This is a genomic window from Zestosphaera sp. (assembly GCA_038843015.1).
GTDB lineage: Archaea > Thermoproteota > Thermoprotei_A > Sulfolobales > NBVN01 > Zestomicrobium.
This window is the reverse complement of sequence record JAWBSH010000005.1, coordinates 1-57671: the sequence shown is the minus strand read 5'-3', so window position 1 is coordinate 57671 and position 57671 is coordinate 1. Positions and strand designations below refer to the sequence as shown.

At 44.1% G+C, this 57671-nt stretch carries 62 protein-coding genes and 1 other RNA gene (1 of these 63 running past the window's edge); 30 read left to right on the top strand and 33 right to left on the bottom strand.

What is annotated here, in order from left to right; translation table 11 throughout:
* Together QXL29_04905 and QXL29_04900 are read right to left on the bottom strand one after the other, a co-directional pair.
* Positions 1 to 338 carry the start of a branched-chain amino acid ABC transporter permease gene (locus QXL29_04905; protein MEM2283933.1) on the bottom strand. The gene continues 535 nt to the left of window position 1, outside the view, so 338 of the gene's 873 nt are visible here — the first part of the coding sequence; the start codon lies at positions 336 to 338; its stop codon lies off the left edge, out of view.
* A gap of 54 nt (positions 339 to 392) precedes the next feature.
* The gene (locus QXL29_04900; GenBank protein MEM2283932.1) at positions 393 to 1724 is read right to left on the bottom strand and encodes an ABC transporter substrate-binding protein; all 1332 of its coding nucleotides are present in this window, start codon (positions 1722 to 1724) and stop codon (positions 393 to 395) included.
* A gap of 234 nt (positions 1725 to 1958) precedes the next feature.
* On the opposite strand from QXL29_04900, the gene proC reads away from it, so the two are divergent.
* Entirely contained in the window at positions 1959 to 2774 is an 816-nt protein-coding gene (gene proC, locus QXL29_04895) for a pyrroline-5-carboxylate reductase (GenBank protein ID MEM2283931.1), read from the top strand.
* Positions 2775 to 2801: 27 nt separating this feature from the next.
* Here the strand turns inward: proC and QXL29_04890 are convergent, their stop codons facing one another.
* From QXL29_04890 to QXL29_04880, 3 genes are read right to left on the bottom strand one after another with little or no spacing between them, the layout of a single operon-like run.
* Entirely contained in the window at positions 2802 to 3464 is a 663-nt protein-coding gene (locus QXL29_04890; GenBank protein ID MEM2283930.1) for a hypothetical protein, read from the bottom strand.
* 2 nt (positions 3465 to 3466) lie between these two features.
* Positions 3467 to 4426, bottom strand: a complete 960-nt coding sequence (locus tag QXL29_04885) for an ArsA family ATPase (GenBank protein ID MEM2283929.1) — start codon at positions 4424 to 4426, stop codon at positions 3467 to 3469.
* Positions 4423 to 4716: a hypothetical protein gene (locus QXL29_04880; GenBank protein ID MEM2283928.1), complete on the bottom strand. Its 294-nt coding sequence runs from the start codon at positions 4714 to 4716 to the stop codon at positions 4423 to 4425. The genes QXL29_04885 and QXL29_04880 overlap by 4 nt, the downstream gene beginning before the upstream one ends.
* A 112-nt stretch (positions 4717 to 4828) precedes the next feature.
* Between QXL29_04880 and QXL29_04875 the strand changes: the two genes are divergently transcribed.
* From QXL29_04875 to QXL29_04865, 3 genes are all read left to right on the top strand, one after another.
* Complete coding sequence (locus tag QXL29_04875) at positions 4829 to 5527, top strand: hypothetical protein (GenBank protein MEM2283927.1); 699 nt, start codon at positions 4829 to 4831, stop codon at positions 5525 to 5527.
* A gap of 416 nt (positions 5528 to 5943) precedes the next feature.
* Positions 5944 to 6453 (top strand): hypothetical protein, encoded by a 510-nt coding sequence (locus QXL29_04870; GenBank protein ID MEM2283926.1) that lies wholly within the window; start codon positions 5944 to 5946, stop codon positions 6451 to 6453.
* Entirely contained in the window at positions 6443 to 6769 is a 327-nt protein-coding gene (locus QXL29_04865) for a hypothetical protein (protein MEM2283925.1), read from the top strand. Before QXL29_04870 ends, QXL29_04865 begins: the two co-directional genes overlap by 11 nt.
* Positions 6770 to 6778: 9 nt before the next feature.
* On the opposite strand, the gene QXL29_04860 is transcribed toward QXL29_04865, so the two are convergent.
* From QXL29_04860 to QXL29_04825, 8 genes are all read right to left on the bottom strand, one after another.
* Positions 6779 to 8116, bottom strand: a complete 1338-nt coding sequence (locus QXL29_04860; protein MEM2283924.1) for a DUF58 domain-containing protein — start codon at positions 8114 to 8116, stop codon at positions 6779 to 6781.
* 10 nt (positions 8117 to 8126) lie between these two features.
* Positions 8127 to 9653: a hypothetical protein gene (locus tag QXL29_04855; GenBank protein MEM2283923.1), complete on the bottom strand. Its 1527-nt coding sequence runs from the start codon at positions 9651 to 9653 to the stop codon at positions 8127 to 8129.
* Positions 9634 to 9882 (bottom strand): hypothetical protein, encoded by a 249-nt coding sequence (locus QXL29_04850; protein ID MEM2283922.1) that lies wholly within the window; start codon positions 9880 to 9882, stop codon positions 9634 to 9636. Before QXL29_04850 ends, QXL29_04855 begins: the two co-directional genes overlap by 20 nt.
* A gap of 4 nt (positions 9883 to 9886) precedes the next feature.
* Complete coding sequence (locus QXL29_04845) at positions 9887 to 10987, bottom strand: hypothetical protein (GenBank protein MEM2283921.1); 1101 nt, start codon at positions 10985 to 10987, stop codon at positions 9887 to 9889.
* Positions 10988 to 10990: 3 nt separating this feature from the next.
* Positions 10991 to 12220 carry a DUF4129 domain-containing protein gene (locus tag QXL29_04840; GenBank protein ID MEM2283920.1) on the bottom strand — a complete coding sequence of 410 codons (1230 nt, stop codon included), beginning with the start codon at positions 12218 to 12220 and terminating at the stop codon, positions 10991 to 10993.
* Positions 12217 to 13137: a MoxR family ATPase gene (locus QXL29_04835; protein ID MEM2283919.1), complete on the bottom strand. Its 921-nt coding sequence runs from the start codon at positions 13135 to 13137 to the stop codon at positions 12217 to 12219. Before QXL29_04835 ends, QXL29_04840 begins: the two co-directional genes overlap by 4 nt.
* Positions 13138 to 13560: 423 nt before the next feature.
* The gene (locus QXL29_04830; protein MEM2283918.1) at positions 13561 to 13914 is read right to left on the bottom strand and encodes a hypothetical protein; all 354 of its coding nucleotides are present in this window, start codon (positions 13912 to 13914) and stop codon (positions 13561 to 13563) included.
* A 63-nt stretch (positions 13915 to 13977) separates the two neighbouring features.
* A complete protein-coding gene (locus QXL29_04825; GenBank protein MEM2283917.1) occupies positions 13978 to 15162 on the bottom strand; it encodes a dicarboxylate/amino acid:cation symporter in 1185 nt (394 codons plus the stop codon).
* A 197-nt stretch (positions 15163 to 15359) separates the two neighbouring features.
* Here QXL29_04825 and QXL29_04820 point away from each other — a divergent pair, with 197 nt between their 5' ends.
* On the top strand, positions 15360 to 16082 hold the full coding sequence (locus tag QXL29_04820; protein ID MEM2283916.1) for a hypothetical protein: 723 nt from the start codon (positions 15360 to 15362) through the stop codon (positions 16080 to 16082).
* On the opposite strand, the gene speD is transcribed toward QXL29_04820, so the two are convergent.
* The 4 genes from speD to QXL29_04800 form a co-directional block, all read right to left on the bottom strand.
* Positions 16062 to 16454: an adenosylmethionine decarboxylase gene (speD, locus tag QXL29_04815; protein MEM2283915.1), complete on the bottom strand. Its 393-nt coding sequence runs from the start codon at positions 16452 to 16454 to the stop codon at positions 16062 to 16064. The two genes, QXL29_04820 and speD, sit on opposite strands and share 21 nt — an antisense overlap.
* An 11-nt stretch (positions 16455 to 16465) precedes the next feature.
* Positions 16466 to 17500: a deoxyhypusine synthase gene (locus tag QXL29_04810; GenBank protein MEM2283914.1), complete on the bottom strand. Its 1035-nt coding sequence runs from the start codon at positions 17498 to 17500 to the stop codon at positions 16466 to 16468.
* A gap of 225 nt (positions 17501 to 17725) precedes the next feature.
* Positions 17726 to 19045 (bottom strand): aspartate aminotransferase family protein, encoded by a 1320-nt coding sequence (locus tag QXL29_04805; protein MEM2283913.1) that lies wholly within the window; start codon positions 19043 to 19045, stop codon positions 17726 to 17728.
* Entirely contained in the window at positions 19024 to 20061 is a 1038-nt protein-coding gene (locus tag QXL29_04800) for a dihydrodipicolinate reductase (GenBank protein ID MEM2283912.1), read from the bottom strand. Before QXL29_04800 ends, QXL29_04805 begins: the two co-directional genes overlap by 22 nt.
* A 117-nt stretch (positions 20062 to 20178) precedes the next feature.
* Here QXL29_04800 and QXL29_04795 point away from each other — a divergent pair, with 117 nt between their 5' ends.
* The 3 genes from QXL29_04795 to QXL29_04785 all read left to right on the top strand — a co-directional run bounded on the left by QXL29_04795 (position 20179) and on the right by QXL29_04785 (position 21925).
* Complete coding sequence (locus QXL29_04795; GenBank protein MEM2283911.1) at positions 20179 to 20685, top strand: hypothetical protein; 507 nt, start codon at positions 20179 to 20181, stop codon at positions 20683 to 20685.
* Between the two features lie 124 nt (positions 20686 to 20809).
* Positions 20810 to 21115: signal recognition particle sRNA (ffs, locus tag QXL29_04790), an RNA gene on the top strand.
* A 69-nt stretch (positions 21116 to 21184) separates the two neighbouring features.
* Positions 21185 to 21925, top strand: a complete 741-nt coding sequence (locus tag QXL29_04785) for a protein kinase (GenBank protein MEM2283910.1) — start codon at positions 21185 to 21187, stop codon at positions 21923 to 21925.
* Here the strand turns inward: QXL29_04785 and QXL29_04780 are convergent.
* The 3 genes from QXL29_04780 to hxlB are packed head-to-tail and all read right to left on the bottom strand — an operon-like array spanning position 21879 to position 23614.
* A complete protein-coding gene (locus QXL29_04780) occupies positions 21879 to 22703 on the bottom strand; it encodes a hypothetical protein (protein ID MEM2283909.1) in 825 nt (274 codons plus the stop codon). The genes QXL29_04785 and QXL29_04780 overlap by 47 nt on opposite strands.
* Complete coding sequence (locus tag QXL29_04775) at positions 22642 to 23022, bottom strand: hypothetical protein (GenBank protein MEM2283908.1); 381 nt, start codon at positions 23020 to 23022, stop codon at positions 22642 to 22644. The genes QXL29_04780 and QXL29_04775 overlap by 62 nt, the downstream gene beginning before the upstream one ends.
* Positions 23015 to 23614: a 6-phospho-3-hexuloisomerase gene (gene hxlB / locus QXL29_04770; GenBank protein MEM2283907.1), complete on the bottom strand. Its 600-nt coding sequence runs from the start codon at positions 23612 to 23614 to the stop codon at positions 23015 to 23017. Before hxlB ends, QXL29_04775 begins: the two co-directional genes overlap by 8 nt.
* Positions 23615 to 23835: 221 nt before the next feature.
* Between hxlB and QXL29_04765 the strand changes: the two genes are divergently transcribed.
* Positions 23836 to 24531 carry a restriction endonuclease gene (locus tag QXL29_04765; GenBank protein MEM2283906.1) on the top strand — a complete coding sequence of 232 codons (696 nt, stop codon included), beginning with the start codon at positions 23836 to 23838 and terminating at the stop codon, positions 24529 to 24531.
* An 11-nt stretch (positions 24532 to 24542) separates the two neighbouring features.
* On the opposite strand, the gene QXL29_04760 is transcribed toward QXL29_04765, so the two are convergent.
* Positions 24543 to 24821 (bottom strand): hypothetical protein, encoded by a 279-nt coding sequence (locus QXL29_04760; GenBank protein MEM2283905.1) that lies wholly within the window; start codon positions 24819 to 24821, stop codon positions 24543 to 24545.
* 70 nt (positions 24822 to 24891) lie between these two features.
* Here QXL29_04760 and QXL29_04755 point away from each other — a divergent pair, with 70 nt between their 5' ends.
* The 5 genes from QXL29_04755 (at position 24892) to QXL29_04735 (ending at position 30698) form a co-directional block, all read left to right on the top strand.
* Entirely contained in the window at positions 24892 to 26055 is a 1164-nt protein-coding gene (locus QXL29_04755) for a M50 family metallopeptidase (GenBank protein MEM2283904.1), read from the top strand.
* A 252-nt stretch (positions 26056 to 26307) separates the two neighbouring features.
* Positions 26308 to 27573, top strand: coding sequence for a Glu/Leu/Phe/Val dehydrogenase (locus QXL29_04750; protein MEM2283903.1), 1266 nt, complete (start codon positions 26308 to 26310; stop codon positions 27571 to 27573).
* A 106-nt stretch (positions 27574 to 27679) separates the two neighbouring features.
* Positions 27680 to 28780, top strand: coding sequence for an aminopeptidase (locus QXL29_04745; GenBank protein MEM2283902.1), 1101 nt, complete (start codon positions 27680 to 27682; stop codon positions 28778 to 28780).
* Complete coding sequence (gene ribC / locus QXL29_04740) at positions 28777 to 29247, top strand: riboflavin synthase (protein MEM2283901.1); 471 nt, start codon at positions 28777 to 28779, stop codon at positions 29245 to 29247. Before QXL29_04745 ends, ribC begins: the two co-directional genes overlap by 4 nt.
* 470 nt (positions 29248 to 29717) lie before the next feature.
* A complete protein-coding gene (locus tag QXL29_04735; protein ID MEM2283900.1) occupies positions 29718 to 30698 on the top strand; it encodes a methionine synthase in 981 nt (326 codons plus the stop codon).
* Here the strand turns inward: QXL29_04735 and QXL29_04730 are convergent.
* Positions 30695 to 32128, bottom strand: a complete 1434-nt coding sequence (locus QXL29_04730; GenBank protein MEM2283899.1) for a trimethylamine methyltransferase family protein — start codon at positions 32126 to 32128, stop codon at positions 30695 to 30697. The two genes, QXL29_04735 and QXL29_04730, sit on opposite strands and share 4 nt — an antisense overlap.
* A complete protein-coding gene (locus QXL29_04725; protein ID MEM2283898.1) occupies positions 32128 to 32778 on the bottom strand; it encodes a corrinoid protein in 651 nt (216 codons plus the stop codon). Before QXL29_04725 ends, QXL29_04730 begins: the two co-directional genes overlap by 1 nt.
* 88 nt (positions 32779 to 32866) lie before the next feature.
* Between QXL29_04725 and QXL29_04720 the strand changes: the two genes are divergently transcribed.
* On the top strand, positions 32867 to 34663 hold the full coding sequence (locus tag QXL29_04720; protein ID MEM2283897.1) for an ASKHA domain-containing protein: 1797 nt from the start codon (positions 32867 to 32869) through the stop codon (positions 34661 to 34663).
* A 39-nt stretch (positions 34664 to 34702) separates the two neighbouring features.
* Here QXL29_04720 and QXL29_04715 read toward each other — a convergent pair whose 3' ends face one another.
* The 4 genes from QXL29_04715 to QXL29_04700 are packed head-to-tail and all read right to left on the bottom strand — an operon-like array spanning position 34703 to position 38215.
* Positions 34703 to 35392: an aspartate/glutamate racemase family protein gene (locus tag QXL29_04715; protein MEM2283896.1), complete on the bottom strand. Its 690-nt coding sequence runs from the start codon at positions 35390 to 35392 to the stop codon at positions 34703 to 34705.
* A gap of 14 nt (positions 35393 to 35406) precedes the next feature.
* Positions 35407 to 36450, bottom strand: coding sequence for a hypothetical protein (locus tag QXL29_04710; protein ID MEM2283895.1), 1044 nt, complete (start codon positions 36448 to 36450; stop codon positions 35407 to 35409).
* A complete protein-coding gene (locus tag QXL29_04705; protein ID MEM2283894.1) occupies positions 36450 to 37112 on the bottom strand; it encodes an aspartate/glutamate racemase family protein in 663 nt (220 codons plus the stop codon). The genes QXL29_04710 and QXL29_04705 overlap by 1 nt, the downstream gene beginning before the upstream one ends.
* Complete coding sequence (locus QXL29_04700) at positions 37109 to 38215, bottom strand: DUF917 domain-containing protein (GenBank protein ID MEM2283893.1); 1107 nt, start codon at positions 38213 to 38215, stop codon at positions 37109 to 37111. The genes QXL29_04705 and QXL29_04700 overlap by 4 nt, the downstream gene beginning before the upstream one ends.
* Positions 38216 to 38297: 82 nt before the next feature.
* Here QXL29_04700 and QXL29_04695 point away from each other — a divergent pair, with 82 nt between their 5' ends.
* From QXL29_04695 to QXL29_04675, 5 genes are all read left to right on the top strand, one after another.
* A complete protein-coding gene (locus tag QXL29_04695) occupies positions 38298 to 39977 on the top strand; it encodes an ABC transporter substrate-binding protein (protein MEM2283892.1) in 1680 nt (559 codons plus the stop codon).
* 61 nt (positions 39978 to 40038) lie between these two features.
* Positions 40039 to 41055 carry an ABC transporter permease gene (locus tag QXL29_04690; protein ID MEM2283891.1) on the top strand — a complete coding sequence of 339 codons (1017 nt, stop codon included), beginning with the start codon at positions 40039 to 40041 and terminating at the stop codon, positions 41053 to 41055.
* Entirely contained in the window at positions 41055 to 41927 is an 873-nt protein-coding gene (locus tag QXL29_04685) for an ABC transporter permease (protein MEM2283890.1), read from the top strand. Before QXL29_04690 ends, QXL29_04685 begins: the two co-directional genes overlap by 1 nt.
* Positions 41928 to 41930: 3 nt before the next feature.
* The gene (locus QXL29_04680) at positions 41931 to 42911 is read left to right on the top strand and encodes an ABC transporter ATP-binding protein (protein ID MEM2283889.1); all 981 of its coding nucleotides are present in this window, start codon (positions 41931 to 41933) and stop codon (positions 42909 to 42911) included.
* On the top strand, positions 42908 to 43900 hold the full coding sequence (locus tag QXL29_04675; protein ID MEM2283888.1) for an ABC transporter ATP-binding protein: 993 nt from the start codon (positions 42908 to 42910) through the stop codon (positions 43898 to 43900). Before QXL29_04680 ends, QXL29_04675 begins: the two co-directional genes overlap by 4 nt.
* Positions 43901 to 44044: 144 nt before the next feature.
* Here QXL29_04675 and QXL29_04670 read toward each other — a convergent pair whose 3' ends face one another.
* Positions 44045 to 44905 (bottom strand): hypothetical protein, encoded by an 861-nt coding sequence (locus QXL29_04670; protein ID MEM2283887.1) that lies wholly within the window; start codon positions 44903 to 44905, stop codon positions 44045 to 44047.
* Positions 44906 to 45080: 175 nt separating this feature from the next.
* On the opposite strand from QXL29_04670, the gene QXL29_04665 reads away from it, so the two are divergent.
* A complete protein-coding gene (locus tag QXL29_04665; GenBank protein ID MEM2283886.1) occupies positions 45081 to 45503 on the top strand; it encodes a hypothetical protein in 423 nt (140 codons plus the stop codon).
* Positions 45504 to 45517: 14 nt separating this feature from the next.
* On the opposite strand, the gene QXL29_04660 is transcribed toward QXL29_04665, so the two are convergent.
* A complete protein-coding gene (locus QXL29_04660) occupies positions 45518 to 46666 on the bottom strand; it encodes a hypothetical protein (protein ID MEM2283885.1) in 1149 nt (382 codons plus the stop codon).
* 258 nt (positions 46667 to 46924) lie between these two features.
* On the bottom strand, positions 46925 to 47689 hold the full coding sequence (locus QXL29_04655) for a molybdopterin-guanine dinucleotide biosynthesis protein MobB (protein MEM2283884.1): 765 nt from the start codon (positions 47687 to 47689) through the stop codon (positions 46925 to 46927).
* Positions 47690 to 47809: 120 nt separating this feature from the next.
* Between QXL29_04655 and QXL29_04650 the strand changes: the two genes are divergently transcribed.
* Positions 47810 to 48010 carry a hypothetical protein gene (locus QXL29_04650; protein ID MEM2283883.1) on the top strand — a complete coding sequence of 67 codons (201 nt, stop codon included), beginning with the start codon at positions 47810 to 47812 and terminating at the stop codon, positions 48008 to 48010.
* 31 nt (positions 48011 to 48041) lie between these two features.
* On the opposite strand, the gene QXL29_04645 is transcribed toward QXL29_04650, so the two are convergent.
* Complete coding sequence (locus tag QXL29_04645; protein MEM2283882.1) at positions 48042 to 48980, bottom strand: acetamidase/formamidase family protein; 939 nt, start codon at positions 48978 to 48980, stop codon at positions 48042 to 48044.
* A 187-nt stretch (positions 48981 to 49167) separates the two neighbouring features.
* Between QXL29_04645 and QXL29_04640 the strand changes: the two genes are divergently transcribed.
* Positions 49168 to 49344 (top strand): hypothetical protein, encoded by a 177-nt coding sequence (locus QXL29_04640; GenBank protein MEM2283881.1) that lies wholly within the window; start codon positions 49168 to 49170, stop codon positions 49342 to 49344.
* Here the strand turns inward: QXL29_04640 and QXL29_04635 are convergent.
* On the bottom strand, positions 49341 to 49577 hold the full coding sequence (locus QXL29_04635) for a hypothetical protein (protein ID MEM2283880.1): 237 nt from the start codon (positions 49575 to 49577) through the stop codon (positions 49341 to 49343). The two genes, QXL29_04640 and QXL29_04635, sit on opposite strands and share 4 nt — an antisense overlap.
* Before the next feature lie 278 nt (positions 49578 to 49855).
* On the opposite strand from QXL29_04635, the gene QXL29_04630 reads away from it, so the two are divergent.
* On the top strand, positions 49856 to 50176 hold the full coding sequence (locus QXL29_04630) for a BlaI/MecI/CopY family transcriptional regulator (protein ID MEM2283879.1): 321 nt from the start codon (positions 49856 to 49858) through the stop codon (positions 50174 to 50176).
* Here the strand turns inward: QXL29_04630 and QXL29_04625 are convergent.
* A complete protein-coding gene (locus QXL29_04625) occupies positions 50160 to 51956 on the bottom strand; it encodes a DUF87 domain-containing protein (protein MEM2283878.1) in 1797 nt (598 codons plus the stop codon). The genes QXL29_04630 and QXL29_04625 overlap by 17 nt on opposite strands.
* 63 nt (positions 51957 to 52019) lie before the next feature.
* Here QXL29_04625 and QXL29_04620 point away from each other — a divergent pair, with 63 nt between their 5' ends.
* The 6 genes from QXL29_04620 to QXL29_04595 all read left to right on the top strand — a co-directional run.
* Positions 52020 to 52382 carry a hypothetical protein gene (locus QXL29_04620; protein ID MEM2283877.1) on the top strand — a complete coding sequence of 121 codons (363 nt, stop codon included), beginning with the start codon at positions 52020 to 52022 and terminating at the stop codon, positions 52380 to 52382.
* Positions 52383 to 52422: 40 nt separating this feature from the next.
* Positions 52423 to 53436: a hypothetical protein gene (locus QXL29_04615; protein MEM2283876.1), complete on the top strand. Its 1014-nt coding sequence runs from the start codon at positions 52423 to 52425 to the stop codon at positions 53434 to 53436.
* A gap of 45 nt (positions 53437 to 53481) precedes the next feature.
* Positions 53482 to 53742, top strand: a complete 261-nt coding sequence (locus tag QXL29_04610) for a hypothetical protein (protein MEM2283875.1) — start codon at positions 53482 to 53484, stop codon at positions 53740 to 53742.
* Entirely contained in the window at positions 53739 to 54911 is a 1173-nt protein-coding gene (locus QXL29_04605) for a hypothetical protein (protein MEM2283874.1), read from the top strand. Before QXL29_04610 ends, QXL29_04605 begins: the two co-directional genes overlap by 4 nt.
* Before the next feature lie 270 nt (positions 54912 to 55181).
* On the top strand, positions 55182 to 57221 hold the full coding sequence (locus QXL29_04600; GenBank protein ID MEM2283873.1) for a thermonuclease family protein: 2040 nt from the start codon (positions 55182 to 55184) through the stop codon (positions 57219 to 57221).
* Positions 57222 to 57280: 59 nt separating this feature from the next.
* A partial coding sequence (locus QXL29_04595) for an archaellin/type IV pilin N-terminal domain-containing protein (GenBank protein ID MEM2283872.1) occupies positions 57281 to 57671 on the top strand: 391 nt, incomplete at its 3' end.

The window sequence follows — 57671 nt, the reverse complement described above, 5'->3', positions numbered from 1 at the left end:
AGGTTCTGCAGGACGTAGCCTACCCCTACAGTCACTGCTATCTGTATTAATGGCTCTTTACCTAAGACAGGCCTTATAATTGCTGTATAGATAGCTGCGCCCATCACGAAAAATAGTGGGACCGTAGCTATAGACATTAGTGAGGGGTCTGACCTCAAGCTGTTAGCTAGTATCCACACTAGGTAGGAACCTAACATGATGAAGTCTCCATGAGCAAAATTTATTATTCCCATGACCCCGAAAACTAGAGAAAGTCCTAAAGCTATGAGAGAGTATAGAAATCCTAAGAAAATACCGTCTAAAACACTCTGAAATAGTAAACCAGGACTAGGTAGCATCTGACTTCCCCCGACTTACATGAAAAAATCTATCAAGGTTATAAAAACCTTGTTTTAAGGTCTTGGGAAGATCGGGGTTACGCCTTCCTCAGCCTCAGGCCATATGACTCTAGGTTGACCCCCAATGACTTGCAGGATTGCCGTACCACCGTAGAGATTCTCACCATTAGCTGCTAACTTTACTCTGCCAGTTGGGTAAAGTTGGGCAGCTATGCTGTTAGAGTCGTCTAGATCCATCGATAAGAAAACAGCTCTTAAGTTATCTGGGTTTAACGGGTCGTCAGGGAACATCTGACCTGCTTTCTCAAGACCTTCATAAACAAACATCAAGGAATAGAATATTATGCCGGCAGCCTCAGTAGGTAACTTACCGTATTTCTGCTGGAATGCCTGGACAATACGCTTGTTCCATTGAGTCTGACGAGCCGGGTTGTAGCTGTACGTGTTTGTGAAGTACTCTACTGCTTCGCCAGCCTCTCTTATAGAGTCTGGGTCCGTATAACCGCACCCGCCAGCACCAGCTATAAACTTTACTTTAATACCTGAGGCCTGCAAAGCTTTAGCAAATAGTATTCCGTCGCTGAAGTAAGGTACGCTAAATATAACGTCCGGGTTTAATTCTCTAATTCTGGAGATTATGGGTCCGAAGTCGGTTATCGTGTATGCGTAAGTTATAGTCTCATTAGGTATTACTCCCTTAGCTATCAGTTGCGACCTAACGCCGTTAGCCACTGTGGTCCCGAATATGGAGTCTTCATGAAGTACTACCACAGTACGTATCGTAGTGTTGGTTTTCTTTGCCATTTCTAAGACGAAATCTACAGCTGCTTTGCCGTGAGTACTAGCTCTAGGAGCTAGTCTAAAGACGTAATTCCATCCCCTCTCAGTCAACCAATCAACTAAAGCGTCCATCACTAAAGGTATTTTTTCTCTCTCAGTTACTTCAGCTACCGCAGCTGTAAGCCTACTTATGTAAGCACCTAATATTACGTGAGGCCTGTAGTTAGAGATAAGTCTCTCAGCAGCTAAGGCGGCTGTGTCAGGACTGGTGCCGGCGTCCTCAACATATAATTCGAGCTTAGCACCTCCTAAAGAACTAACACCTCCTAACTCGTTATTTATAATATCAACTAAGAGTCTGGCAGCATCAACAGCTTCTTGACCAAAGACAGCGTAACGCCCTGTTAAGGGCTCTATAATACCTATTTTAACCTTCTCTATCTTAGGCTTAGTAGTCGTTGGCGTCGTTGTTGGTGGTACTTGTGTAGTCATGTAAATTAGAACTCCGGCTACGACAGCTATCACTATCACGAGACCTATTATAATTCCCATAGTTTTAGAAATAGCTCTTTTTAGAGATTTTCTAACATACATAGAGTACACCACACTAACTAATTTTACTTAAGAGTTTTTAAGTTTTATGACATTCTGAAGCAACTTATTATGCTTCTTTATCGTATTGTTATATTCTAACAACTCGAATCTTACACTATAATGATATCTTGGTTCTCGTCTTTTTGTCTCTTGCTACCTACGTTTCTGTTATTATGTCTATAAAGAGTTATAAGCAGGTAATTTACGAGTTCTTAATAGTGGTGGAGGAGTACGAGTAAGTGTAGTGTGGGTGTCTTAGGCGCTGGTAGGATAGGTTCAGCGATGATTAGAGCTCTCAAGTCTTGCAGGTCTGACTTAGAAGTTTACGCGAGTGGTAGGAGTGAAGAGACTTTAGCGAAAGCTTTAAGGCTTGGTGCTGAGGTGAGTAGAGATAATGCTTACGTAGTGCGTAAATCTGACTTAGTTATAGTGAGTGTTAAGCCTCATAACTTTCTAGACCTTTATAATCAGGTTCCAGTAGATTTCTGGTCAGGTAAGTTAGTAGTTTCTGTGATGGCTGGTGTTAAACTAGAGACTTTAAGCAGGGTTTTGCGCGGGGCTAAAGTCTTCAGGGCTATGCCAAACATCAACACATTAGTAAGTAAGTCAGCTACAGCCATAGCAACCAACGACAACAACTCAGACGACCGCTCTACTGTCGAGAACGTTCTCAGGTGTTTTGGTAGCGTGTATTGGGTTCCCGAAGAATACCTAGATATATGGACTAGTCTAGTAGGTAGTGGACCGGCCTTCATAGCCGAGATAATAGACGGGTTAGTTCTAGGAGCTGTTTCTTCAGGGATGACTAGAGACGTAGCTTATAGAGCAATTCTAGACATGATTGAAGGAACCGTGAAATTACTAAGAGAGCTAGATTCACATCCTATAGAAGTTAGAGACGAGGTAACGACTCCTTCAGGCACTACTATTCAGGGGCTTAAAGTTTTAGAAGCTAAGGGTATAAAGGCAGGCTTGATAGAAGTGATAGAAACTTCTTTCAGGAGGTCTAGAGAGATAGGTATAGAGATAGACAGCTCTATAAAGTCTAAGATAAGCTGGTAGTGCTGCCTCACTCCTTGATTTGCGAGGTTAGTTATGTGATGGCAAGCTTTTACTGATATTTCTAGCAAGAATTTTCAGAGACCCAAGTAACTCGTTCACAGAGCCTAGCTCAGCTCTAGAGACTACCTCAACGGCGTTTAGGCTCTTGTAAGCTGATAATTTAATTATTGGTTTAGGTCTCGAGTCTATTATCTTATTAATTAATTCTAAGTCTCTCGGTTCTTCGTAAAAGACCTCGTAATCTCCCTTACTAGTCTTTATGATAGTCCTGCTCAGTCTTTCTGCCCGAGAGCCCAGGTCCCGCAGCAAGACGTTAAGTATTCTAGACTCGCCTTTCTTGACAGCGTGGAGGTCTCTCAAGACATTTCGTCCAGTAAGTTCTAGCATTATAGTTACTCTATCTTCGCGGTTCAACGCCCTAGCTATCAGGTAGTAGAAGAAGGAATGTCTAGGCGCTGTAGTCAACAAGATGTAAGCGTTTCTCCCGTCTTCAAGCTTATACTTAGCCCTATAACCTACTAAGTACCCTAGGAGCACGTACTCCTTGTCAGCAGGTCTTAACTCTCTCTCAAGTTCGTCAGTAAATTCTTTAATGAACTTGAGCATCTTCCTCCTACCTCTGAAGTACCAGATCACGGAGATAGCTGACGCGATTATTAACGCCGAGAAAGCTATTACTTCAATTATCAAGACTAGACACCCTTAGTTACGACCACTACCTCCCTCAATTTAAGAATGTCTTCTAATTTTGAGGGTGGGTTACTAACGTACGGAATCATGATAGACTTGCCTGGCAAGCTCATGAATTCCTCAATAATAGTTTTTTGCTCTTCGTAAGCCCCTAACTTCACGGCAACGTCTTCTGGAAGAACTTTATTCATTACGAGTAGCTTAGGTGTCGTGGCGAGTTCTTCACTTAAAAACTTGAGAACTTCTCTTAACTCATACATGGGCAGGGGCTCAGGATTTGTTACGACCACGAATGAAGTTCTTGAACGGTTTGTTAATGCTTCTCTAACTTTATTATACTTCTCGCGCATCTCGTATAATTTAACGAGTGCTGGGTCACTAACCTTAATCTCTCTGCCGAGAGTCTTGGCTATGACATACCTGAGTGACACGATCCTTTCTCTTATATTGATTAGTTTCTCGAGCCACAAGAGATAAAGTTTAGGTAGTGTTAGCGTTCTGAGAGAGATGCCCGTAGGAGGAGTATCTATCACTATGAATCTAAAGTCTTTCTTATTATATGCTTCACTCAGCCAGTTAAGGAACACTTCCTCTTCAACTCCTGGAGCATACTTAAGTGCTTTAGTAATGTCTTCTAAGTTAAGAACTGAGAGTGACGGGAATAAATCACTGATGAGGCTCGAGTATCTAGACGTTAATTCTTTAGCTGATGCCTCAATATCTAACTGACTAACGAAGAAATTATCACTTACTTCAAATAATTCTGCAGACTTGCTCACGTTTAAATACTTAAGTATGTGCTTAGCAGGATCAAAGCTTACTAGGAGGGTTTTCCCCAGCTTTCTCAACTCGCTAGATATTAATATTGATGTGGAGGTCTTTCCCACACCCCCCTTACCCAAAACCATGACTACGTGAGGGTCTCCTTCAATAGGCTTTAGTAAGTTGATTATGTCAATCACCACTCACCACCTAAGGAAGCCATCAAGTCTCCTAGCACGTCTTCACCTCTCACAGCTCTGCTCTCAAGAATCTTAATCTCATCCTTGAGGACCTCAAGTAGTTCTAGGCTGAGGATAGGAGAGAGTGTAGCTACCCCTACTAGCGAACCTAAAACGATAGTCAAGAAAGCAGCTTCAAGCTCGTTATGCTCTAACTCAAGAGCACTAACACTGTCTTCAACTATTGCCTGATTAAGTCCCTTAATAAAACTTACCAGCTCTCTTAAAATCTTCTTAATTGTCTTAAGCATCCCCTCACCCCATAAACTTACTTATTCAAACACCTAATAAGTAGGCTGAAACCGACTATGTAGAGTTAGGTTAATTTTCTAGAAGACAAGACTTTATTTGAGGTTAAGCAACTTGCGTGATGAGGAAAAGCTGAGTGAGTGTAGCGAGACTATCAACGTCTTGGTGGTTAAGGCCTCAGACGTAGCTAAGTTGCTGAGTAAGCCGCCTGAAGGCGACGAGGTTTCGCTAAAATTTGGTAAGATTTTCGAGGAGGAGTACGCGCTGGCTAACCACGTGTATTCGCGAGCTTGGTACGCGCAAGTACCTAAATGGTTTGTTAGGAAAGTCGCGGCCAGATTAAGAGCTGAGGGAATTTATAAGCGAGACTTAATTCTCAAGGCTTACAGGGCTTACTCAGCACTCCTCAACGCCGGCGTGATTGGCGAGAAACCTAAGACTAGTTTTAAGAGACTGACCAGAGACTTATTCGTAGCTGCTCAGCCAGACCTCTACGACGAATTTACCGAAACCTACTATGAGTTCAAGCTCTATCCAATAAACGATTATGCTAGGAAGCAAGCCGAGGTGTTCGCCTGGGTCTTAGAGAAACCCGTAGTACTCGTAGGACTCAAAGAAGACTCGAGAGGCTACTTAAGTGCAGAGAAAGAAATCATAACACCTCCTAAAAACTTGAAAATAGATATTAACGAACTAAAGAAAGTTGCTACAGTAGAAGAATTCTGCGCAGACCTTATGATACCTGTCTACCAATACGAGAGAAACTATACTAAATATCTCGAGTATGAAAACTACGAGATATATGAAGAGTAGCAAATTACTCGCACATCCTTATTTAGAGCAAGACACATCGTTTCTTTGCAGATGGCTGTTCACTAGTTTTCGTTGTTCTTTGTGTTTAGCTTCTTAACGGCCTCCTCAGAGCCCCTAACCACAGAGGCTCCCGCGTAGTCGCCCGCGATTCATTACCTTACGGGACAAGGAGACTACAAAACCAATAAACAATCACAAAACATAAAGAAAAATAACCTCACACTCTCAACTCACCCGCTCTTCTTAAAACAACCTGAGAGCCAGCGAACACCATCTAGTCGAGAAACTATGTATTAAGTATTACGTCATTTCCTAATAATACATTTTATTAAGACAACTAAAATTCTCTTATGTTTTACTTACGTCTGTAATTAAATCGCTTGCCTGTAAGGCAAGATTATTATATGGGGCTCTACTTGTCGGAATCTATGCTCAAAGATCTTGAGTCATCTGAAGACTTTGAGAGTAGCCTAGATTACTATATAGTAGAGAATTTCACATTAACGCTGTCGACTTTCTTAGTCGTGAAGCGTTTAGGTTATGAAGACTTAGCTCAAGATATAATCCCCCTAATTAAGTTAGGAGTCGGTGAGCTGGTGACTAAGATATGTACTAACAGATACGTTAACGGCTTAGCTAGTGAGTTAGGAACACACGCGAAGAAGCTGTGGGAGGTAGAGTATAGTGATTCTGAGTTAGCTGACATACTTGAGGAAGCTATGAGTCTAAGGAAGAAGGTAGACTTAGGGATTGCGAGTAAAGAAGAAGCTCGCGATCTACTTATCAGATTTCTAAACTTGATAAAACTGAATCCTCAGGAAACGAAGGTGGTTAAGAACATACTTGAGGATTCAGAGCCCTCACTAGTTCTTCAGTTGATAGCTACAGCTTTGGTTGTTTGTGTAGGTGGTTTAAGTGGGTCTTAATACTTCTAAGCTAGATCCCTTATCAGAACGTCTCATAGATTTCTTAGCTAGGAGAGCCTCAAATAAGAGTATAGATATTGACCGATTAAGAGTGGTGACGGGCTCGTCAATAGCTAAGATATCTCTTGAAGCTATAGAAACTATAGCTAAAGAGGTTTCCAGACTTGAAGGCGCGTCACTCTACTGCAATATTTGCGGGAAAGGACCGTTCACTAAGAAAGGAATGTACCTACACTTGACAAGACTTCATAAATACGAACTCAAGAACATGCTGATTCACGAGCTTAGAGAGAAAATACTTAAGAGTAGCTACTGAAAATCGCTACTAGCTCCTTAAAGCCTCTAAACGCATTACAACCTCGGTCGCAAGATTTTCAGGACCCATAGCTATAACTGGAATCCCAGCATCTCTAATCCTCTTAACACTTCCCAACTCACTTCTAAGAGATTCAAAAACCCTCAACCTATACAGTGCTTTACCCCATTCAGGTAAACCTTTAACTTCATAAGACAGTGTTAAAGGTGTCAGAATATAAGTTATGTGCCCCCTACTAGAGATAAAACTCATGACTTCAAGTAGTTGATCCACGTAATTAGCTAAGAACTTTGAGGTAGCTAACAACAATATAATAGACCTGTCTCTAGGTAGGTGAGGATACACGTAACTAATTATTTCTTTAGGAGATTGAGTATTTAATGGAGAGCCGGAATCTTCAGGACTAAAGAGTATTTCAGAGAATGTCTTGAGTATTAACTGGTACGCCTTACTACCTCTTGCCGGGTAAGTATGTATGTAGTTCTTTCCGAGGAATACATGAACACTCATTAGGTCATTCCTCCTAGCTAGGTACCTAGCTACAGACGCTACGATATTTGAGATGTGCTCGAAGGGTGTGCGACCGTAGATCCCGACGAACGCGTCACTACCCAAGGAGACCACGAATACTATATTCAGGGAAGACTCCTCTTCAGTTATTTTCACGAATGGCTTACCCCATAAAGAAACGTGCCTCCAAGACACTCTCCTTAACTCATCTCCCGGTATGTACTCCCTAACACCGTAAAACTCTACTCCCAATCCAATCCTCTTAGTTCTAGATAGTGCGGCCACCTTAGAAGCTACGAACATTCTTCGCAAAGCTAGTTCAGAAGGTTTCGGGATTACTTCAACGTAGGTAGGCTGACTTAAAAATAATTCAGAAGACCTGAAGAGACCTAGAGGATCTCTAACGACCCCTTTAAGAGGCCCAACAACGTGCTTACCAACTCTCCACTCAAAAACGAAAGGGATTTTTACCGTGCCTTTAGGTGGGACATATGTTACTCCACTAACTCCAGACAATGACTTTAGGTATGGACTATGCAGTAACGTAAATTCTAGAAACGTTATTGGTACGTTAGTCGTGTTCTTTATGACGTACTCAATTATAGCGGGTTCCCCGCTAACGTACGTGGTCTTCTCAACACTTACTAGAGACTTCTGAATAGCGTTAGTAGACATGACTGCATAGAGCCTTAACGTAAGAGAAAGTGATATTAGTCCTAAGCCGGCAAATAAAGTCTCGTACTTGAAGAAAACCCATAAGCTAATTAAAATAGCCGCTAGGAAGAGAAGCCCTGTAAGGCGTTCGGTACCTTTAACGCTTATTGAGGGTAGACTCATCCTCAGCTAGTCACCTCGCTAGTAAGTACTCAAAACCTACGTCTTTTAGGAGTGACGTGCCTAATACATTCAAGATCTCCTCACATTCTATTATGCTCTTCCTTACTTTCCTACCCCACATCAAGACTGGCGGGAAAGCAAGTTTCTTTTTAGCCTTCAAGTATGTTCTGTTAATCGAAGACCAGAAATCTCTGGCTTTCTCGGGATCTACACCACGGCTCACCAGAATACTCACGACTTCCCCGCTATTGAGTGGCACTCCTACAGAGTTCCTGAAGATCTCGTCTACTATTTCGTAGAGCTCTATAAAGTCTTGCTTCCCTAAAGTGATTTTTCCGCTAATCACCTCATCTGCTAAGTTACTAAAGACGACGAATTCCTTACTCTTGACTTCCACTACGGCTTGATCCTTCACGACTTCCGGAACACTCCTGACTAACTGAATTGCTAGTAGAGTGCCTAAGATGAGGGTTAGGCAAGCTAACATAGGAAAACCTAGCGAGTCTAGCCACCTGTTTGTTAAGTCGTTTAGGAAGTTAATTAGTGGCGCAAACCACGTGGCCGGATGGATTAACCTGAATACTGCGTAGAGAGACAGAGTTAAAGGATCTGCGTACTCTAGTAGTGCTGGATTCGTCGTTAAATCAACGTTCTCGTATTTACTAGAATCTACAAGAACTACTACTCCTGAAGTGTCGTTAGTTAAGAAGTTCAGACTCTCTCTTAAAAGCCTCTCATACTTCAGGCCCCACACACCATGACTTAAAACCTGATTAGTAAAGATTGACCCGTCAGAAATTATCAAAGCTCTGTACTTACTTCTCTCTTCAGAAGCTGCAATGACGACTCTCCCTAAGTAGTAGTCAATACGTGTCTCCTTAACTTCTTCAGACACTAATGGCGCTACTGCTACGTAGCTGGTAGTGACTCCCAAAATACTCACGTTAGTCTCTTCAGGCCGTATCTGTATAAACGAGGCCTTATCTAAGTATAATCTATCTATGTAGCCGTTAGGATAACTAAACAATGCTTCAACAAAAAAGGAGTTTGTACTAGTGCTCACGTTACTTAGCGACCACATCGTTAAGTTTACGACGTTGTCCGGCGCCTGCAGTACTATTCTGCCATCAATCCTCAAGTTTAGCCCGGCTTTCTCTAAGAGTGCGTTAGAGTTTCCGGTCTCGTCAGCTAACAGAAATAAGACTGTGTTGCATTTCCTTATGAGAGAATCTATCGAGTCAAGCTCTCTATCAGTGAAGGGCTTCTCAGGCGATACCGTAATTATTAAGGCCTTATCACAGGACCTCACGGTCTCGTTGATCGTGCTCCAGTCTCGAACAAGCCTCACGTCGTTAAACCTCTCCTTAATTATTGAAAGCATCTTGGTAGTACCTAACTTACCTGCGTTGAGTGGTGAGGCGCCTATGGGGAGCCCCAGCTTAGGAGGTCCTCTCTCAGCTATAGTTATTAGCGAAGCCAAAGCTAGAGCCACAATAATAAGCGTAGGTACTAAGACATCAACTTTCTTTTCTTTCATCAGTAGTAGCACCTGACTCCACACTATATACGTAAGCAGTTATCTTCAGGGCCTGTATAGACGAGGCCAGGAACGCGAACCCGGCTAAGGCGGTCAGGAACGACGTCCCGACCATCGCGTTACTCATGTAATACACGGACCACAACATGAAAATTACTGAGAGTATAAATGATGCTACCGCGAACAACATATACACATACCACTTCTTAATTCCCATCTTCACACCCACCACCTCAAGGAACAAAACCAGTAATTTGGAGCAACAACTCACCAACCACTAAAAAATCCTTGTAGTACTTAAAGTAAACCACACTTAAAAATTCATTCATATCTAGTGAGCTAAATTGAGTTACTATTAAGAAGAGGACTACTAAGAAAACAAAGACTGCAACTAACTTATTATTGATATGACCTCTGAAGAATCTGGTTACGTAGCTCAGGAGGCCCCACAAGACTAAGAAGAACAGTATCTCTGCTAAAGTAGGTAGGTAAGTAGTGTAAGGCGAGCTCCTCATAAAGTCACCTAAGAATGAAGATGACCATGGAAGTACCCTCACTGTTAAGTAATTAAGGAGATAGTAGAGTGGTGGGGCCATGTAAAGCGTGAAGATGAGGCTCATTAAAGTGTAGAAGGGATACTTGATCTCGACGTCGTACTTGACTGAAGTACTCAACTCTGACTTAGCTAGGGTTGAGCTAGGAATTACGAAATAAGTTACCGCATCAATGAGATTCAGTGAGAGTTTTACAAAAACAGATACTGCTACTAAAATTAAGAGAACTCTCCCTATCGGGTTGTCACTTAAGAACAAGCTAAACGCTCTTACAGGGGACGTAGCCGGCACAGAGGTCATGAAACTCGTGAAAAGATTTAAATAAAGCGTTATTAGATGCGTGATTAAAACAACAGTAACCGCGAACACCGTGAAAATAACCAAGTAATAAACTCTAGAACCCTTTACAGAAGCCTTAACATTCTTCTTACGACTTACACAAGTAGAGTACGTATCAATTACTAATAAGCTCACTAACCCGAGAATAACTAGAGACAACCAAATAGTGTCTGGCGTCCGCGCAAGAAACGTCGCGACTGAAGTAATGACGTAGAGCCAGTAACTCGGGGTTATTAGCGTCACTAGCGCTAATATTGACGCCACAATCATTAGCAAGTTACCTAAAGTATCTCCGCCAAGATGTAAAGAAAACACTCTCATTAAGCTGTTAAGCAGTCTTCCCGTGAGGGCGGAAGCAAACACTTCAATAATGAGAGTCGAGAAAACTACGAGTATTATCAAACGCTTAACTATCTTCAGTAAGATTATGAGATTCTTCATGCTTTACCTAATCCCCCTCATTAGGTCTTCGTAAGCTCTCCGTACATTATCTATGAAGAGTTTCTCTTCCTGTGCTCCCCACCTGACTTTCTCGTAAGCCTCAGTTATACGCTTAAATGACTCACCCATACTCGAGATATTCTTAAGTACCTTATCAAGGTACTCTCTGTGAGTCTCGTTCGGGAACATAGGAACTCTCTTTTTGAGTAGCTCGACAGAACTCCAGTAAATTCTAATAACTTCAGACTTCACGTTTAGGTCTTCTAGTAAATGACTTCTTATTACGGGTAATCGAGTTAAGACCGCCGCAAATTTCCTCTGCTTAGTGATTAGGTATACCAAGACTCCAGCCAGAACTAGTGTTAGTGGGAGAAACACGGTTAGAGGTTCTAAACTGAAAGAAGGCGTTAGTGCAGGCAGGTCAATACTGAATCGCGGGAACTTCATCGCAGGAACTGAAGGCGTCGGTCTACTCATGCTTCTCAGGAAGCTCTCAAGAGTGTTGGTGAGTCCTTCACTAGCTGAAGACTCCCTACTAAAGAAATCTATCATAGATTTCAGGGCTTCACTAATGTCACTATTTTCGGAAACTCGTAAGTCCGTGTTCGCACTACTTAAAATCTTTAGTGTTGAGTCTGCCAAGCTATTTAGTAAAGCACTCATTAATAGGGCATCTGCTTTCATCGCTAGCTCGCCACCGCCTGTCTCTCTGAGGAAGTAGAGAGCCTTAACGTAGTCCTCGAAGCTGATATTCCCAGAGAGAAACATGTTGTTTAGTTCCTTGAGTATCTCTTCGTTTAAGAGACCGCTCTCTAGATATCTCTGAAGGAGGTCTTTGAGCTCATCACTATCTATGCTTTGAAGGAGTTCTTGAGGGCTTAGAGAGCTATAATCTCTTAAAGCTTCAATCCTGCGAGCGTTTTCCAGGTCTCCGCTCTTATTCAGGAGAGTAGCTAATTCGTTAAGGTCTTCTCTAGTAGCGGGGTTCGTAAGTAGCTCGCCGAAACTCACGTTACTGTTAGCTAAGTCAAAAAGTTCCTTGATGATCTGAAAATATTCTGAGTAATCAGTCGCACTAGTGGTTTCGTTAGTGACGTTGCTTAAGTATTCTGGAAAATCAGGGGTGTGTATCCTTACCACGTCCTCAGCAGTAGCAAGCAAGCATCTTAAAGAGAGTCCTAAGAAAGTGAGTAAGAGTAAGGCTGGAATCACGTTCTTGAAGGCTGTGCTCAAGGCTTCGGAACCTCTACTCTAGCTAGAATATCTTCTATAACTTTATCTGACGTAACTCCGCTAATCTCGTGTTCTGGCTTGATTATTATCCTGTGTGAGAGGACTGGCTTAGCAACCTTCTTAACGTCGTCTGGAATTACGTATCTTCTCGAGTCTATGTATGCTAGAGCCTTAGCTAATCTTACTAGTGCTATCCCTGCTCTAGGAGAAGCACCGAGCCTGACAGCCGGGTGCTTACGTGACTCCTCAACAAGTCTTACAACATAGTCATATATAGCGTCATCTACCCTAATTCTGCGAACTTCTTTAATCGCGTTGAGGACGTCCTCCTTACTTAAGAGTGGCTTTAATGAGTTGAAGTTTTCTTCAATTAAGTCTATTTCTTTCAAGATCTTCTTCAAACCCTCTGTTGAAGTGTACGTGGAGTCTATCTTAGCTAAGAACCTGTCTAGCTGTGCTTCAGGGAGTGGGAACACGCCCTCGAATTCTATGGGGTTTTGAGTAGCTAGTACTATAAAGGGCTTATCTAGCGAGAAAGACTGACCCTCAATACTTACTTGCTTCTCCTGCATAGCTTCAAGCAAGGCTGACTGGGTTCTCGGGGAACCTCTATTAATCTCATCAACTAGTAAAACGTTCGTGAATATGGGGCCTTTCTTAAGTACGAAAGTTCCTTGTTTAGTATCGTATACGTAACCACCCAACACGTCAGCCGGCAACAAGTCTGGAGTCATCTGAATTCTCTTAAAATCTAGGTTCATGAGCCTAGCTATAGTCTTTACAGTCAACGTCTTTGCTATACCCGGCACACCCTCTATCAAGACATGCCCTTCAGCAAGAATTGACGCAATAATTAGCCTCACTTCATTTTCTTTCTCTACTAGAACCTCAGCAGACTTCTCTATTACAGCACTCATGTTCATCCAGATTACCTAAATTAATTAAAGCGGATTATATTAATTAATCTTCCTGACATTTGGACAACATATGAGTAGCGTGTTTTGAGTTGCGGCTTATAATGCTTATATTATTACTCCTATCCTTGTTCTAGAGTGATTCACTACAGTTTCTCCAAGGTCTACCATAATAGAATGTCGCGGGTCTCGAAAACCTGGAGCTACTAATTAATCAAGACACGAGCTTTAGCAGAGTTTTGAGTCATCTGCTGACATACACCTAATCGTGTCGAGAACCTCGAAGCCCAGAAAACAAACAGGTGAGTTGTTCTGACGCGTAACGCGGATTGTGCTGGCGTTAGCGGAGGTGTTAATCAGGCAGCCGCCACAACTTCATCGGTCAGGCTTGAGTTCTCATCACTAAATCTAAGTTCGTCACGTGTATTAAATACTTTTCTTAATGTAGGAGTCAAGACTCACTCTCTTTTCTGTCTTAGTCCTACTGTAAGTAGTGAGCGCATCTCTTAATTTACTTAGGAATTCCCTCCAGCTAATCTTCTCTTCTACCGCCCACTCGAATATTAAGTCTGAGTTTTTGCTAACGATACTTAGGAATTCTCTCCAGTCAATACCTAGCTTCCTCAACTCTTTATTCCAGAAACTCCATATGTATTGAGGTAACTTATTATATACTAGCAACCCCTTACTCTTCCCTCTAGTCTTACCTCCCAAGACTGTGTTGAGTTCTTTAATCATTTGTTTGAGTTCTTTAGGTTCTTCAAGCTCTAATAGGCTCAACTCAACCCCCCAATTAACGAATGGTCTAAAGACGTAATAAGCAAGTATTTAGAGTTAAAAAACTTAAGACCTTAATCTATAGCCTAAGAACTTAGTTATTAAGACTGTGCAAGCATTATCTCCTGAGACATTGATAGCTGTCCTTATAGCGTCTGCTAAGGGGTCTATAACCAGCATTATACCAACCCCTTCAAGAGGCAGTCCCATCACAGCTAGCACGTAAGCAAGCATTATTGTGCCGCCACCAGGTATTGCTGCCGTAGCTATAGAGCCTATTAAAGCTGCGAGAATTACTAGTCCGTAATGGTATGGTGTTAAGCCTATATTGAATAATTGAGCAACGAATATAGCGCTCATTACTTGATATAATGCTGTCCCGTCCATATTGACGGTAGCACCTATAGGTAGCGTAACTCCGAAGACTTCTTCTGGAACTCCCATCCTCCTAGCAGCCTCCATATTAGCAGGTAGCGTAGCAGCTGAAGATCTAGTCGTGAAAGCTATCAAGAACGGATACATCTGAGCCTTAAAGTACTTAATCGGGCTTAACCCACCTAACCACACGACGATAGAGTATATTAAGAAGAAGTGCAGTAAAGTAAATACGTACTGTCCTCCCAAGAATTTAGCGTAAGCGCCCAGCATTTGAGGGCCGTACTTAATCATCAGCCAGGAAGCATACATGAACACAGCTACCGGCGCGTAGTACATTATGATTCTAACGAAGCTTATCATAGTCTTAGAGCCTAGAGAGAGTATATTAGCTACTTTCCTCCCCTCATCTCCTAAGAACGTAACAGCGAGTCCTAAGATTATAGCGAAGATTATCATAGTCATTGCGCCACCAACTACTAGCAAGTTGCTGAAGTCTGGCTGGAAGAACGAGAGCAGAATATCAACTCCTGAGGGAGGAGTTGGCGGCGGTTGCTGTGAAGTGAGGTTTAAGCCAACACCAGGCGCTATAGTGGTTGCCGCAATTACGCCCAATACCGAGGCTATTATTGTTGTAACTATGTATAAGACAAGCATTAAAGCAAGTATCTTGCCAAGCCTTCTAGCATTAGCTATAGACGCAGTAGCTGCAGCTATAGTGAAGAATATTAGCGGCGGTATAACTATCCTAATCAACCGAACAAAGATATCGCCGAAAGCCTTAAACCAATCACTTAACGGTCCTTTAACTTCGGGAGGGGCTGTCGTGCTCACGACCCAACCAACTATTATGCCTAGGACAAACCCTAGCGCTATGAAGAGTAATAACCTGTAGCCGGCACCCCCCCTAGATGCCGTATTAAATCACCAGTTATATTTACCTCTATAGAGTATTTATACTTTCTACCCATCATCAAGCTCTAAGATGAGTAATCACTTCAACAAGCTCATGAAGTCGGTTTATCACGTTTAGCTTATTAATTCCATGATTAGTAATTATATTTAGATGAGAAGTGAACGAGTCTCTAGGCAAGGGTAGGAGAGTTCATAGAGATGTGGGTAAGGCGTATGTTTTCAAGATATTGAATATAATGAAGCACTACTACAGCTTAAGAGACATAGAGAAAATGCTTGACTTACCCGCGCAGACTATATGGAAGTACGTGAACCTAGTCGCAGTACCTGAAGAGAAGACGGTAGCCAAGATAATTAGTAAGGTGGGTGAGTTAAGATTAATTGATAAGCTAATAGAAAATTCTGTGAAAGAGTTTAGAGAGAATCAAGTAACTGTATTGAGTAAGCCTGGTTTTCTCAAGCTATTCTCTTACATAACTGAAGACTTCGTAGGCGGTGCTAAGATAGACTTAGTAATACCTATGTCAACAGCTGCCATCGTTTTAGCTAGTTACTTAGCTACCGACTTACCTGGACTCCTCTGCCCATTCACTGAGAGCCCCCCGCACGATAAGAAAGGATATATCATCACCCACTATAATAGTAATAATGAAGCACGCTTCATAGCTCTCCCGAAGAGTTGCTTAAAAGAGAAGACGACTGCTTTACTCGTTGATGTATTGCTTGAAGAGCCGAGTAAGTTAAAAAGTGTAGTGGAAGTGTTGAGTAAGAGTAGAATTCACGTATATGGGGTTGCGGTGATCGAGTCTCCTGATAACGTTGTGGATTTAGCTAGAAGTATGGGACTTAAGGTAATGACTTTAAGACACTGGCACTACTAGAGTCTCCTCAGTCTTCTGAGACCTGTCGGCGTACGCTAACCTGTATTTCCTCGGCTTTAAGTATGCTATTATTAGCTCTATACCTTTCAGAGGGTCGCTCTGCTCACCACACGTATAGACATCAACGGTGGCGTACCTGTACTCAACCCATGTATGGACTGCTATGTGCGACTCCTCAACTAAAGCTATGACTGAAACCCCTCCTTTTCTCCCACCAAAACTCCAAGACTTAACTTCTACTAACTTCATATTAGATTCTTTAGCAGCCCTCACAACCACATTCTTGAGTTCTTCTTCGTTCGTAGCAGCCTCAACATCTATATCGTAGAGGTTAGCGTAATAGTGTTTCCCAACTATGAAGTCATTATCCATACTCACTTGAATCACCTCCCCACCTCTCTAAACAACCATGTGAGGTCGGTCTTGTGCGACCTCTTAACACCCCCATCAACTAGAGCGTGAGCTATTACAGGTAACGCTATAGTAGCGTCTACATATACTACCTTCTTCTTAGCCCTGGGAGAAACCTTACCCCAACTAACGGCTTCTTCTAGTGTAGCGCCGCTTAAGCCACCCCACTGAGGCGCGTCTGTAGTGAACTGCACCACATACTCTAGCGGCTTATAGTAGTCGTGTAGTCCCTCTTCCTCAGCTATCAGAGTTTGAGCTACTGTCACTAAGTTCACATAATCTTTAGGTACGCCGCCGCCAACATATATTGCGGCGAGCTTGCTCGAACGTCTACCAACCTCTACTATCTGGTAGAAATCTTTCACCATATCTAAGACTATCTTGTGTCCTCTGCGGTACGGTAATAAGGTCGCCATGCCGTAACCGCTGTCAACTAACGCAGGAGAAAATACTGGCACGCCAGACCTATAAGCTGCTGCTACTATCGAGTCTATTCCTCTCTTGTTGAGGAACTCACCAAATAAGTGTAGGAACTCTGCCGTGGAGTAGATAGACCCGCTAGGAAGACTCTCGACAAATTCTCTAATAAGTCCTTCCATCTTCCTGTAATCAAGCTCGCTAGCTACAGTATCATAAAATCTGTCGAGCTTATGCTTAAGCAGTTCGTTATCGTCTACGCACGGGTGCGTCTTCAAGTACTTGAAGCCCATCGCTTCAAAAATGTCTTCACTTATTATAGCGCCCGTAGACACTACTACGTCAACATACCTGTTTTCTACTAACCACTTAATTATTTTCCACATTCCCGCAGTACTCATCGAGCCCGCTAAGCCGAGAAATATCGTTACATCACTATCGCTAAACATCTCAATAAGTGCTTGATAAGCTTCTCCTAAAGCCCTGCCTTGAAATGCCGTGTCACTCATCTTTAGTAAGAGTTCATGAAGCCCTCTACGGCCTACTTCAAGACTTCTTACTTCCCCCATCGTAAACGGGTATTCCTCCATCTTATTCCTGACCGAGGATAACGGAATCAGAAGACCTATTAAGCTTTAGTAAGCCTATATAAGACAACAAAGTCTTTAGCTAACTTCTTGACTGTATTTATTCATGAAGTCACAAAAATTCTTAAGTGAGCGCAAAAATATTAAAACCCCAGAAAACAAATATTTAGCTAACGTTGCGTGAAGACAGCAATCAACTTGTTTTCTGCCCTCACGTCTCGCTAAACATCATTTCCTCGTAACTAATTCGGTATTTCTAATTAGAAACTCTTCAAAATCAGTGACGAATTTATCTATCTCTTCTAGTGTATGAGCTACTGAGAGGAATAAGTGTGGTTTAGTAGGTGTTAAGAAGAGAGTGTTTCTCTCTATCATGTGTATAAACAGTTGTTCACACGCTCTCAAATTTTTGGTTCTCTCGCTCGTTAGGGGGTTCTTAGGAACTTCCTTAGTGAAGTGTATTCCTACCATCGACCCAAGACCCGTGATGTGACACTGCGTGCAGGTTCTCTCAACAGAATCTTCTAAGCCCTTAATTAGTCTTCTCCCTAAGCTGTGAAGCTTCTCGTAAAATAACTCTCCCTTACTAAGGAGCTCAGAAACTAGTACGTAACCCGCCCTCATCGTTAGGGGGTTGCCGACAAACGTTCCCCCGTGAAACACTCTCTCCTCGGGTTTAGGCCTAGCTATCTGGTCTAAGAGTTCTAGATACTCTGAAGAACCCACTATGGCTCCTGCACCCGCGAAATACTGCCCTCCAACAGCTTTCCCTGCAGTTATTATGTCTGGCCTCACGTTATAGTAGTGTTGAGCACCTTTATAGAACCTAAACCCCGTTATGACTTCATCAAATATTAAGAGGAAACCTTCTTCATCAGCTAGTTCTCTAAGCCCCTTAAGAAACTCTTTCTCAGCTGGAATACATCCGGCTATACCGATCACAGGCTCTACTAAAATCGCTGCTAGGTCTTCTTTCTTTACTATACTCCTCACACCATCTAAGTCGTTGTAAGGAAGCAAGACTGTATGACCTGTGTTAAAGTACTGCATATCAAGTGAGGACGGACGCTCGTACGGGTAATTCACTGCTACATGTAGTTCTGGGTAGCCGCCGTGCCAACCACCAACGAATTTACCTATCTTTGTTTTCTTAGTGTATGCCCTAGCTAGTCTGATAGCATACATGTTGGCTTCAGTGCCTGAGTTAGCCGGTCTCACCATGTCTAGACTAAACCATTGAGTCACTGCTTTAGCCCACTTAACCTCCCACTCATTACACCACCCGAAGTGAGTCCCTAGAGCTAGTTGCTCTCTTACTGCCTCGAGTATCGGCTCGTACCCGAAGCCAGTAACTACTGCTCCGTGAGCCATCCAGTAATCAACGTATTCGTTCCCGTCAACATCCCATACTCTAGACCCTTTTGCTTTAGCTACGTATATCGGGTGTGGTGTGAAGTACCTTAGAGCGTAGGAGACTCCTCCCGGCAGATACTTCCGTGCTTCCTCGTAGAATTCCTTAGATTTTCTTAAGTCTTCCCAGCGTACCATCTATAATCGCCTAGGCAAGCCGACGGGATCATAACGTCTTTCATAGTTAGGAGTCCTGGAGGTGCCTGAAGAACTCTCGGTATAACGTTAACGACCATTGAGGCAGTAGCAATATCACCGGGAATTCCTGTCTCACACCTCCAGCGTGTTGTCGGGTTCCCCTCTATAAGCACCTCGTCATAGTCTTCCCTACCCACAGATGCTAGCAGATCTAGCCTAACGAATTCTCTACCGTTGACGTAGCCAACACCCCACCCGTGAATCCCTGAGACTCTACCTGGACTAATCTTGAAGTACTGAGTCTCCATAGGTTCTTCAGCTATTATTGGTTCCTGCCCTTCCTCAACCTTATCTATGCTCACTCCTAGAACACATCCTAAGAGCATTATAGACTCCGCATACCCTACATGCGCAGTTATTTCCCCCGCAGACATCTTAAGCCTGAACTCCTCTGGCGTCAAAGAAATACCGTATTTTTTCTGGAAAGAGTATCTCCTCTTAGAAGCGTCTAAAGACCTAACTACGTGTATTCTGTGTACTTCAGCAGAAACAGACGTCAGGAAAGCTGGCAACGCGTCGAACACGAACCCTGGATTAACGCCAGTGCCAATAACTCTAACACCGTTCTTCTTAGCTAACTCGTCAATTAGTAGGGAGAGTTCAGGATATCTGTACCAAGGATACGCTAAAGTTTCCGAGGTAGACACAACATTAGCTCCCACGGATACCGCCCTAACTATTTGAGGATATATGCGGTCTAAGTACGTGCCAGTAGATATGATTACTACGTCAGGCTTAACAGACTTCAAGAAATTCCAGGCTGTTGAGTCATGAACTACCTTAACACCTAAACTCTTACCTAGTCCCGCTACAACACCTAAGTCTTCACCAACTTTAGAAGGGTCTACGTCAATCCCGCCAACTAACTCAACACCCTTCTTAGAATCGAGGAGCTTGACTATGAGGGACCCTATAGGTCCCACACCATAAACAACTACTTTCAGACTTCTAGACATTAAATACACCAGTAAATACGTGTGAATCTTAATATAAACCTTAAGAAGTACCATTAGAGAACGTATTAAGGTTTATTAAGTCACCGAACTAATATTTTATCTTAGGAGATAGCCACAATGAATAAAGAACTACGCATTATAGCTGTAGCGTTTTTAGTTATTGTTGTGTCTCTCTCTATAATGCCTTTCGTGATACGAGCAGTCTTCGGGACGTACAACCCCTACTATACTTTCAGAGACTCTATACTGGCCAGCCTCTTAGTCTTAGTGTGGGTCGGCATAATTACCTTGCTAGTAGCTATGATGAGGATCTATAAGCATAGGAGTGTTGAAGACGCAACCTTAAAGAAAATACTAGACAACTTAACAGGAATTCAAGAAAGACTGAAAACTTGGGAAGAGAGAGAATTGAGAGAAACAACGCAGGAAAGGCTGGGAAAGATCTTTATAGAACTAGATAAAGCACTTAGAGAAAGTGCAGTAATTCTTAAGTGCCCACAACACCCGGACTCAGAAGTAACTATATTATCAGACGGCTCGCTGTGGTGTAAGGCAGGACATTATGTATGGTTGAGTGAAGACCTAAGACAAATACTTTCAGAAGCATTACGACCTAAAACATGATTAACTTTTTCTCGACCAGAGAAAGAACGCTTCCACATACGTCAAGAATATCAAATATCGCATACCTAACTACACGCGCCACACAAGAAAGAACAAATATAAACTCCGATAAATTATTTAGCCTGGCGTGGGTAGGGCCAGGAGGGTCGCCGCCTCCTCTAGCCGAAGGCGTAAAGCGGGGCCAGTAACTCTCTGTGGTGCAGGAGACCTCAACAGCTGCCCTGAGGTTTGCGATGAAGCCCGCCCCGTGGGGTCGGCGGTGGCGGAGCGTTCCTCGGAGGGGGAACGCCAACCGCCTTTACAGGGGGAACCGGCCAGGCCCGGAAGGGAGCAACCTAACCCCTGACGCCGACGTTCACGGGTCACCGGGTGGAGGACGGCCTCAGGAGCCGGTTGTTGAGAGTCCCCGCACCGCAGAGGGGGCCACGCCAATACCAAGGCTGTGGTGCGAGGCCTACGTTAATATTGCAAAACCTGATTGTTTGATTAGGTGTGTAGCTTGGAGTGTATTCGCTTACTGAGTTATCCTGAGTTAAGTGAGGACTTGATTCGTAAAAGACTTAGTAAGTTGCTGTCTTTAGGGTTTAGGAGCTGTGTTGATTTAGGAGACCACGAATTGTGGGGTCTTAAAGTTTTGGGGAAAGGTCATTCGTCAGTTGTTTTAGCGGCTGAGTTCGCGAACCTAGGGTACGTCGCAGTGAAGGTTTTGAGAACAGATTCTAAAAGAGATTCACTAACACTTGAGTGTGACTTAATGAAGAGAGCTACTCCCATAGCTCCCGAGATTTACTACTGTGATGAGGAGTTTATCATCATGGAATTAATTAAGGGAGTTAAATTAGGTGATGTAGCCCCTAACATAACCTCGTGTAGAGACCTTATTATGCTATACCTCAAAGTCTTGGCGGCCGCGCGCTACCTAGACTCAAAAAACATAACACATAAAGAACTAAATATACTGAGGGAGCACGTAATAATCGATGATGAAGGTAAGATCAGAATAATAGATTTTGAGTCTGGATTCACTGGATTCGCTTGCAACGTCTGCAGGGTTTTCTCGTCTCTGTTTATGAGAGACCGCCGAATCATAGAGTGTTGTAGTTTAAAACAAGACCAGAAGGGTCTACTCCTAGAATTACTGAGTTCCTATAAGAAAACAAATTCTGACATACTCTTTACGAGACTAGTCAAGACTATAATTGACTTATGTGGAAGTAGTTCGTGTGAATGCGTAGGCTAGTACCTATGAAACCTCTCTTAAGGTAATGATTTAAGTCATCAACCTTCATCTTCCTCAAGGCGTTCCTAAACTTCATCAAATCCATTAAATCGTCCTCAGTGAAGGGACCTGACCTCACTAAAATCAAATAGCAATCTCTAGATATCACGCCACCGCCAATCCCCCTATACATCAGGGTATTACTCAAAGACCTAACATCATGTGGTGATAACAAGCAGTTGTTTGGGTGTGTATGCAAGCTGAAGAGAGCCTTACTTATGGGCACGACAATCTTGTTTTCTTCTCCCTCAATCAAGTACCCCTTACCGTCACTCAAGACAGCAAGCAAATACTCTATTCCTGACTGACTAGTAACGTGAGTGTATGGCGTCATTAGTTTTATAGAATTAATCAAGACTTGACTAACCATCTTGTTGAGTAGAGAGTATAGTTCCTCACCTTCCCAACATGCCTCACTACGATATCTGTAACCCGCTATCACGTTATTCTCTTTACCTTCTTCCAGACTGACTAGCTCGCCAGGCACCTTAGTCATCTTCTGACAGCAGTACTCGACGGTGGGGGTTTTTACGTTGTGTTCGATTCTCACCTTCGGACCTACACATTCGTAATCCTCAACTAATTCGTAGAGAGCTCCCTCCACGTAATAAAACACAGCTATTGATGAAATCCATTTCTCGTTAATTTCTGTGAATTGCTTGCTCAAGTCACTCGCCTCAGTACCTAAATAAATACATTTGCTGGCTGACGTAGGGGTCGTGTTTTGAGAGCTTATCAAGCAACTTATTAAACACTTCCTCCACGAAACTTAAGTCGCTTGAGAGATACCCGTTGAGGATTAAGTTAGCCGTAACCACGTCTGAGTATAGCTCCCTACTTATTATGCCCTTATCTAGAGCTATTGATGCTAGGTTCGTGAGGTCTAGCTCAGGTAGGTAACGCCCCTCAAGAAGTAAAACATAGCTCCTGAGAAGGGAAGCTAGAGCATGCTTTAAGTCACTAAGTCTCCCGTCTTTCCTGTACTTAACGTAAGAATCTACCGCATCCTTAACTAAACGTAAGGCTTCAGAATAGCAGGACACGGGAACCTCACTCAATATTCGCGTGCCTAGACCTCAAGTCTTCTTCTGTCTTACCTAGCCTAGCCATCAGCTCAGCGATGACGGCATCCAACATCACTAGAGCTGCGACCTCGAACAGAGTTCCTAGAGGCGCTAGAGGCTCGTAAATACCCATTAATTGCCTGACGTTATAGTCGTCCTCACCACTAATCTTCGTCCTGCCAGGAACTCTAACGACTATGTCTGAGATCCTCCCAAGAGGCGAGTCTGGGTAAGAAGTTATACTCACTACGACAGCTCCTAAGTTCTTAGCTACTTCAGCCGCCGTAACAACTAGCTTCGTTCTTCCAGAACCTGAGATAGCTATGATCATATCTCCTGGATTTAGCGGAGGATTTATGGTTTCGCCAAACACGTAGACGTTGTAGCCCAGATGTGATAACCTCATAGCAAAAGCTCTGCCGACGAGACCTGACCTACCAGCACCTAACACCAGAATCTTCTTTGAATCATAGTACACGCTTACCAGCTTCTTAATAAACTTCTCAATTTCTTCGAAAGAAAGTTCGTTAAGCGAGTAATTCAGGAACTTCGAAATACTCACGAAAGCCTCTCTAAATACCTGCACCTACTCCCTTACAAATACTTTGTTGTCAAAGTATAAAAGGTTATATTCGACTAAGCAGGTTTTATCACGATGATGAGGGAGGTGAACTCAGAGTAGGTGACGAGCGGCTAAAAACTGATTAAAATCACCTAACACAAGAATCCAGCAACCTATTTAGTCAAGCATTATATGTGTCTTAAGAAGCTATTATTAGGGTCTAGTCCGCGACTAGGGAGTAGATCATGGGTGGCCAGCAACCGCTTGCTTGGATCGCGCTCATGCGTCAAATACTTAGTAGTGAGAGTAAATGTATTAACCGTGAGTTAATTACTAAGCACGTTGAGGTGCTAGACTTAATTAGTCTTGAAGGGACTTACGCGGGTGTAGCCGGGGAGTTGTGCTTTAAGTCTTTACTGCCCTTAGCTCTTAAGGCTCTTGAGGGGGGAGCTGACTTATACGAAGTCTCAAGCCTCCTGAACTGGAAAGACTTTGAAGAACTTGTTTCAGAATACCTGAGACTCTCAGGCTACGAAAGTATACGAAACTTAAGGACTAAGCTAAGGAAGTACGAGTATGATGTCGTGGCGGTAGACCCGGTGTCGCGAGCTGGGTTAATTATTGACTGCAAGCACTGGTCTCCCGGATACAGCAAGAAAGGAAAACTCAAGTACGTAGCTGGTGAACACAAGCAAAAATGTTTGTACCTAGTTAAGCAGTGCCAGCAAATAAAAAACGAGTTCAGGTTAATTAGTAAAGCTAAGTGGTTTGTTCCAGTCATAGTTACACTCACGGAAGTCTTAAGAGGTAACTTAGAAGGGGTTTTAGTAGTCCCTATAAGGACTTTCAGAGACTTCCTAGTTAACCTAGAATTCTACACGGACTTGATGAAGACGAGAGAATACTCGCTAAAGATAGTTAACGAATGTTACACTGTGTGAGTATTATCAAACTACTCAGGTACGTACGGGACCTCACTCGTAGTGTTGGTTGGGGTCGTAACTATAGTGGTAGTATTTGTGGTATTAGCTGGTGTTGTAGTCGGGGTTGTTGTAGGGGTTGTCACAGGACTTGTTGTGGGAGTAGTATTAGTGGTTTTAGGGGCTCTCTCCACGTAGTAGCCGTAGAAGCCTAAAGCTAGCGAGACAGCTATTAATATTGTGAAAATTAGTAGCCCCCCTATCACGTTCTGCTTAGCATTACGAGCATTTCTTATCCTCACTCTCATCACCTAACTCATTAGTTAGGGGAACTCTTAAAAACTATATTTTGTTTTCAGGTATTGTTATTAGGTCGTGCGTATGAGTAACTCATATGCTTACTTGCTGGGACTGATCTTAGTTGAGGCGCTCTTATTCACGCTAGTTAAGACTCGGAAGAGCTTGCGTGACAAGCTAGAGAAACGCAGAGTTGATGTCGGCTTCTTAACAATCTTAGTAGATATAGGTACTGCGTCAAAACTGCGTAGGGTAATACCCCCCAGTAGTAGACCCTTGAGAAACGCCATTTTCGTTGCGGGAGTCTTAAACATGGCTTTAATGATAGTTTACCTGTACTTAACACTGATTAACGCCGTTGAAGGGTTGTTCAGGGCTGTCTCAGCTGGTGAAGCCCCTGTATCGCCGTTTATCCCAGTAATTCCTGGCATCACTATAAGTCTAGAGGCACTCATCCCCCTAATCTTGTCGATAGGTATAGCTATGGTTGTTCACGAGCTCATGCACGCTCTAGTAGCTCTATTAGAGAAAGTAGAGATTGAGTCGTGGGGTATTGGATTATTTGTTATTTTTCCCGTAGCATACGTTAAGCTGTCTGAGAGCTCGTTTAATGAGGCGCCTAGGAAGTCTAAAGCATCAATACTTAGTGCGGGCATATTAGGTAACTCACTCATTGCGTTGCTTGCTCTAGGACTCGTAAGTTTGTTTTCGGCTCAAGTAAGCTTGGTTCCAGTAATAATAGAATTAGATAGGAGTAATCCTGAACTGCCAGCACTTCAAGCCAACATCTCCACACCATCTATAATACTTGAGGTAAACGGCTCTAAGATAAAGAACTTAGAAGAGTTTACTTCTCTCTTGAAGAAGCTGATTAATGAGAGCGTAGTTCTTGTCCTAAAAACACAGAGATGTGTTAGAGAAGGCTACAGGATCGTGGAGGTTGGTGTTGCGGAGACTTACGTCATACGCAAGCCTGCTGGATCTAAACTAGGTGTATACTTGAGTGAGTTAGTAGCGCCCGACACGCCAGCATACCTTATTGAAGCCCTCTTCTACATTAACTGGGTCTTAATAGTTAACCTCTCCCTAGCAATAATCAACGCAGCACCGATTTTCATAAGTGACGGAGGGAGAATAGTAACAGAAATCTTAAGCAAGCACAGTAAGAGACTCAATTATGTTATTCAGGGAGTGACATCAGCCACTCTAGCGATATTATTAGTAATAGGGCTCATTAACTACATATAGCCTTAACGAAACCTTCTTGACCTAGTATTACAGCCGGGAATGTAGCTCTAAACCCCCCAGAACCCCCGCCCTGAAGAGCGGGGAGGAGGTCAGCTCACACTAGTTAAGGTGCTTAAGAGTTGAAGGCATTAGATCTGACTCTCTAGAGGAGTTTGTTCGAGTTTATACTTTTTAGGTTGATGTCTGCCCTGTTTAAAACTTGAGATTAAATATATAAAAGGTTTCCAATAAATACTAATTTGTGGTGATGTAATGTCGTATCTAGAGTGGATGTTAAGAGTTTTAAAGAATTCTGTTGAATTAGCTGGGTTGCCTCAGGAAGTCTATGACTATTTAAGCAAGCCTGATAGGGTATTAATGGTCAAAATACCTGTTAGAATGGATGACGGAAGACTAGTAGTCTTTGAGGGCTATAGAGTCCAGCATAACAACGCTTTAGGTCCTTATAAGGGCGGTATCAGGTACCACCCAGAAGTCACTCTAGACACTGACATAGCGCTGGCTTTAGGCATGACTCTGAAGAACTCCTTAGCAGGAATACCGTATGGTGGAGGAAAAGGCGCTGTCAAGTGTGACCCCAAGAAGATGAGTATGAGAGAGCTAGAACAGTTGAGCAGGGGCTATGCCAGAGCTATAGCCCCTATAATAGGTCCTGAGATTGACATACCAGCACCAGACGTCAACACCAACCCACAGATAATGGCTTGGATGGTTGACGAGTACAGTAAACTGAAAGGCTATAACGTGCCGGGAGTTTTCACTGCTAAGCCGCCAGAGCTGTGGGGTAATCCAGTAAGAATATACTCGACAGGCTTCGGCACCGTGATAGCTGCTAAAGCAGCCGCGGATAAGTGGTTAGGAGGCTTTGAGGGCAAGATAGTATCGATCCACGGATTCGGTAACGTAGCTCAGTACGCGGCTTATTGGGCAGTCAAATATGGCGCTAAAGTAGTTGCCGTGAGCGACACTTCAGGAACTGTATACGACCCTAACGGCTTAGACGTTGAGCTAGCTATGAAGGTCAAGAACGAGACAGGTAAAGTAATTAACTATCCTAGAGGAGAGAAAATTAGCGACCCTGACGCGTCTCTCTACGTAGACGCTGACATACTAATGCCTTCAGCAATCGAGAACGTAATAACTGAAGCAAACGCCAACAAAGTGAAAGCTAAGTTGATTGTTGAGGGCGCTAACGGGCCTACGACTCCTGAAGCAGAGAAGATACTCTACAGCAGGAAAGACTTCATAGCTGCAGTACCTGATATCTTAGCTAATGCTGGCGGAGTTATAATGTCTTACCTAGAGTGGGTTGAGAACCTTCAGTGGTATTTCTGGGACGAGGAAGAGACTAGGACTAGACTAGCAGCGATAATGGAGAAGAACTTTAAGAGAGCTGCCGACAGGTGGGAGAAATTAAAAGACGAGAGGAAAGACAGGATAGTAACGATGCGTGACGCCGCGTTCGTCTTAGCTGTTGAGAGAGTCTATAAAGCAATGAAGTTGCGTGGCTGGCTATAAACCATAAGACTTAGTTTTTCCTTCAAAACACCTTTTTCTCGAGTTAAGGACTTGCTTAACCAAACTTATTTACTGAGACCCTCCACTTATTTTTGGTGATATCTGCGTGCTTAGTAAGCTCGCCAGACTAATCACAGAATACTGCACTAGCGTTAAGTCAGGAGATGAGGTATTGATAAACTCGACTCACGAGGCGTACGCGCTCGTACGTGAGTTGTGGAAAGAAGTAGTTAGGAGAGGTGGATACCCTAGATGGAGTATTAACGATGAAGTGTTAAACGAGATATTCTATAGATACTCTACCGAGGAATTACTGAAGTATTATTCTAGGATTGATGAGTATATTGCTGAGAACGTGGACGTTAGGATATCAATACTCTCGTCAACGCATTCTAAGTATTTAGTCAGTGTAGATCCAGAGAGACTTAAGTTGAGAACTCAAGCTATGCGTAAGTTGAGCGAAATATTCATGAAGCGAGACTCTGAAGGTACGTTGAGGTGGGTTGTCACGGCGTATCCTACTAGAGCTATGGCTCAGGAAGCCGGCATGTCTCCTCTAGAGTACGAGGAATTCGTTTTCAAGTCACTGAAGCTACATGAGGATGACCCCGTCAGTGCTTGGGTTAATCAGGCGAGTACTCAGCAGAAGATAGTGGAGGTTCTCAGCAAAGTCTCTGAGCTAAGGATAGTAAGCCAGGACACAGACTTACTACTCAGAGTTGATGGTAGGGTCTGGATCAACGATGACGGGAAGAACAACATGCCTGGCGGGGAGGTCTTCACAGGACCTCATGAAGACTCGGTAGAGGGAGTCATAAAATTTGACTTCCCGGCAGTGTGGAGAGGTGTTGAAGTAAAGAACGTTAAGCTAGTTTTCAGCAGGGGCGCGGTAGTAGAGGCTGACGCTGAGTTAGGTAGTGAGTTTCTTAAGAAGATGCTTGAGACTGACGAGGGAGCTAAGAGAGTTGGTGAAGTAGCTTTCGGACTCAATTATGACATAACGAAATACACTAAGGAAATCTTGTTTGACGAGAAGATAGGAGGGACTATACACCTAGCTCTAGGAGCCTCATATATTAAGACTGGCGGAACTAACAAGTCTTCAATTCACTGGGACTTAATAAAAGACATGAGGAAGGGGAAAGTCTTCGCAGACGGTGAACTCATTTACGAGAACGGTAGATTCTTGATGGAGGTACTTAAATGACTGTGAAAGTAGGAGTAGTAGATACTACTTTCGCGAGAGTCGATATGGGGTCTATAGCTGAGAAGACCTTGAAAGACTTACTACCTAACGTAGTAGTAGTCAGGTATACAGTACCCGGGATTAAAGACATGCCAGTAGCCGCTAAGAAACTAATCGAGGAGAGAGAATGTGAGGGAGTCATAACTTTAGGGTGGGTAGGTCCAACACTAACCGATAAACTCTCTTACGTAGTATCTAGCTTAGCTCTTCAGTTAGTCCAGTTAACGACTAATAAACACGTAATAGACGTGACAGTACATGAAGATGAGGCAACGTCGCAAGAAGAGCTAGCTAAGATAGCTGTTGACAGGACAGTTAAGCACTGCAAGAATCTACTCACACTAATAACTTCGGGCGGGGAAGGACTAAGGAGATATGCTGGGAAAGGTTTGAGGCAAGGCAGAGAAGACGTGGGTCCGATAGAGTAATTCAACTAGATATCACACCTAGTGCAACTGTTTTGTGTTTTATAAAGGTTTGTAAGGGGGTTGATGTAGGTTATTTTATTGTGGGTTGAGCTCGCTCACGATGTGGGTGTGTGGTGAAGACTCGAGTGGGTGGGGCGTTCAAAGCCAGAATGTGGGGTTTCCCTACAGTAATGAACCAGAGCTAGATGAAGGGGGGCTGTGGGTGGGGTTACCCTGAGAGAGTGGAGACTAATGATAAGGCTTCCAATGAAAGGAGGTCTGAGGTCAATGAAGCCAAGGGTCGATATCAAACAACATGAAACCCGAACCCCGTTAAATCCGTGCCTCATGCGTTGACCTTACAGGTCTTGAAGTCCCCCTGATTTCCTCTCTCCTCTAAAGAAGCGGCTTTAGGCGTTGAGAGGGATCCCCGTGATTATCTTAAATTGTCTGTGTGAGGTTTCTCATAAGGTTGGAGAGAGTGAGTCGTTATGAGGAGTAGTCACGTCGGTAGTTTTCCGCTAGAGTATAGTCTTCAAAACGTGAAGAGAGTATTAGAAGACTTGGCTTTCCTAGGAGTTGACGTGCCGTCATATCCTCAATTAAGGGGGTTCGTAGACATTTACGTGAGTCCTTTAGTTGAGGCAGGTGTGGTGAGTCGTGCAGGAAACTTCATGAAAGTAGATCCTAGTGTGCTCAGTACACAGGTTATTAAGAATTTTCAAGTGCCTGAAGCAGAGTTCTCGATTCGCTTGGTGAGAGAAGCTGGGCTAGTGTTTAGTGAGTTAAGAGCTCCAGTAACAGGAGTTTTCACGCTGGCTTCTAGACTCTACTTAAGCACTGATTCTACGGACCTCTCTTCAACTATCTTAGCTAGTAAGGAGTTAGTTGAGGGTTTCCTCTCTGATTACGTGAGTAGGTTTGTGAGGTACTTGGTGTCACTAGGTTTCGGGATAGTATTCTTAGATGAGCCTCTCTTAGGACTCATGATTGGCTCAAGGAAAAACCTCTTTAACTACAGTGACGACGAGATTATAGAGATCTTAGAAAGCGTAGTGGCAGTCGCTGGGGAGGCTGAGATAGGGATTCATGTATGTGGCCGAATCCACAGACGACTCTTAGAACTTTTAGCTAGGACGGATAAAGTAAGGTACTTAAGCTTCGAGTTTCACGACAACCCTAGAAACCTTGAGGTTCTCGACAAGAAAATACTTGAAGAGTACGATAAGATTGTCTCACCAGGCGTCGTGAGTTCGAGGATTCCCGTAGTTGAAGATTACGATGAGGTTTTAGAGCTTCTTAAGAAGGTGTATGAGAAGTGTGGGGGGAGGATTGATTTAGTATCAGCTGACTGCGGGTTTGCTGGTCTGAAAGGGTCTCTAGGAGATCAGGAAAAAGAATATAAGTTATCCTTATCTAAAATCGAGAAGATCGTGAGAGTTGTTAAGATGTTTGAGAAGCAAAACACTTAAACATACTTAGGTTTAGAACCGGCTCTCACCCATAATTCAGCATAAACCTTATTTAGTTCGTTCATTACATCAGAGCTCAGCTCATTGTAAGTCCCTTCCTTAAGTAGCTTCATGACTGTAGCATGTGCTTCGTCATAAATGCTTCTCCCGCCCCACCTAGACCTAGGTTTCGAGTCCCATAAAGAAGGTATGTGAACGTCTCTCCTAAGATACCTCCTCGTATGAGGATGTAGGAGGAAGTTACCTCCCTTCCTCAAAACAGTCTCTTCAATAACTTCAGTAGCTATCTCGTCTATACTAATCTCGAACCCTCTCCAAATTCTCTTCACCAAACCACACACCTCATTATCTAGTACTAACTTCTCTAAAGACTGAACACTCTCGAATTCTAGCATGCCAGGACCTGAAATCACGTCGAAGCCTGCGAGAGCAGCTATGAGTGCTGAGTAAGCTTCTTCAGCTCCTGACTGATAATCAACTAACTTAGAATCGCTTAATCCCATGTAAGTATGTGTAGGGAGTCCTAAGAGCTTCGCGAGGTCTCTATAAGCTAGAGACACCAGAATAGACTCTGGAGCTACTATTAGCGTAGTGCCGAACCTCGGATGTATGAGTGTAGGCGACCCACCATAAATGACTGGCGCGCCCCTAGAAACTGACTGTGCTAAAACAATGCCGCTCAAGACTTCAGCATGGTGTAGTGCAGTAGCTCCTGCCACAGTAACTGGCGCGGTAGCTCCCAACCCAGGCATTGAGACGATTTCTGCAGGGACTCCAGCTCTAGCTAAATCAACTATGTTCCTTGAGGTCACTCTACTCCAGGAGAGGGGTGGTGAGGGGCAAGCGTCAAAGACTGTGAAAGGTCTCCTCCAAGCGTCTTCTCTAACTACCTTAAGCATCTCAAGCATTACAGGCATGTTCTCTACGGTGAAAGCTCCCGTAATTACAGGTTTTCTCGAGTACTTCAGTATCGGGTAGAGCCTGACAGCATCTCTAATCTCTATTGGAGCGTCACCAGGAACTAAAGCAGTGCTTTGAGCGTCTATGAAGTCTAGGTTCTCAACAACTACGACTAGGTTTCTGAGGTCTTCTAGCGTGGGGGTCCTTGGTTCTGTAGTACCGTAATCAAGTATTCTTATTGCTGCCGAGCCGGGGTTAAAGATTAGGGCTCCATCGCCTAACGTAGCGACTTTCTTCCCATCTCTATCGTAGAGGTCGATTTTCTTAGGTGTGTTCTTGAGTGCTTCATTAACTACCTCCTCAGGTATCAGGATCCTGCCATCACTTTTTGTTGCTCCAGCCTCCAACAACGTCTTAGCTACTTCAGGATCTTCAAACTTAACACCGACTCTGCTCAGCAAGTCTAGAGCTCTATCATGTATTTCTAGTGCTTCTTCCTTGCTTAATATAATTAGGGTTGGTCTAGGCATCACGTAACACCTAGCAACTCCTTAACTTTCTTGAGAGCTCTAAACGCGTCGTCACCGCATACGTCAGCGCCTATCTTCTTTACCCACTCTTCAGTTACTGGAGCTCCTCCAGCAATAATTATTACTTTCTCTCTGAGGCCCCTACGCTTAAGTTCTTCAATAACTTTTTCTTGCTCAATCATCGTTGTAGTCATTAAGGCTGAGAGACCGACTACCTTAACTTCTCGAGACTCAATCACCTCAGCAAATTTCTCGGGAGGCACGTCAACTCCTAAATCAATTACTTCAAATCCTTCGGCTTCGAATAAAGCCTTAGCTATGTTCTTACCTAACTCATGTATGTCTCCTCTTACAGTCCCGAAGACTGCCACGACACCCTTACTCACAGCACTCGAGGCTAGCGTAGGCTTGAGTATGTTGTCAAAAACTTGCTTAAATGCTTCTGCTGAAGCTATTAAGTCAGCTATGAAGTACTCACCCTTCTCATACATCTCGCCAGCAGCCCTCATCGCAGGAGCTAGAACCTCAGAAACTATCTGCCGCACGTCAAGACCTGAAGTAAGAAGTTCTTGAGCATAACTTAAGGCTCTCTCAGGGTCTCCCTCAATCACTGCCCCATATAGCTTCCCCTTAAGACCCTCGATAGACACATAACATCCCATAAATCATATAGCGAAAAACACGTATATTAATAATAAGTTTTCACTCAGAGAATTATAATGAGTTGGTGGTAAGACTCTGAAGGTAGAGCTAGTTAAACCCGACAACAGCAGGACACTCCTCGAACTACTCAGAGATAAAGGTATTAACATCAGGTCTGACTGCGGTGGGTCGGGAGTATGCGGTAAGTGCGTTATTAAGGTTTTAACAGGAGCATTCTCAGAAAGTAGTTTGAGCGAACTCAGGCTCCTCGGAGATCAGATGCTTAGAGAAGGTTTCAGGCTAGCTTGCCAGACACGCCTAGCCAGCAGCAGAGCCTTAATAGAGATTCCTGAGTTAAGCCTTGCAACATCATTTAAATCTGCTGACGTAGGTTTTGAGAAACCTTTTAAGCTCTCTCCACTAGTACGTAAGTATTTTCTTAAGATATCGCCTCCTAGCTTAGAAGACCAGAAGTCTGACTTAAGTAGGCTCTCAAGCCACCAGGAGGTGTCTAGAGTCTCTTTAAGGCTACTTAGACTGCTCCCTAAAGTCCTTAGAGAGTGTGGGTGGGAAGTCACAGTAACATTGAGAGGTAAGGAACTACTAGATATTGAGTGCGGGAACAAGGAAAACAACTTATATGGTTTAGCGATTGACGTAGGTACTTCTAGAGTCGTTGCACACTTACTCGACTTAAGTAGTGGGGATACGCTAGCCGTAGCTTCTTCACCAAATCCTCAGCAAGTCTTCGGGTCAGACGTCATGTCGAGGATAGCTCACGCTATAGGCAACGTAGAGTATCTTGAGAAACTACGTCAAGACATCATCACCTCAATCAACGAGTTACTACGTAAGGCGTCTTCTAGCGCTGGAGTAAGACCTGAGAACATATACGAGATCGTGGTCGTAGGCAATACAGTGATGACACACTTACTCTTAGGGGTAGACCCCCGCACTCTAGGGATTGCTCCCTACACCCCCGTATTTACTCAAGGACTTGAGTTCAGGTCTAATGAAGTAGGTATTAGAGCCAACCCTAACAGCTACGTCTACGTAGCTCCAAGTATTGCAGGGTTTGTCGGCGGAGATGCTGTAGCAGACGCTCTAGCCGTAGGACTTGATGAGTGTGTGGAACCCTGCGTCTTGCTAGACATAGGAACAAACACTGAAGTTTTAGTTAGTAATGGTGTGGAAATATACGCTACTTCAGCACCTGCGGGACCAGCATTCGAGGGTTTCGGGACTAGACATGGTGTGAGAGCCGTTGATGGGGCTGTATCGAAGATATTCATGTACTTTAATGAGTTTTCAGGTGATTACGATGTTCGTTATGAGGTGATAGGCCGTGTGAAGCCACTAGGTATTTGTGGTTCGGCTTATATCGACGCGTTAGCACACCTCTACAAACACAAGATCATTGACGAGAGAGGGAGGTTTAAAGACGTAGCTTCTAAGAGGCTCAAGAAGGGGGTAGAACATAAGTTCGTGATAGTGTGGAGTAGTGAGTCGGGTACTGGCGAAGACATAGCTATCTATAGTGAAGACATAGAGTCTATCTTACTCGCTAAAGCTGCTATAGCTTCAGCAACTCAGCTAATATTGAAGAAAGCAGGCTTAACACCTGAAGAAGTAGGGAGAGTCTTTATAGCAGGGTCTTTCGGCACGAGCTTGAATGTAGAGAATGCAGCAATAATAGGGTTAATCCCTAGAGTCTGGATAAGCAAGACAACCTTCGTAGGGAATACAGCAATAAGTGGAGCAAAACTAATTCTGAAATCAAGTGAAGCTAGGGAGAAAGCAGGAGAAATAGCTCGAAAAACGAAATACGTGGAAATCTCAGCAGATAAAGAATTTACTAAAATTTACGTCAAGAACTTATTCTTACCACCTTAAAAACGAGAACTTTAACACACTACACTTGAAGACAGAGATTCAATATTTGTGTGTATAGTGTCTTAACTTCAGCCTAATCATCGCTTCAGCAATCTTCACAGTTACTAGTGTTGGGTCTATAACTGGAATTCCAAGAAGTTCTGATAGTTCCTCGCTTAATCCTATAAGTCCACTACAACCCAACACTATCACCTCTACGTTGAAGTCGTTGATCGCTTTCCTAGCTTCATCTAGGAGGGCTTTCTTCACAGTACTTAAGTCTTTCCTTAAATCTAGTACTCTCACGTCTATGCCTGAAGCATAAACCACTCTCTTATCAATTCCTAACTCAATGGCTTTTCTGTAGTAAGCAGTTTTAGAGTATCTGCTCCCCGTAGATATGACTGCAATCCTGTAACCTAGTAGAGTAGCTACAGTGAGTGAGGTTTCACCAATACCTAACACGAGAATTTTTGAGGTTTCTCTAGATGCTCTGAGACCTGGGTCGTCGAAGCAGTTAATAACTACTGCGTGGAAACCTTCTTCAGCCGCCTTAACCACCTCTTCTATCACGTATGGAGCTGCTAAGTCTCTGTCATACTCACTCTCTATGGCTGGAGGCCCTCTACTTAAGGACCTTACTGACACCTCAACTTCAGGCGAGACTACTTTCTTAACGTAATTTAGAGTGATTTCATTCCATACGTCAGTGTTGACGGGGTTTAATACTAGTATTTTAGGTTGAGTCATTTCTAGGAATTCACCTAGATTGTTTTTAGTCTCGCTGCTAGTTCTTTGAGTTCTGGGTGCACGTACTCGCCATTATCTAAGATTTTATCCTCGTCTCCCCAGACAGTTGGGTTGAGGCATATACCGTCTGTATGTGAGGACGCGGAACCTAGCTTACCCCTGAAAGTTGATGACTGCGACCCCAGACCCCACTCAACAACTCCCCAGACTCTCTCATCCTCAAGTATGTTCCCAGTAAGTTTAGCGCCTGGATTACACCCGTACGAGAGATGAGCTATGTTAAACATTTTCTCGTCATTAAACGACTTAAGCCACTTCTCAAAGATCTTAGCTTCTGAGCCTCCCTCAATCCTGCTCACTCTCCCGTCCTTCACGTAGAGCTTTATCGGGTTCCTAAGAAGACCTAGTTCTTCAGGAGGCCAAACAGAGCCGTCAAACACTAACACACCATTAATACTCTCTTCTATTGGGGCCCAGTCAACTTGGCCGAAGAGCATGTATTCTCCAGGTCCTGAGACCTCACCCTCGACCAGCACAGGTCTTGAAGGGTCGTTCTCGAACTCCAAGTCGGTGCCGGCAGGCGTCTTAACTCTCATATGCTTAGACTTGTGAGTTACTTCAGCTAACTTCCTCTGAAATTCGTACAAGAGTTCTACTTTGACTCTCCCTATAGTTCTAACCATCATGTCTACGTTCATACCTACTAAACAAATATACCTTACTTTACCAACACTCATTGCTTCCCAGTAAGGTGTTGAGTAAAGTAGCCAATTCCTATTAAACTCTATCCAGACGTCAGCAACACTCAATACTGCTGTAAGAGACTTTACTGGCAAGTAGGGGTCAGCAGCCTTACCCACACCTACGGGAGTCTGATGAAGGAAGATAACTGGTTTCCCACCGACTACAGCCACTGCTCTAGCCGTGGCTTCAACAACGCTCCAATCACTGCTAGTGTCGGCTGTTATGACTACCTCCTCACCACTAGACACCCTTAACACGTCCCTAACTAGCTTTTGAGCAGCCACAGCGAGCTCGAAATCCATGAAGTCAGTCATCACGCATCACCCACGAGCGATGTGAGTAATTCAGCTACTTTCAGAGCCGCCCAAACCGGGTCTATGACCGGCACCCCTACCTCATCACTAACTTCTCTAGCCATGCCTGCTAGGCCCGTACATCCCAACACCAAGACTTCAGCTCCCTCAGAGACTGCTTTCCTAGCCTCATCGACTAGGAAGCGCATAGTTGCCTCCCTATCCCTGTCTAGGTCGAGAACCCTCAATGGAATCCCCCTCAAGCTAATAATAAACGCTTCAAATCCTAGAGACTTAACTCTTTCTCTAATAATGTTTAGTGTCTCGGCATCGCCACCGACAGTGATTATAGAAACTTTCTTGCTAAGATTCCTAGCTAGTGATAAAGAAGCCTCACAAGGACCTACTACGACCTTCCCTAGAAGCTCTCTTAACTTTGCTACTCCAGGATCTAAAAAACAATTCACTATCACCGCATCATAACCTCCATGAATTTCTCTAACTAACTCAATTACTAAGGGCTCTACCTGAGCATAAGCCTCGGCAGACTCGACAGAAGCAGGCCCCCTAGGAAGCGATACTACGTCTATCTTTGTCTCTTCTGAAGCGTAACTCTCGTAAATCTTCTTATCTGAAGAATCCCACTTATCATGCCCTACCGGATTAACAACTAATATCCTCATTTACTGAACATCTCCTTAACAAGCTCCTCGACAGGCACGTAATCATAATCGAAACCAAAATGTCTAGGACCGAAATACTTAAGACCCTCAGGCGTTCTCCAAACCTCGGGTGCTTTAGCCGCTACTCCATTAACTAACATCCCCTCTCTTAAGTCAGTGTTAGTTATCGGTTCTCCATCATCGCTCAATAAAGTAAATAGGTCTGGCGGCATTACTAACGGCTTGTTATTCACCCAGACCATTATGTGTTCATTCATTATCCAAGACCTCAGAGTCAATCCAGCGAATCTGTCAGTGCCCTTAATCACTGCTTCACCTCTTAAGAAGCCTCTCTCATCCCGCCACTCATACTTCTCAACAACTCCTCTAAAGACTACCCAACCATCAAGAACTTCAGCAACTCTCTCTACAGGGTTTACTCCCCTAGCCCTAGCGTCCAGCACCGCCTCACCCAGCTTATAAGCTAGAGTCAGCGTATTCCTAATAACTACTTTCTCAGCAACTTTCTTAGTTAGCGGCGTGTCAACGACTGCCACGAACTTACCGCTTAACACAGACATGTACCGAGCTATAGACTCGTAATCGTCTATGTCAGCGTACTCTTTAACAACTACCACGTCACCTGTCTCAGAAACTATAGCTGAAGGATACATGGGCACTCCAAATATGTGGACAGAACACTGGTGTAACTCGGGAGCAGCCCTACCCAGCAAGTCGCCGTCGACTGCTGGCAGGTTAAGTCTAGCTCCTATACTCAGCGCGATAGGCGTGTTATCCCCTCCCATCTCAGAAGCTACTACAGCATTCGCTTTAATCCCCAACACACCCTCAAGCGTTTCAAGAGCTTTTAACATAGGGTCAGATATCTTCACGGGCTTCCTACTCTTAAGCCCAGGAGCTATTGAGCCAACATAATAAGGTACTATAATCAGCGAGTCTTCAGGGAGTTCTTCTAGACCTACAATCTTGACACTACCAACTTCTTCTAGAGCTCTCTTAAGGTGCATCAAGCCCTCCCTAGGGTCTCCACCACCTCCAGTACCCAGAATTGTTGAACCGAGAACTAACTTCTTAGCTTCTTCTAAATCTTTAATTAACCACATATATCATACCGATATATTCTGTAATAGTGTTTTAAATATTTCAATATGTTAAGGTTTTTAACTCTATTACGAGTTATTTTCGGTGACTCACGTGGCAATCAGCAGAATTTATATTGTTGTGATTGCTTTAGCTATTATAGTTATAGCGGGTGTTATAGCATACTACGTAGTGAGCCCTCCCGGAGTACCCACTACAACACCTACTACTTCCCCTACCACCCCTCCTCCACCAAAGATGATCATTTATGCGTCACTTTCAGAAATGACTACGGCTGACCCGAGCACGGAATTCTCTAACTCTGTAATGTGGTTGCCCCTAGTGTATGAGCCGCTTCTTTGGTATAACCCTATTACAGACGAGTTCATCCCAGCGCTAGCCACGAACTATAGTAGTAGTGAGGACGGTCTCGTCTGGACCTTCACTATAAGGCGTGGTGCAGTATTTCATGACGGAACTCCTGTCACGTCTCACGCGGTTAAGTCATCTATAGAGAGGACTATAGCGTTAGGTCAGGGGGCGGCGTTTATTTGGGACCCTGTTGAGAGTATTGAGACTCCTGACAACTACACTGTCGTCTTCCGCCTTAAGTACCCTGCAGCACTAGACAAAATAGCTGCTACCGCCTACGCGGCTTACATCTTCAGCCCCAAAGTTGTTGAGTATGCTGGGGCTTCAAACCTAACAGACCCTAAAGTAGCTGACTGGTTTAACAGCGGTAACGAAGCTGGTTCAGGACCCTACAAAATGATTAAGTGGGACCCAGAAAATGAGGTAGTGTTTGAGAAATTTACAGATTGGTGGGGCTGGAAACTACCTGACTACCCCATGAAGTCTGATAACGCGCCAGACGTCTTCAAGATAAGAATTATTAAAGACGCAGTAACTCAGGAGACCTTACTCCTCTCGGGAGGCATAGACATAGCAATGTACGTACCTCTAGAAAACATAGAACAACATCAGAAGAATCCTAACCTGCAAGTAGTCTTTAAGCCGAGCTTCCAGAATCTCATAATGTTAATAAACGTGAAGAAACCCCCGCTCGATAACGTTCTTGTCAGGAGAGCTATAGCTCACGCAGTACCTTATGAAGACATAGTTACTGTGGCTAGGAGCGGATTAGCTAGAGTTGCTAGCGGGCCAGTCCCCTACGGTATGTGGGGTCACTTCGATAACTTGACTTTCAAGTATAACTTAAGCCTAGCCAGAGAATTACTGACTCAGGCGGGCTACCCCAGCGGAATCGACAGGAAACTCATACTCACCTACACGGCGGGAGACATATATGAGGCTAGAACAGCTGAGTTGATTAAGGCTTCCTTAGCTCAGATAGGGATAGAAGTCGAGATAAGACCTCTTAGCTGGGAAGAGCAGTGGGCTCTAGCTCAGAGAGGTTGGGAAGACCCTAACGTAGCTCAAGACTTCTTAGTATTCTACTGGTGGCCTGACGTAGTATCGCCGTTCACGTACTTATACAACATGTTCCATAACGCCAGCAAAATATTCAATTTGTGCTACTATGAGAACCCAGAATTTAACGCGCTAATAGAAGAAGCCGTCACGTTAGAGGGAGTTGATGAAGCTAGAGCTCTGCAACTGTATTACAAGGCACAAAAGATACTCTACGATGACGTGCCTGCAGTCCCGTTATGGGATATGATAGACTTAAGGATAGCTAGAGCAGGTATAAGAAACCTAGATAAAGCTATTAATCCCGCATACCCGACGGTAGTGTTTGCTCAAGTACTTGATGTGGGGAGCTAAACATAAATTATTTTTTTAGTTTGTAAGTAATCCTTACCCAGAGGTGCGTTAAGTTTTGCCGGTGTCTAGAGAGTACGTGATTAAGAGGCTTTTATTATTAGTCCTCGTAGTAGTAGGTGTTCTAGTGATTACGTTCGTCATAACTAGAATAATTCCTGCAAGACCCGAGTTTCTTTGGGCAGGTCCTCACGCAACTGAAGAACAGCTTAAGAGAGCTAGGCAGGAACTCCATTTAGATGAGCCTATTTATGTCCAGCTATACTACTACTTACTTGATTTTTTTAGAGGTAATTGGGGTGTTTCTTGGAGGACACGCACGCCTATACTAAATGATTTACTTACGGCACTACCCGCTACGCTAGAGTTAGTTATAACTGCTTTCTTGTTAGCGTCCTTGATAGGTATTCCTCTAGGTATCTACTCTGCCCTAGGATATGGGAGGCTGGCAGACCAAGTAATTAGAGTGTTAACTGTCTTAGGCGCGTCAATACCTGTGTTCTGGGTTGCTCTAATATTTCAGACCGTGATAGGTGTTTGGGCTGGGCTCATGCCGGCAGGTAAGAGAGTTGATGACTACTTAGTGTACGTAACGGGCTTTAAACCCATTACAGGCTTCTATATACTTGACTCGATAATTCAGGGGAACCTGCCGGTTTTTATAGATGTGTTGAGACATATTATAATGCCTGCTTTCGTTTTGTCAATATATCCTCTAAGCCTTAGCTCCAGGATGAGTAGGTCTTTAATGATTGAGGTACTTAATGAGAATTATGTGAGAAGCCTGGAAGTATGGGGGATTCCTCGGAGAATAGTACTCTTTAAGTATGCTTTAAGAAACGTGATAGTTCCGGTGATTGCTTCTCTAGGTCTATCATTTGGCTACACTTTGGTGGGGGCTTTCATGGTTGAGCTCATATTCGTGTGGCCGGGGCTCGGATATTACGCGGGGATGTCGCTCCTTAGTTATGACTACCCAGCAATAATCGGTGTAGTTATCTTAGTCGCTCTATTCTACTCACTCATAAACTTAGTCGTTGACCTAATACACGCGTGGCTGGACCCCAGGGTGAGACTCTGATGTCTGAGTTCAGACTCTACCTAAACTTAGTGAGGAAGAATCCTGTCTATCTAGCGGGCTTAGTAATAGTCTCTTTATTTGTTGTCGTAGGTCTGATTGCTCCCTACATACTCACTAGGCCTGGAGACGCTTGGGGACTCACATACAACGTTAGCAGGAGGTTTATGCCACCCTCACTAGAACACCCTTTCGGGACTGACGAGTACGGCAGAGACTTATTCAATCGAGTACTGCTAGGAACTAGGTTCTCTCTAGTGATAGGTGTTGGTGTAGTAGCCTTGTCATTAGCTATAGGGATCCCCGTAGGTCTTGTCGCAGGTTACGTGGGGGGTAGGGCGGGCACGGCTTTAATGCGTGTGACAGACATGTTCTTAGCTTTCCCGCCACTCCTTCTAGCTATAGCGCTGGCCGCTACGTTCGGCAGAGGACTTTCTAATACTATCTTGGCTCTATCACTATCTTGGTGGCCTTGGTACTCGAGACTAGTCTACCTGCAAGTAAGTAGTGTTAGAAACTTACCATACGTTGACGCGGCTCGAGTAATTGGCATAAGTGAGGTGAGGATTATGTTCAGACACGTACTACCTAATTCACTCACGCCAGTCATAACTCAAGCAACCTTAGATATCGGTTCAGCAATACTTGAGGCGTCTGCTTTGAGCTTCTTAGGTGTTGGAGTACCCCCACCAACGCCTGAATGGGGTCTTCTCGTGAGTAGTGGTTGGCAACTAATTAGTAAGGCTTGGTGGATATCTTTCTTTCCAGGACTAGCCATAGTAGTGACTGTTCTAGGCTTCAACCTGTTAGGAGATGCTGTGAAGGAGTTGATGGACCCGCGGCTAAGAAACATACTGAGTATGAGGAGAGTGTAGAAGATGAGCGAGGAAAAGCTACTCAGAGTAAGTGACTTGACAATACATTACCACACTGTTGAGGGCATCATCAAAGCAGTGAAGAATGTTAGTCTAGAAGTTAGTGCTGGTGACTCACTCTGCGTCGTTGGTGAGTCAGGGTCTGGCAAGTCAACACTTGGCCTAGCCATATCCCTATCACTACCTAAGAATGCCGTAGTAGCCAGCGGCTCTATACTTTACAAGGGGGTAGATATACTCAAACTAAAAACACCAGAAATAACCAAATATAGAGGTAAGGAAATCTCAATGATATTTCAAGACCCTGCTACTACCTTCAATCCCCTCTTCACAGTAGGTGAGCATCTCACAGACATCTTAAGACATCACTTCAACATGAATCGAGAAGAAGCTGTCAAGAGAGCTGCAGAATTACTAAGGATGGTTCGGTTACCAGACCAAGCTAGAATCCTTAATTCATACCCTCACGAACTGTCTGGCGGAATGCTACAGAGGGCGGCTATAGCGGCTGCTCTCTCAACAAACCCGAAGATATTGATAGCAGATGAGCCCACCACCATGCTCGACGTGACTACACAGGCTCAAATACTTGACTTAATTAACTCTCTGAAACGAGAGCTAAACCTCACTTTAATCCTCATAACACATAATTTAGGGATAGCTGGGGAAGTCTGTAGCAGGACTGCAGTAATGTACGCGGGCGTCCTACTTGAGGAAGGCCCTACAGAAGACGTAATCCTGAGTCCCTTACACCCCTACACAACAAAGCTAGTTAAGGCTATTCCAACAATAACTAAGACTCAGGGCAGGCTGAGCTACATACCTGGAACGCTACCTGACTTAAGAAATCCTCCTGCTGGATGTCCTTTTGTTGACAGGTGCGAGTTTGCCACACCTGAGTGTAGTGTTTCACTACCTAAGTATTCTTATGTGGGTGGTGTGAGGCGAGTAGCTTGCGTCCTTTACGGTGGTGAGCGAAAATGAGTTCGTTACTTGAAGTCAACGGGCTTACTAAGTACTTCCCAGTAAAGACAGGCCTTTTCGGGAGGGTTGTAGGGTACGTGAGGGCGGTGGACGGAGTATCTTTTGAGGTCGCTGAAGGCACTGTCTTCGCGCTTGTCGGTGAGTCGGGTTCTGGCAAGACTACCACGCTTAGGTGTATATTGAAACTTACTGAGCCCACATCTGGTGAGATACGTGTTGATGGTAGAGACGTGACGCGACTTAAAGGTAAAGAACTTAAGTGGTTTAGGAGGGACGTTCAAGCAGTGTTTCAGAACCCCTACCTCTCTCTCAACCCGAGGATGAGGGTTAAGGATTTGATAGCTGAGCCACTGAAAACACATACTGAAATGAGTAAGGAAGAAATATATAGGAGAGTAGCTGAGGTCTTAGCTCTAGTAGGACTTCCGGAGGCAGTAGCTAATCAGCACCCGCCTAGTTTAAGTGGTGGTCAAGCTCAGAGAGTAGCTATAGCTAGAGCTTTAAGTATAGAGCCTAAACTACTCTTGTTAGATGAACCTACCTCAGCACTTGACGTTTCAGTACAGGCTCAGATATTAAACCTCTTGGTAGAACTCAAAGAAAAACTCAAGCTAACATACTTACTGGTGACACACGACCTCTCTGTAGTTAGGTATATGAGCGACTACGTGGCCGTCATGTACTTAGGTAAGATAATGGAGGTGGGGACGTCAGACGAGATATTCAGCGAGCCCGGACACCCATACACGCTAGCGTTACTCTCTTCAATACCGGAACCAGACCCTCGCATCAAAAAACTAAAGAAGAAGATAATGCTGTCTGGAGAGCCTCCAAGCCCTATGAATCCTCCTAGTGGGTGTAGGTTAAGTAATAGATGTCCCTACGCAATAAGGGAGTGTGTGGCTGAGGAACCAGAATTAACTAAAGTGACAAAAACTCATTACGTGAGGTGCATACGGCATGAAAGCCTGAGTTCCTTAATTAATTAAATAAATTAAATAAAGAAATAATGCTAACCTCGATTCTGGATGTGTTTCCTTGCTGGGTCCTGTTAGGTTAATAGGAGGCAACTATGAAGTGATTTGTTAGTGTTGCTTAAGTAAAAACTTTGATGTATGGTTAGTGTGTTTGGTTCATGAAGGAAATTTTACATCTACTATTACTGAGTATTCTCGCGGTGCTGACGCTACACCTAACACGATTTTCACAGTTGCTGTCTCTCCTTTCAGTTCTTCCTTGTAGTTATCTCGGATTAAGGCAGGACCTACTAGCACTCTTGTTTCTCCGGGCATTATTGTTTCTGTCGGTGGTGTCTGCTCCCACCATCCTATCACGTAAGGAATTCCTGAATCTCCTACTAAGATTATGTCTGCTCCCTCTACAATTATGGGTACGTCGCCCTCGTTCCTAATAGTGAATCTTAGTGTTTCGTTCCAGGACTCCCACGTAGTTGGGGTCACGCTTGCTTCAAGACTCATACTAAAATTAAAGCTTTTCTTAAACAACACAGTACGGTTCTCATAAGGCCCTTTCAACCACACAATAACCTCGTAAGTGCCTTCGGGCCAGGGACTCTCAGTCCAAGACCAGCTATACACGCAGGCGTCAAGCACCCTAACACCAGAAAGATAACTAAACTGAGTAACTACATCCACGTAGTTCGGCGGTTCATGAAGCAATATCTCCATCCCCTTAGGATGTGTCACGTTAATTTTGCCAACCCAATAACCGTAGACACCATTAATTACCGTGTAATTCCGTAGGTCTATATCACCATAAATCTTAATCCTCCAGTAAATCTCCTCACCGACAACAACGAAACCCTCAGAAGTAATATCAGTTATTTTAAGCTGTCCAGAACTAATAGGAGTTGTAGTAGGTGTAGTTGTCGCCGAACTAGATATGGGGGTTTCAATAAACATGAAGTATGCGATAGACCCGCCCACAACTCCTAGAACAACTAATAAGACCGCGAGCAAGAGAACAACTCTCAAACTTAACACACCACATGCATAATTCCCTACGAGCCAATATAAATCACTACTTATGTACTATAACATTATAAGGACTGAAAATATTAGCAAAAGATTATAGACCTCCTATAAATCATTAACAGACTCTATGGAGTTTTATCAATGAATAAATTAAGATAGTTCAAAATTTTAATTTATACTTACTGTTTCCTGCCCTAGTGAAACCTACAGAAGCCTGGGGCGGGAAACTACCTATAGCGGCTATGGGGCTCTCTGTGCTATATTCACTGGGAGCATGAAGACATACACGTACGCGAGATTAACGTGGACTTTCTGGCCGTGGGCATACATGATGTTGGGGGAGCTAGCCCGCAATCTAGGAATACTAGTAGGGGTCACAGTATTCATCACGATAAGAACACTGATATACACTTATAAAGACGTAGTGACACTGATAATACCGATAAGTCCTGAATGGCTAGAATACATTCTGGTTGGTTTAGTGATAGTAGTTATGGTGTTATTCAAACCGCAAGGAATAATACCGGAAAGACCCGTGCTGACAATACGCAAAAACAAGATACTCAAAATAAAAGAAGAAGTGTCTAAAACTTCATGAGAAGAACTTCAAGCTTAGTAAGATTTCTTTCCTTTAAAAAGGAATACTAACAAAGCAACTAAAGCTATTATAGATGCTAACACGACCACGATTGCCAGAGTCGAGAACAACGTGTTAGTTCCTGCCTGCGCTACAGGTACCTCCTCAACCGATTTTATTGTCTTCTCGTAGGTTATTCTTATTTCGTGCTCGCTGAGTGTTAGCGGTACCCTAATCACGTCTTCGTTACCGCACTTCAGTATCTGGTAGTTTGCAGGCTTGCCGTCCACAAGTATTTTATGTACTTTAATGTTTTGTGGTGTGAATATGGTTACGCCCCCGAATCCCGCGCCTCCGACCTTCATGAGAAGGTCGTTTCCACTTATGTTTAGACTCAATACACTTAGTTTCTCACTAGCTACATAGACTCTTGACTCTCCCTCCTCAAACCTAGCTCTATAAGTTCGGGTGATTAAGTCCTTAACCGCGTCAACGTTGATTAACTCGCTCTTAACTTCTACTAAGAAATTCGCGGTTGCACCGCCCGGAGAGCTAAGGTTCCAGGTTGCTCTACCCTCGAAATACAGTATTAAGAAAGTTGTTGAGTCTAGGTATGACTCTACCTCAACACGTACATTAGACGGATACCCCTGCTGGGTGTTAGTCACGACTTCCTCAAACTCTAGCTGTAGTGCTGGGATGCCTCTCCAAGTAGTGAATCTCGCAGTAGTTACGTTTAGGGGGGTTGAGAACCACGAGATATTTATTCCTAGCTGCAGCAGGTATTTTGGGTCTCCATAAAGAGTGTAACCTATGAAACTTAAGGGCACACTAGCCTCACGTACTTTATTTACTTCAGTATTAATCAGATTGAGGAATTCTCGTAAGTTCTGCTGAAACTTGCTAGGCTCTACCTCACCAGATACAGTAAGGTTAGGTCTCAGCCTAATAGACACGCTACCCTCACTCAACCCAGTTATTGAAGAATCTGTCGTGCCATTAATTACTATGACCACCTTAGTAGGGTCTGGAGAGTCAGTCAGGTTCACACCCTCAACCTCAAAGCTCATCTTCATGTAAATCTTGTAACTATAATTGTAACCGACATTATGAGAAGTCACAACAGGAGCTAAAACCAGCAAGAACAGGAAGACAGCAGCAAGAAAAGCAGAGGAGGACTTCACTGCATAGATCACCAGTAACATTATTGTCTCTAAACATTATAAATAATGATAGAATCTTACATAGAATATCCAGCTAATTAAACTACCTCATAAAGTCTCGACAACGTAACTCAACTTACGTTTCCCTAAGCATTAGGAGGCGACTTGCCTAGATGAAAAACCTATCAAAGTGTTGCTCAGGCAAGTCTCTCGACATTAATAAATCTTAGTTTCTTTTACGGCTGAAAGCCTAGCCTTTAGGGCGAGGATAGAGTAGTCTCAGTAGTTTATCTCGACGACCACTTTTTTCCTACTTACGTCAACCCTCTTCAGTGAAGATATGAAGCCTTCTATTACAGACCTTAGTAAGTTCTTAACGAAGGGATTCATAGGTACCGGGTCGTCATTCACTAATAAGTTCACGTCAGATTTCATAGGACACCAGAGTGTCTTGCCAGTAACGTAAGCCTTAACGAATGCTCTGCAAGTCTCGTAGCCGCAATACCCGCAATTTATTTTAGGTGTTTGTCCTTCGAGAAACTCGAGAAGCCTGGACTCAATGAAGTCTGTGATCAAACTAACCTCGTTCTCTCTGAATACCCTAAGAGACCTACTCAATTCAAGCCTTAACCCCTCATCTTCAGACACTACAGCAACGATGTTGCGGGTCACGTCACTCAGAGCTTGAAACTCTTTTAAGTCTTTAACGACTGCTATAGCTTCACCCACACTAGACTCTTTAAAACCCTCTACCACGACTACCGGCGTGTTCAAGTACCTCAAAGAATACTCTAAGTCGTCTACCCACCCACTGTAGAAGATAGCCCCAACACTACTAGAAGACACTAAAACTTCTTTAGCGCCAGCACTAAGATACCTACTACTATCCTTACTAGACACGTCAACGTAGTGTCTCGAGTGCTTCACAACACCCACAACATACCCCCTACTAATCAAATCAGAAACTACTCGAGTAGCTAGGGACGTCTTGCCGCGCTTCCTACTAGCTGAGATAAACCGGATTACGTAAGGATTCACACACACCACCTAAGAGTATGAAGTAGCTACTCTAATAATTCTTGATGTGGTCTTAAGACTTAAATCTCTCTTTCAAGTAATTATATGTGGTTCAACAAACAGTAACGCTTAAGAGGGTGTTGCGTCATGAGGTGTCCGTTCTGTGGTTATGAAGGGCCTGAAGAGAGCTTCAAACTACTTAGAGAACCCTGGAAATTCAGATTCTACACAGTCAAGAGGCTTCAATGCCCTAAATGCTCGGGAATCTTCAACTACTACAGTGGCGTGACTGCTGAAGGTAAGAAACTAGAATTCTTGATTAGAGTGAAGCCAAGAATTAAAAAGTAAGTTGTTTTTGAGGAATACTTAAGAGTCTTGCTCAAGTTTTCGCTTCCGCGTCACTCCTTAGACTCTCTAGTAGTTTCGTGACGTCAACTATAGTCTTAGGTATCTTGACTCTGACAGTCTTTCTCGGGTCTACTACCTGACTTATCTCTAGGTCTGTAGCCACGCTCGCAAGCATGTAGGCCTCGTGCCAACTCACTCCAGTAGCGTGAGATATAGCCTCAACACTTACTTGAACAGCTTCTCTGACAGCCTTCTCTAGGTTTTCGTTAGAGACCAGCACGAAAACCCACTCCCCGTACTCTAAGACAGGCCATTTAGGAGCTGATTTCTTGATTACGTCTAAAACTACCAAGACCCTCCCGCTGACCTCACAGCCAGTAACGCAGACTTCACCGTCTCCCATCGCGGCATGCAGGTCTCCAAGCCCGAATAGCGCCCCCTCAGCTTCTACTGGGAGGTATATCGTTGAGCCTTCCGTGACGTACTTCGTGTCAAGATTGCCTCCGTGCCTGCCGGGAACTCCAGTCGAGGTTTTCTCGCGTGTCGCAACACCTACTACACCAACCATCTTCCTAGCGTTAATTACAGACCCTCTGAAAACCACTTTATCACCCACGACGTAGCACTTCCTGACCTTGACTTCCTTGACTAAGTCTGGAAGCGCTCCAGCACCGGGGAGAGTGACTAAGAATCCCTCACTGCTCACGTCTATCTTCAATATCTTAACTACTAGAGCATCACCTGGCTCAACACCCTCAACGTATACAGGACCTGTAGCGGGGTTGACAGCACTCCAGTCAATCTGAGTGACTAACTGCTCTTCACTAATTAACTGATTAGAGAAACAGTCTCTAGTCTCGATCTCTAGTATCGTTCCTGGCTTAACCCTAGCTACAGGCTCTAAGTCAGGTGAGAAAGCATAGAATACTCTCGAGTCATCAATCTTAACTATTCCTGCATTACTACTCAACCGAATTCACCCGAAACTAAAACCTCGTATTAGCAAGTATGCCAGAGAATATAAGTAGAGTCTCACGAGATTAGGGGTTCACGCGCGGGGGTGTCTAGCGTTAGTATCGGTGAACTCTCTGTGTGAGTAACTTAATCACCTAAAGTCCTTATGTAGTATTACTTGAGATTTCTTTAAGGGGTTAATAATGCCGCACTCAGACCTCTACATGTTGCTTAAAGCGCTTGAGAGAGATGTTGAGGCAGTATGTCTAGAGTTTGAAGAGAGTGAAGTGTGTAAGAGAGTCGCTTCAGTGATAAGAGCTTACATGAGGAGAGTTGAAGACAAAACAATATCAGAGTTCCTGAGGAGCTACTTCTACTAGAAGCACCTAGCAAGACACTCAGCTAGAATCCTGCCTCTCTCAGTCAGTCTTATTCTTCTCCCTTCTTCCTCTTCCACGACAAGACCTAAAGTAATAGCTTGCTTCAACGCGTAATATATCTGAGAACCAATAACCCTCCTAACGTCAGTGAACGTAGCTAACCCACCACTCCTACCCAGAAAGAGTAAGAGCCTCCCAGTAGTAGTTAAGAGTTCTTTCTCAAGCTCAGGCACTTAATCACCAATACAGTATTGCTGAACACCAATATAAATCGAACTAATACGTAATACGTACAACGAAAAACAACATATTTATTAACTTCTTAAGAAGTAAATAATCGGTGATCGAAAAACGAATAACGTAAAACGATATAAGACAAGGAACAAAGAAAAAATAGACTTAAGCTCTGTTAACGGATTCTGCAGAGCTCTAGCTAAAGCAGGATTCATAGTTAGTCCAGCAACAGTGAGGAAATACATTAAAGAATTTTGTAAAGCGGGGTTAGCACCTCATGAAGTATGTAAAGACTTCAAAACATGAGATAATTAGAGCAGTGAGAGAAACAATCTACAATAAGTTAAGGAGTAGCTCGGGAAACTCAATAACTATTACCGTCAAGAAAGTCATTGAGGTTTTAGAGCTAGATAATCACGCAGTGAGAACAGAGGTGGGTAGGGTCCTTGCAAGACTTGAAGAACTGGGTTATCTGAGGAGACACAATAGTGGGAGGCCAGCTAAGTACTTAATCACTAGTAAGGGCTTGAAGTGGGTTAAGGAGGAACGAGCTCGAGTGCTCGACCGAGTGTTGAGAAGGCTTAGCACGCGGACGTAGAGAAGGTCTCTAGCTCTTCAGGCGTGGGAATCACCTGAATAGTTATTCTTTTTCTCCCAGCTTTAAGAATCCCTGAACCTACTGGCGCTTGAGTTAAGTAGTCTGCTTCAGCGTCTGAGAGCTTATATATCTTCTTACACGCGTCTCTCCCCTCAGGCTCCTGCCTCATGAGTAAGGCAGTAGCTGACTGCTCAAGTATAGTCTTTTCTTGAGGACTCCTAACAAGGTCTTCAGCTCTTTGAGTCACGTATATGAAGACTACCCCCTGCTTCCTGCCCCTCCTAGCCAGGTTCTCGAATAGTCCTAATATGCTCGGAGTCTCCACGAATAACCAGGCTTCATCAACGAAAAACACGCTCTTCCCGGGAGTCTTAGTCAAGAGTGTGTTGTACGCGTAAGTAGATATGAGGGCTGAGACAAGAATCTTCAACCTCTTGCTCCTCAAGCTCTTCAAGCCGAAGACTACGTTGCTGGAGAGCTTTGGCGGCGCACCCCTAAACACGCGTATGTCTGGGGGAGCTACGGCTCCCTCAAGCAACTTACTCAAGACAGGGTCTCTGAGATTAGCTACGAATTCTTCAATGTTTGAGACTGAGTCACTCTTGACGAAGAGTTCTTTTCTTAAGACCCCCTGCAGCTTCTTAGGTATAGCGTAGACCTCTGAGAGTAAGTCAGACACTTGACTTATGTCTAGGTAGTTAGCTTGAAGTAGTCTTATTGGGTCGAGACCTAGTTCTTGGCTCTCGTCAATCTCTATAGGTGATGCCTTAAAGCTTCTCGCAACTCTAGTATACTCTGACTCAGGGTCTATGCCCACGTAAGTGACTTTCTCAACACGTTCTCTTAACCTCTTAAGATACAGCTTAACACTCATAGACTTGCCAGAACCTGACACACCTAAAACCACGAAATTCAAGTTAGGCTTACTCCACAAATCCAGCATCACGGGACTCCCCGACCCGGAAAAACCTAGAAAGACTCCGCCGTCGTCATGCATCTCCTCATCTACTAAAAAGAATAGCGGTTTTAGACTAGCTGTGTCTGTGTAGGTTTTCTCAACACATGCTAGAAGACCGCATAACTTGAACTCATACAGTTCTCTCTGAATAGGCGGGGCTTCAACCTCCACGCCAAACCCCTTAAGCAAGGTCTTGACTCTCTCCTCAACCTCGTTCAAGACTCTCAACTCAGGAGCTCTGATGACTACCAGCAAGTAAAACTCTATCAAGTCAGACCCGCGCATGACTCTCTCACCAAGCTCTCTGAGAGCCTCAACCTCGTGAGCAGCCTCAACAAGACTCGCGAAAGCAGACTTCCTCTTAACGGCAGACTCTACTAGGCTCAGAGCCTTAGGCCTAGACACGGACCTGAAAATCAGCGCGACCTCCCACACATCACTAAAGAGTGTGTAGAGGAAAGACTCGGGGAGAGTTGAGGGGTAGCGGTAAGCGATCAAGACTCTAGCGTAAGACCCGTCACTCAGGTACAGAGTCTTGACACCCGCGAGACCCGCGACCTCAGGTCTTGGGGGAGGCCCTACCTCAACGGACCTAAAGTAGGGTATGGAAGTCTTTAGCGAGTCACTCAAGCCTAAGTAGAAGTCTGTATAATCGACTATGAAGTCGTGTTTCCCGTACCTGAATTTCTCGACTCTCCTCCTAGCAAGAATCACGCCCGACTTAACTGACGATATGAGAGCTTCCCACTCTTTAAGCACTGAGTCTCTCTCGATGTCTGATAATATAGTGAAGCTAACTCCCTCTAGCTTAAACCACTTCAATCGCAACCCCTAATAAGAGTGGAAGTCCTTATAAGCAAGACTCAATAGTTGGTGGGGTCTTTAGTGAAGGGCTTAAGCAGTCTAGTAGTTGCTCTCCTACTACTCTCCGTTGTAGTACCTGCTTCAGCAATCCTAGTAAGTAGAGTTAGGGAATACACTAACGCGGTAAGGAGTCAGGTCACCCCGACTCAGCCAGCAACTCTCGCAGCCTACCTACTCAAGAATAACGACAAAGACCTCCTCATAGTGTGTAACTACGGACTCAGAATAATCGAAGACATTCAAGTCTTAGATGACTTAGGTAGCCGCGCGAAATTAGTTAATTCTCTAGCGCCTAAGACGTGCTACCTAACCATCCTACCAGCGAGGAACTGGCACTCCCTGATCGTCGGGAATCAAGTAGTTAACGTCTTGAGGGTCTCGTGAGACTCTTATAAAGACTTCCCCCTAGTTAGTGGGTGTTTCAATGCTTAAGTCCAGAGTCGGTGAAGCCGGTTTGTATACTTCCATAGTCATGGCTTTAATTTTAGTAGCTTACGCCTCACTCTACATAAACTCACTAAACAGCATGAGTCAACAACAAAACTACCTCACGGAGAGTCAGCAGATAGAGTCTCTCAAGAAAGCAGAAAACATATTCTTCAAGTACGTCCCCAGAGAAGAAGCGATATACGCTACCTCAACAATCGCTACCTCAATCAAGACCATAGTGATCTATAACGCGGCGAGCGTCGTATACAGTAGCTTAGTAGAAGTTGAGTTAGCCCCGTCTTCTTGGGTCAAGATAGTTGAGGGAGCTCTAGCCAGGCTCGTCACTGAAGACAACTACATCTTGGGAGTAATTACAGAAAACGGCAACCTAGCTACTTGGTCTCCGCAAAAAGAAACAAGTATTGAGTTGCGCGCGACTCTACTACCTGCAGTGAGGTATCAGAGCTTCGTAAACGGTCATCCCAAGTACGTGAGCCTAGCAACAAACACTACACCCAGCGAACTCGTGTGTGACGTCGACCTCAACACAGAATGTGTAGGCACGCTAGACGTAACGTTCGTCAACGATCGTAGGATAGTCGTGAACGCGCCAGCACTATACGCCGACTTAATAGGGGCTTACGTGTGGGTTGAGGAGCCAGTTAACATAACCTTGAGCATAATATTCGCTGAAAACAACTTTAACGTCCCGGCAAACATAACACTCTACTACTTACTACTACCACCTAACTCACGAGTAGTAGACGTAATAACTTACAGACATCACGTGAGTTACGCGACACACGCTACACAACCTCTCAAGAAAGTCATCATTAGAGAGTATCTCAGGAAGTCGGTAGTGGTTGACTTAGTGAGCTTCACTATTAGTGAGTCAATAACTCGTGCAGGCACTCTAGTAGTGCTCGCGCTCGCTCTGAGCCTGCCTCCAGGGCAGTACCCTCAAAACCCTACTATACTACTCGATATAGAGTTAGTTGAGGTGAGTTAACTGAGTTATGAAGCAAGATATCACGAGTTCGTCACTATAGGTGATGTGTCGTTAATTAACGAGAGAGTCTTCGGGCCTCTCAGACTAAAGCACATGACTTACTTATTCTTCTCGCTCCTCATACTCTGGAGAGCTCTGTGGTCTGGAACACCCCAGCTACTCGGGCTCTCAGTACTCGCGACTTCTCTAGCGCTAGCTTCGGCCGCGTACCCGAAGAAATCACTTTCTTTAGAGTCTCTCATACTAGCTACGCTACTGTCTCTAGTGGAGTTAATCACGTTCAGGAAGAGGTCACTCAAGAAATGAAGGTCGTGATACCCTACACAGTAAAGCACTTCATAGACCTCACCGAATTAGGAGGTAGTAGAGTAGTTCTCTCCCCCTACGACTTAGAGACATTAGTTGTTGAGGGCTTAAAGATACAGCCTAAAATAACTTTAAATTCCCGAGCCGGCTTCAGGGGGTTCGCAGAAGCCAGCTACTCGTGTGAGAATCCCGTACACGTTTCTAGAGACCTCGTCGAGTGTTCTGCATTGGCAGGCTTCTCACACCCAGAACACGGGGTAGCTATAGTGAGAGACGCTAAAAACTATAAAGTAATCACTAGAGACTACGTGTTTGTTGGTGAGACCCTAGCTAGTGAGGCAAGGCCGGGAGCTTTAGTCGTGGCAGTTCATGACGGGAGTAGCGCTCACGTGATTTTAGCTAGCTATGATGACTACGTAGTCTACCGCGACGCCTACGAGGAGAAGCCTATTAAGTGCTCGCTAGGCTTCAAGATAGGTTCTTGCGTATTCAGTGATGGCAGGTCTATAATTATTCAGGAGAGCAAGACTTACGAGGTAGGGTTTCCTGCCGAGGCCGTGGCGAGCACTCCTAGAGGGCCTCTACTCAGGTCTGGCGAGTGGCTCCTCTACGTCGACGAAGAAGAACTGAAGCCCTTAGTCAGGTCTGGAGGTAGTTTCGCAGGCTTCATTCACGAGCTACCCGCCTTCATAGAAGGAAAGAAGCTGAAGATTCTTGACTCGGGAGCTCTAGTAGATTACGTGAGCGTAGCAGGCAGCGCGTCTGCCTGGAACTTAGTAGTTGATGACCTCGGAGATTTCCTGAGAGTTATTGACTTGAGACTTAAGGAAGTCTTGCGAGTACCTAAAGACCTAGGAGTTGATTGCTGGGCTACTATAGACGGGGTACTGTGCTGTAGGGGGCTCTGGTGCGGCATAATAGATTCTGGAGAGACTATAGTAAGTATAGAGCCTTCTCTCAAGAACCCACACACGCTGAAGATTTACTCAAACACACCACTCACCGTGAAGTACGGGGAAGAAAACATCAAGTGTCTTGATGTTTGTGAAGTCTCTGAAGAAAGAACTTCAGCAAGAGAAGACGAGCACGACTTAACACTAGAACACTTACTAAGCACTACAGAAGTTAAAGAAATCTCGACACGTCCTCAACCCCCACATAATTACTAGGTCAGTTAGAACTCTAAGTCAGTAAGAGAATACCACACGCAACAGCCCAGCACACCATAAAATAAGAGCTAGCAAATCAATCAAGACTAGAAAAGCACTCAATCTTGGCAGACCATATCAAAGACCACAAAAAGAGACTAGACACTAAAGAACGCGCTTAAGGCAATTAATTAACACCCAAACTCAATCACTACTCAAACATTAACTCAGATGATTACGTAGTTAGAATTTTATATTTAGGACGCGAATAATTTAATTGGTGTGACATCATTGAATAAGAAACTCGGCTTACTAATACTAGTCATAATCTTCTTAACATTAACGACAGCAATAATACCAAAACCAATTAAGGCCTCAGATGGTGTGGGAATACATGATGATTTCCCTCACGCAAGAGTAGTAGTAACTCACGTAGTAGATGGAGACACGATCCACATCTCACCTCCAGTATATGTTCAGGGAAGCTACAGAACCGTGGTTAGGTTAGCTGACATAGACGCGCCCGAGCTGAACCAACCTGAAGGAGCTGAAGCTAGGGAGGCTCTGATAGGATTACTCGCGAATTATAGTGGTGTAGTTCTTTTAGATATAGATAAGAGTGAAAACGCTGTCGACGAGTACGGCAGAGTAATAGCAGTAGCTTACGTAAGAGTAGACGACACTACCCTACTAAACGTGAATAAGTGGATGGTCGAGAACGAGTACGCGAACATAGAAGATCTTGAGAACGACTTCAACCCTAGCAAGTGGAGTCTCTACATAACATACGAGAAAGAAAAAGAAAAACTACCAACCATTAATAAAATACCGCTCTACACAGGAGATATAAGCTATGGGACATCTTGGGGTGTTAGAGTCGCTACCACACCAGACCACAAATACTTAGGCGTAGCTTTCTCTGAATATGGCGGCGACTGGGCATTGAGAATATACGTTGTGAGTAAAGACGGTGATATAGTGAGGGAGTATAGGTACGGACCAGACAAATATAGTTCAGACCCAACACAGAGCAAGTACGCGAACGTGTTTAGGGGGATGATAGATATAGCTGCGAATGAGACAGGATTCCTCCTAGTATGGACAAACTACACTAGGAGAGTCGGCACGACAAGTAAAGATCGGACAGTTCTTTATAGTTACGTGCCAGTAGACCCAGACCTAGAGCCTACGACACCTCAACACATATACCACGGCTATAACCAATACCACCCGACAGTCACTCACTACATACACCAAGATGGTAGTAAGTGGTGGGTAGTGGGTTATAGCTCTCAGACCTCAACTATAGGTAGGTATACTATTAACCTACTTAACAGCATGCCCTCATATACAAGCGAGTATAAATACGCTGTAATCTATAGTGGGTCGCCTGTGCCGAAGATAGGTGTTGATGTGATGGGTGGTTTACTATTTGATGAGGTTACTAGGAGGTTCTACATAGTTGCTAGAGGGTATAATCTCGGTGGTGATAATACAGCACATGATATGGTCGGGATTTACGGTAATGTTACGACCGGATACGACCTAAGTGTGCCGAGCCCTCACTGTGTTGATTGTCGTGAAGGCGATCAAGGTCCTAGCGCGACCACATATGCTATCGGTTCTTCATACTATTCATACTATAATGTTTACCCCATGTATACTGCTGGATTATTGAGTGGTGGGCGTGTGTTGACAGTCTATAATGAATCTAGTACTTCTCTGATTTATGCTGTAGTCGATCTTACGCAAGAAACTCCTGGGGTCGTTAGGAGTTCATTAGTTAGTGTTGGCTCTAGTACTACTTTCTATCCTTGGATTGCGAGTAATGAGACTCACTGGCTTGTTGCTTGGAATACTTTAGGTTGGGCTAACTTGAGCGTTATCGATGTAAGTGGTTCTAGTTCTGGTGTTCTCACACTTGCTGACAGGAACGCTAGCTTCGTAAAGGTTGCTTACGACCTTGGCTCGGGGAAGTTCATTATTCCATATGCCGTTAACGAGCTTGATACTGGGCAGAGGAATCTTGTCGTGGCTTTCTATAATAGCGTTGGGGGTGTTCTAGAGCCTTGGGTACTTCCTGTCGGGATGGATCGAAATACTCATAACACGCCGCTCCATGTTAAGATTCTTGGTGGTGAGGACGGTGGTTCAGGAAAGATAGCTATCGTTGCTTTAGAAGGGGGTAGTCTCGTGTTGTACTTGATTGGTAGCGAGTATCCAGAGCTTCAGAGTCCTGTGCCGATACCTGAGCCTGTGTGGGTTGTCATCCCTGTAGTCTTAGTGACTGCGTTTCTCGTCTTACGTGGCTTGAGGCCTAAGAAAGATTAGTTTTTAGGTTTAATTCATTACCCACAATAACTCCCTCATCTCTCCTCTCTCGCTGTTTCGTGAGTCTTTATAAGGAGTTTTTTCTTTCTAGTGAGGTGTCTAATACGGCCGGGTCTCGCAGGTTCTGGGTTAGGGGCGTTAGCGAGGTTGTTGTTGCTCTAATACTAATACTGGTTGCGGTAGTAGCCGCGTTCGGTATTAAGGCTTGGCTAGACAGTACTATGGCTAAGATGCCTACTACAGACGTGGCGATAGCTAGGTACAGCAGTGCTGTAGCAGGGAATAACCTAGTCTTGTACTTGACTGTCCAGAACCTACTCCCCAGAGACCTCAGGCTAGAAGGAGTTGACATAACACTCACTGACGGCTCGAGAGTTGCGGGAGTGGCTACTACTACGAACTCACTAGGTACTGTGACTGGTGCTGGAGGAGTGACGGCAGTCTTAAGCC

Excerpts from the sequence above, each read along its gene's own strand:
- QXL29_04880 (MEM2283928.1), bottom strand. The coding sequence starts at position 4,716 with ATGCTTAAGACAATTAAGAAGATTTTAAGAGAGCTGGTAAGTTTTATT.
- QXL29_04860 (MEM2283924.1), bottom strand. The coding sequence starts at position 8,116 with ATGAGTCTACCCTCAATAAGCGTTAAAGGTACCGAACGCCTTACAGGG.
- QXL29_04855 (MEM2283923.1), bottom strand. The coding sequence starts at position 9,653 with ATGAAAGAAAAGAAAGTTGATGTCTTAGTACCTACGCTTATTATTGTG.
- QXL29_04845 (MEM2283921.1), bottom strand. The coding sequence starts at position 10,987 with ATGAAGAATCTCATAATCTTACTGAAGATAGTTAAGCGTTTGATAATA.
- QXL29_04835 (MEM2283919.1), bottom strand. The coding sequence starts at position 13,137 with ATGAGTGCTGTAATAGAGAAGTCTGCTGAGGTTCTAGTAGAGAAAGAA.
- speD (MEM2283915.1), bottom strand. The coding sequence starts at position 16,454 with ATGGATAATGACTTCATAGTTGGGAAACACTATTACGCTAACCTCTAC.
- QXL29_04810 (MEM2283914.1), bottom strand. The coding sequence starts at position 17,500 with ATGGAGGAATACCCGTTTACGATGGGGGAAGTAAGAAGTCTTGAAGTA.
- QXL29_04805 (MEM2283913.1), bottom strand. The coding sequence starts at position 19,045 with ATGGTACGCTGGGAAGACTTAAGAAAATCTAAGGAATTCTACGAGGAA.
- QXL29_04800 (MEM2283912.1), bottom strand. The coding sequence starts at position 20,061 with ATGTCTAGAAGTCTGAAAGTAGTTGTTTATGGTGTGGGACCTATAGGG.
- QXL29_04795 (MEM2283911.1), top strand. The coding sequence starts at position 20,179 with ATGAATAAAGAACTACGCATTATAGCTGTAGCGTTTTTAGTTATTGTT.
- QXL29_04765 (MEM2283906.1), top strand. The coding sequence starts at position 23,836 with ATGGGTGGCCAGCAACCGCTTGCTTGGATCGCGCTCATGCGTCAAATA.
- QXL29_04755 (MEM2283904.1), top strand. The coding sequence starts at position 24,892 with ATGAGTAACTCATATGCTTACTTGCTGGGACTGATCTTAGTTGAGGCG.
- QXL29_04750 (MEM2283903.1), top strand. The coding sequence starts at position 26,308 with ATGTCGTATCTAGAGTGGATGTTAAGAGTTTTAAAGAATTCTGTTGAA.
- ribC (MEM2283901.1), top strand. The coding sequence starts at position 28,777 with ATGACTGTGAAAGTAGGAGTAGTAGATACTACTTTCGCGAGAGTCGAT.
- QXL29_04735 (MEM2283900.1), top strand. The coding sequence starts at position 29,718 with ATGAGGAGTAGTCACGTCGGTAGTTTTCCGCTAGAGTATAGTCTTCAA.
- QXL29_04730 (MEM2283899.1), bottom strand. The coding sequence starts at position 32,128 with ATGCCTAGACCAACCCTAATTATATTAAGCAAGGAAGAAGCACTAGAA.
- QXL29_04715 (MEM2283896.1), bottom strand. The coding sequence starts at position 35,392 with ATGACTCAACCTAAAATACTAGTATTAAACCCCGTCAACACTGACGTA.
- QXL29_04710 (MEM2283895.1), bottom strand. The coding sequence starts at position 36,450 with ATGACTGACTTCATGGATTTCGAGCTCGCTGTGGCTGCTCAAAAGCTA.
- QXL29_04705 (MEM2283894.1), bottom strand. The coding sequence starts at position 37,112 with ATGAGGATATTAGTTGTTAATCCGGTAGGGCATGATAAGTGGGATTCT.
- QXL29_04700 (MEM2283893.1), bottom strand. The coding sequence starts at position 38,215 with ATGTGGTTAATTAAAGATTTAGAAGAAGCTAAGAAGTTAGTTCTCGGT.
- QXL29_04685 (MEM2283890.1), top strand. The coding sequence starts at position 41,055 with ATGTCTGAGTTCAGACTCTACCTAAACTTAGTGAGGAAGAATCCTGTC.
- QXL29_04680 (MEM2283889.1), top strand. The coding sequence starts at position 41,931 with ATGAGCGAGGAAAAGCTACTCAGAGTAAGTGACTTGACAATACATTAC.
- QXL29_04675 (MEM2283888.1), top strand. The coding sequence starts at position 42,908 with ATGAGTTCGTTACTTGAAGTCAACGGGCTTACTAAGTACTTCCCAGTA.
- QXL29_04650 (MEM2283883.1), top strand. The coding sequence starts at position 47,810 with ATGAGGTGTCCGTTCTGTGGTTATGAAGGGCCTGAAGAGAGCTTCAAA.
- QXL29_04640 (MEM2283881.1), top strand. The coding sequence starts at position 49,168 with ATGCCGCACTCAGACCTCTACATGTTGCTTAAAGCGCTTGAGAGAGAT.
- QXL29_04630 (MEM2283879.1), top strand. The coding sequence starts at position 49,856 with ATGAAGTATGTAAAGACTTCAAAACATGAGATAATTAGAGCAGTGAGA.
- QXL29_04615 (MEM2283876.1), top strand. The coding sequence starts at position 52,423 with ATGCTTAAGTCCAGAGTCGGTGAAGCCGGTTTGTATACTTCCATAGTC.
- QXL29_04605 (MEM2283874.1), top strand. The coding sequence starts at position 53,739 with ATGAAGGTCGTGATACCCTACACAGTAAAGCACTTCATAGACCTCACC.